This is a genomic window from Cupriavidus sp. 01L46 (assembly GCF_056399905.1).
This window is the reverse complement of sequence record NZ_JBFTSF010000011.1, coordinates 1-51093: the sequence shown is the minus strand read 5'-3', so window position 1 is coordinate 51093 and position 51093 is coordinate 1. Positions and strand designations below refer to the sequence as shown.

Sequence of the window (51093 nt, the reverse complement as noted above, 5' to 3'; positions counted from 1 at the left end):
CTTCATAGCCCTTCAGCCCGCCCGCATCCACGGTGGGGATCTCTGGCGCGAAGGGCTGCGGGCTGGCGCTGGTCACGGCCAGCGCGCGCAGCTTGCCGCTCTTGATCAGCGGCATGACCGACGGCGCCGTATCGAACATCACCTGCACCTGGCCCGCCATCAGGTCGGTCAGCGCCGGTGCGCTGCCCTTGTACTGCACGTGCTCCATCTGGATGCCCGCCATCATCTTGAACAACTCGGCCGACAGCCGCGTGGACGAGCCAGCGCCGGACGACGCGAAGAAGATGCCCTTGGGATGCGCTTTGGCATAGCTGATGAACTCCGCCACCGTCGTGGCCGGCACCGACGGGTTCACCGCCATGATGTTCGGGAAGCGCGTGAGCAGCACCACCGGCGCGAAGTCCTTCTGGAAGTCGAAGGGCAGCTTCTTGTAGAGCGAGACATTGATGGTGCTGGCATTGGAGCCTAGCAGGATGGTGTAGCCATCATTGGGCGAGCGCGCCACGCCGGCCGCCGCGATATTGCTGGCCGCGCCAGGACGGTTCTCGACCACAAAGCTCTGCCCGAGCCGTTCCGACAGCCGGTTGGCCACCAGCCGCGCCACGGCATCGGAGGAGCCGCCGGGCGCGTAACCGACCACGATCTTCACGGGTTTGACCGGGTACGCGGGGTCTTGCGGCGCCGCGCCCGCGGTCTGGTGACAGAGCACGCCCAGGGTTGCGGCTGCCAGGATTGATGCGAAGGGTCTCATGCTTTGTTGGCTCKAAGGGGATCGTGGTCGCGGATTTGCCTCCCGCACATTATTCGCAATTCCAGTCGTCCGAATCAATGTAAGCTTGCCGGGAAATTGTTGCCTATTTGGCAACGATTTATGGAGTTCGAGCCAGTCAGGAAACGTGAAACAGGAAACAGGAACGGAACATGGAAGGCGGACTGAGCGCGCGGCGCCTGCAGTATTTCTTCGAAGCGGTCAACACAGGGTCGGTGCGCGGTGCGGCCGAGCGCCTTGGCGTGGAGCCGTCGATCGTCAGCCGGCAGATCCAGTTGCTGGAGACCGAGCTAGGCGTGGCGCTGCTGGAGCGCAAAGGCCGGGGTATCGTGCCCACGGAGGTGGCCGCCATCGTGATGGACCATTGCCGCGACCGCCAGGCCAGCGAACAAGCGCTGATGGCCAGGCTCGATGAAGTAAACGGCCTGCAGCGCGGGGATATCCAGCTGGTGGCCAGCGAGGGCTTCGTCGACATCCTGATGAGCGGAGTAGTGGACGMGTTCTGCCGGCAATATCCCGGCATCCGCGTCTCGCTCAAGGTGGCGGGTGCCTCCGACGCCGTGCGTGCGGTGGCGCACGACGACGCGCATATCGGCGTCGTGTTCGGCGCGCCCGCGGACCCCGCCGTTCGCGTGGTCACGGCGCGCACGCATCCGCTGTGCGTGATCGCCTGGCCCGGCCATCCGCTCGCGCGGCAGCGCAAACGGCCCGCCTTGAAGGACGTGGCGTGTTATCCGGTGGCGCTGATGGCACCAGGATTCGGCTTGCGCCAGCTGATCCAGATGGCCGAACTGTCCGAGAACATCGTTCTCACGCCCAGCTTCGTCGCCAATTCCATCCTCACGCTCAAGCGCTATGTCGAGTGCCGCCTTGGCCTGACCTTCACCTCCTCGAATTCCGTGGTGAAGGAAGTCGCCAGGGGCGAGCTGGTGGCGTTGCGCACCACCAACCCCATCTTCGAGGCCGCGCAGTCGCGCCTGATCGTCAGGGCCAACCGGCCGCTGACCAGCGCGGCACGCGGCATGCTTGAGCGCATCGAAGCGTCGCCGTTGTTTGGTGGCGGGAAGTGAGGCAAGGCGGGCTTGCCCGGTGCCAGGCGGCATATCGGCGCCGGGCGCGGCAGGGAGCATCGGGGGTTCCGCTTTTGCTTGTTTGTTTTTTGTTTGTTTGCTTGCTTTCAGTGCGCCGGTTCTACCCGGCGTTCCGCCTGGCGCCCAAGCCGCACGCTGTGGTCGTGCAACGTGGCCTTCATGCGCCTGAGCGAGGCCGTCAGCGCGTTGCGTTCCTCTGTGCTGAAGGGGGCCACGGAGACGGAGTGGAGCGCCTTCAACCCTTTCCAGACGCGGTCCACCTTAGGCTCGGCAGGCGCGGGAATCAACGGCTGGCCGGCGGGATCGTATGCGATCCAGCCGTCGGCGTGCAAKGCATCCAGCAGGCTTTCCGAGTGCGCCGCGGATATCAGCATCTGGCCCAGGTAAGGCTCATGGCGAACGAACTCTTCCTGGCGGATAGCGCGCAGCAAGATCCATTTCGGATAGTCGAGTCCAGCATCGTACAGAGTCTGGTCCAGCACACGCTGCCATTCGCGCACGCTGTCCATCAAGGCAAGAAGTACGGATTCCGTCGGTTCGAGAGCCTTAGGCTGCATTGCTTTGTCTCCTGTCTTTCGGGCTTGCCGCCAGACCAGGGGCCGGTGCGTGGCCGGCCCGGGCGGCGCAGGGGATTTGGGCGGGCGTCGCCTGCCTTGATTTCCTGCGGGGCAGACATTAGCAGACAACTTCTGCCATGGCGAAGTGCCCCTGCGGGCCGAAAGGTCTGGCAGTGCATTGCACGGCTCAAACCAAGGGAAAGTCCCAAGTGGCTTGCCCGGTGCRCATCACGCCGGCGTTCGCGCCGCGAACTTCGGTGCGGCTGCTGGCCGGCGTTGTCTTACAGTTCGATGACAAGGCCCGGATTGAAAGCCGGGTTTTCGAGCTTGCCTTCCCGTGCGTAGCCACGCGGGTTGCACACCACGCGGGTGGCGCCCAGGCGATAGTCGAAGCTGTCATGGGTGTGCCCATGCACCCAGAGCGCAGGCTGCCATGCCGCGATTTCCTCGCGCAGGTCGGAGACGAAGCTGGCGTTGAGGTGCGAGCCGGCGAACTTGGGGCTGATGCTCAGCGGTGACGGCGCGAAGTGCGTGATGACGACGGTCTGGCCGTCGTGGGGCGCCTGGAACCGCTGCGCCAGCCAGGCTACCGAATCCCTGAACAGCGCCTGCGACGTGGCGGGCGTGAAGCGCTCCTCGAAATCCGGCGCGACGCGGATGCGCGAGAAGTCGCGCATCAGTGTCTGGGCGTCGCGCAGGCCATCCGCGCGCTGCTGCGGGGAGGAGAACAAGCGGTAGTCGGACCACAGCGTGCAGCCGAGAAAGCGCACGCCGCGGTAATGCCATTCCGAGCGCTCCAGCACCTGTACCTGCGTGCCGGCCGCGCCAGCGCGCAGGGCGTCCATGGCGGTGGCCAGGTCGCTGCCGTAGAACTCGTGATTGCCAGCCACGTACAAGGTGGGCACGGTGGCGGCCGCGGCCCATGCCATGGCTTCCCGGGGGCGCTAGATGTCGCCAGCCAGTATCATCACGTCGACATCGGGATTCGGAAAGTCCATCGGATAGACCGAAAGATGCAGGTCCGAAACCAAACCAATTTTCATGCGTCTCTCCTTGGAGGAAGCTGGCGATGCCAATCCTGGCGCCATGCCTGAACCGCAACCCATCGCCATGAATCACCATCAACCGCCATCAACGCCTGCGCAGACCCACAGAGTAATGCAACAGCCAGATTCGCGACACTCGCCGGACGTTCCTGCGCTGGCAGGCACGGTCGGGCGCTACTGCGAAGCCCAGCCCCGGCGTGAGCTCCAGCCGCATTTCCGGTGCGTGTGGACCAGCGCCTTGCCAGCTGACCACGCGGGTGCGATCGCCGTCGTGCCGGACGGCTGTGTGGATGTGCTCTGGCGCGCCGGCCGGCTGCTGGTGGTCGGGCCTGATATTACCGCGGCCCGGCCGGACCTGGCGCCCGGCGCGGTGGTGCTAGGTGCGCGCTTTCAACCGGGCGCGGCGCTGCCCTGGCTGGGCCTGCCCATGTCGGAGATCGTCGGGAGCCAGGTCGAGCTGGCCGATCTGTGGGGCCCGCGCGGGCGGGAATTTGCCGGGAGGATGGAGGAGGCCGCGGCAGCAGGGCGCGAGGTGGAGGTATTCCAGAGCCAGCTGGCGCAAATGGCGCTGAGCGTCGACGCCCCGAGCCGCGAGGCGGCAGCCATCTTCGCGCTGGTGCAGGCCAATGCCGGCATGGCGGGCGAGACGATTCCCCTGCTCCTGCGCCGGCTGGGCCTTGGCGAGCGCACGCTGCGGCGCCGCAGCGTCGAGCATTTCGGCTATGGCGCGAAGACGCTGGAGCGGATCCTGCGGTTCCAGCGTGCGTTGTCGCTGGCGCTGGAGTCGACGCAACGGGCAGGCAGGGCGGACAGGTCCGATTTTGGGCTGGCCGCGCTCGCGGCGGATGCGGGCTACGCCGACCAGGCCCACCTGAGCCGGGAGATCCAATCGCTGTGCGGCATGACGGCGTCGACCCTGCTGCGCCAGTTGCGCGCGCCAAAGGCTTGATTGGCCGTTTTGTTCAAGCCYTCGCTGCGGCATCCGGGTGAAAATGATGTTCCTTATCCATCACCAGGGAGTTCGCCATGGGCACCAGAGGCCAGGACCGGCAGATTGACAACATCGAGTTCAACGTCAGCGACATCGCGCGCAGCAAGGCGTTCTATGGCGCAGCCTTCGGCTGGACCTTTACCGACTACGGCCCCGCATACTGCGAGTTCAGCGATGGCCGGCTGACTGGCGGCTTCACCACCGGCGAAGCGGTCCGCCCCGGCGGGCCGCTCGTGATCCTGTATGCGGATGACCTGGCGCAGGCGCAGCAGGGCGTGGAGGCTGCCGGTGGCACCGTGGTCCGGGCGGTCTTCTCGTTCCCGGGCGGGCGGCGTTTCCACTTCCGCGACCCGGACGGCTACGAGCTGGCGGTGTGGTCGGCGGCATAGTGCAGGCGCGTCGCCTGGCGCTGCCTTAGCGTTCATTCCCGTCATTTGCCTATCTGCCGGCGACGCCGTCGCCTGCAGRTATTCGCGTTATCCCGTATTGTGTCGGCTTGCCATGCCCTCTCCCGCATCGGGAGGGTGAGCCGTGGTGCATGTATCAAACAATCGGGCAGGGCGCCGGCGCATCGCGCGCGGCTTCCCGGGCGCGGCGGTAACTGGCAAAGACAGTGTCGAACACAGCAGAATCCAATCTCCCCCCTCGCACGGCGGACGCGCCCATGACGTCGCTGGAGCGCCGCGGCATGGCCGCCATCCTGGTGGCCGTCTCACTTGCTACGCTCGATACGGCAATCGCCAACACCGCACTTCCCAACATCGCCGCCTCGCTGCATGCCACCCCGGCGGCATCCGTCTGGGTCATCAACGCCTACCAGCTCGCCATGGTGGCCACGTTGCTGCCGTTCGCGGCGCTGGGCGGCATCGTCGGGCACCGGCGCGTGTATCTCGGCGGGTTGATGCTGTTTATCGTCGCGTCGGTGGTCTGCGCGCTTTCCTGGTCGCTGCCCACGCTGGTGGCAGCCCGGCTGCTGCAGGGCGTGGGCGCCAGCGCCATCATGAGCGTGAACGCGGCGCTGATCAGCGCGATCTTTCCGCCGCACCGGCTCGGGCGTGGCGTCGGGCTCAACGCGCTGGTGGTTGGCGTGTCGTTTGCGGTGGGGCCCACGGTCGCCTCGATCATCCTGTCGCTGGGGCCGTGGCCGTGGCTGTTTGCCGTGAACCTGCCGATCGGCTTGCTGGCGCTCTACATCGCCTGGCCCGCGCTGCCCCGGACGGTGCGCGGCACGCACCGCTTTGACCGCGTCGCGGCGGGGCTGAACGTGGTGATGTTCGCCTCGCTGATCTTTGCGCTGGGCGAGGGCGCGCAACGCGCGCCGCTGGGCCAGTCGCTGGCGGCGCTGGCCTTGTTCCTGGTGGCGTTCGTGCTGCTGCTGCGCCGCGAGCGCGGCCATCCCGCGCCGATGCTGCCCATCGATCTGCTCAAGCGGCCCATGTTCGCGCTCTCGACCATGACCGCGATCTGCTCGTTCGCCGCGCAGGGGCTGGCCTTTGTGTCGCTGCCGTTCTACTTCGAGAGCGTGCTGGGGCGCAGCCCGATCGAGACGGGCTTCCTGATGACGCCGTGGTCGGCGGTGGTGGCGTTGATGGCGCCGCTGGCCGGGCGGCTGTCCGACCGCTATCCGCCGGGTTTGCTCGGCGGCGTGGGGCTGGCGGTGATGTGCATGGRCATGGCGTCGCTGGCGCTGCTGCCGGCGCATCCCAGCGCGCTGGATATCGGCATTCGCATGGCGATTTGCGGCGCGGGCTTCGGCTTCTTCCAGTCGCCCAACCTCAAGGCGCTGATGTCGAGCGCGCCGCGCGAGCGTGCCGGCGGCGCCAGCGGCGTGATTGCCACCGCGCGCCTGCTCGGCCAGGCGAGCGGCGCGGCGCTGGTCGCGCTCAGCTTCGGCATCGCGGGCCGCCACGGCCCCACCCTGGCGCTGGCGATTGGCGCGGGCTTCGCGGGCGTGGCCAGCATCGCCAGCGGCTTGCGGCTGCTCACGCGCGACCCGGGCGCGGTGGCCTTGCAGCCCGCGGGCGAGTGACCGGCCGCCGGTAGTTCACCGGCGCCGTCATTGCCGTTGCTGCCGTTGCTGCCTCAGAAGCCCACGGGCGCGTGCGGCACGTAGGGCGCCTCCAGCGCGGCGATCTCCTCGGCGGTGAGGCCGAGCGAGAGCGCTGCCACGGCGTCCTCGATATGGTGCGGCTTGGACGCGCCGATATGGCGTGCATGGCCCGCCTTGACCACATCGTGCGGTGATTCGAGGGTTTCCTCGATGGGCGTTTGCGGATCCCAGCGGTGGATCTGGTACAGGTCGACGTAGTCGGTGCCCAGGCGGCGCAGGCTGTTGGCGGACCGCCGTCTACGGCGATTCGCCGACCCGCCTGAACCTTTGAATCGCGATGGAGAGCGCCCAGCACAGCAGGAAGAGCCCGATGATGAAGTACCCGGCCAGACCGAAGCGATCGTTCAATGTGCCGATCACCCGCCAGAGCTGGCCGCCCGATTCGAGGTGCGCCATCATGCCAAGCACCTCGATGCCACCGATCACCAKGGCGATCACCACGGACAGCAAGGTCACCGTGAGGTTGTAGTAGAGCTTGCGAAGCGGCTGGTCATATGCCCACCCATAGGCGCCCAGCATCAGGATTCCGTCCGAGGTATCCACCAGCGCCATGCCCGCGGTAAACAGCAGGGGAAACACCATGATCGACGACAGCGGCAGCCCCTTCGATGCCTCCACCGCCGATATCCCGAGCACGCCGATTTCCGTCGCCGTATCGAAGCCAAGCCCGAACAGGACGCCAAGCGGATACATATGCCAGCTCCGCGTGACCAGGCGGAACATGGGGCGATAGAGACGGGCAAGCAGTCCGCGATTGCGTGGCAGCAAGTCGGCGTCATCGGTGTCATCGGCGCCATCGGCGGCGCTGGCATCGCCGGCCCGCCTGCGCAGAAGCGCCCGATAGACCGAACGTAGCACCATCACGTTCGCAAGCGCAATCGCAAACAGGAAACCGGCCGAGATCCCGGTGCCAACGAGCCCGCCGATCTCCCGCACGGCACCGATGCGCGTGTGCAGCGCGGACGCTGCCAGGACAATCGCGATCGATCCCAGAATCACCACGGTGGAGTGGCCCAGCGAAAACATGAAGCCCACCGCCACGGGCTTCTTGCCCTCCTGCATGAGCTTGCGCGTCACGTTGTCGATGGCGGCGAGATGATCGGCGTCCACCGCATGCCGCAGCCCGAGGCTGTAGGCCAGCAGCGCCGTGCCCAGCAGGACCGGGTAGCGGTGAAAGGCGATCAAGGCCCAGCACCATGCGCCGAGGTTCAGGACCAGCAGCACCGCGTACATTTCGAGGATCCTGGCCCGCGGGCGATCGTGGGAATCGTCCAGCAGGCCGGACAGCATGGGTCTCATGGCGCGAGCCCTTCACCGTGTCGTACCCCTTACATTAGGCGCTTTCCGTGCTTGCGGCCATGGGATTGCGCGAGGCTGCGGCAGTGCAGCAGCAGCCGGATTCGCCGTGCGCAAGGCGCCCATTCGCAGCTTGGCGGGACCATGGTCTATTCGAAATCCGTGACCTATACTCATGAGGTGTTTGCGGCCCATCACGGTGGGCGCCATTTCCTATTACACGCAGCAAACCTGTCCTACCGCGCCCGCCCCGGGCGCCGCTCCGCTCGCTTGCTGGACCCGTGGATGCCGTGTGCCGATCCCACGTGTCTTTGACGACAAGACCAAGAAAGCGCGGTCAGCAGTGCGAGGTAGATCATGGCAGAAGCTACAGCCGTTCCTTATGGGCGCAAGACACAGCACGCGCCCGCCCTGGAAGAAGTCCACATCCTCTGGATCACCGCCGGCCTGGGCTGCGATGGCGACTCCGTCTCCATCACCGCAGCCACCCAGCCGAGCATCGAGGACGTGATCCTCGGCGCGATTCCCGGCCTGCCCAAGGTGCATCTGCATAACCCGGTGCTGGCTTACGAAACCGGCGATGCGTTCCTGGCGCCTTTTCACCAGGCAGCGCGCGGCGAGCTCGAACATTTCGTGCTGGTGATGGAAGGCTCGATTCCAAACGAGCGTATCAACCGCGAGGGTTACTGGGCCGCGATGGGCACCGACCCGCAAACGCACCAGCCCATCACGATCCCGCAGTGGCTGGACCGCCTGGCGCCCAAGGCGCTGGCCGTGGTGGGCGCCGGCACCTGCGCCACCTACGGCGGCATCCACGCCATGCAGGGCAATCCCACCGGCTGCATGGGCCTGGCCGACTACCTTGGCTGGGACTGGAAATCCAAGGCGGGCCTGCCGATCGTGAATGTGCCGGGCTGCCCCGTGCAGCCGGACAACTTCATGGAGACGCTGCTTTACCTGCTGTACCAGCTCGCCGGCCTTGCGCCGATGATCCCGCTGGACGATGCGCTGCGGCCAAAATGGCTGTTCACGCGTACGGTGCACGACGGCTGCGATCGCGCCGGCTCCTACGAGCAGGCCATTTTCGCGACCGAGTACGGCAGCCCTAACTGCATCGTCAAGCTCGGCTGCTGGGGGCCGGTCGTGCAGTGCAATGTGCCAAAGCGCGGCTGGATGGCGGGCATCGGCGGGTGCCCCAATGTCGGTGGCATCTGCATCGGCTGCACCATGCCAGGGTTTCCGGACAAGTTCATGCCCTTCATGGACGAGCCCCCGGGCGCCGTGTTGTCGTCGAACCTGATCAAGAGCTATGGCCCGCTTATCCGCAGCCTGCGCAAGCTGACCAACAACACGCTCAACGACGAACCCAAGTGGCGGCATAACCGGGCGGAGCTCACCACGGGCTACCGTCGGTAAATGCTGCAAAGCAAGATGCCGAGCGYGATTTTCCTGTATGGAGAAGGTTATGGCAGCCACCGTTGCACCTGAAGCTACGCCGCGCGCCCAGGCGGCGCCGGGCAAGCTCATCGAGATGAACTGGGACCCGATCACGCGGATCGTGGGCAGCCTTGGCATCTATACCAAGATCGATTTCGAGAACCGCCGCGTGGCGGAGTGCTACAGCACGTCGTCCATCTTTCGCGGCTACAGCATCTTCATGAAGGGCAAGGATCCGCGCGACGCCCACTTCATTACCAGCCGCATCTGCGGCATCTGCGGCGACAACCACGCCACCTGCTCGGTGTACGCGCAGAACATGGCGTATGGCGTCAGGCCGCCCGCCATCGCCGAGTGGATCGTCAACCTGGGCGAGGCGGCCGAGTACATGTTCGACCACAACATCTTCCAGGACAACCTGGTCGGCGTGGACTTCTGCGAACAGATGGTGCGCGAGACCAATCCCGGCGTATGGGAGAAGGCCAAGACGCGGGAGGCACCGCACGCGGCGGAGCACGGCTATCGCACCATCGCGGACATCATGACGGCGCTCAACCCCTTTACCGGGGAGTTCTACCGCGAGACCTTGATGGTCAGCCGGTACACGCGCGAGATGTTCTGCCTGATGGAGGGGCGCCACGTGCATCCTTCCACGCTTTATCCCGGCGGCGTGGGCACGGTGCCCACCATCCAGCTCTTTACCGACTACCTCACGCGCCTGATGCGATACGTGGAGTTCATGAAGAAGGTGGTGCCGCTGCACGACGACCTGTTCGACTTCTTCTACGAAGCGCTGCCCGGCTACGAGKAGGTGGGGCGGCGGCGCATCCTGCTGGGTTGCTGGGGCTCGTTCCAGGACCCGGCCGTGTGCGACTACAGCTACAAGACCATGGCCCAATGGGGGCGCGGGATGTTCGTGACGCCGGGCGTGGTGGTGGATGGCCAGCTGGTGACGACGGACCTGGTCGACATCAACCTCAATATCCGCATCCTGCTGGGCAGCTCGTTCTACCAGGACTGGGAGGGCGAGGAAACCTTCGTCAGGAGCGATCCGCTGGGCAATCCCGTGGACCGCAAGCATCCGTGGAACCAGACCACGCTGCCGCGCCCGCAAAAGCGCAACTTTGGCGGCAACTACACCTGGGTGATGTCGCCGCGCTGGCTGGACAAGCGCACCGGAGACCATCTTGCGCTGGATACCGGCGGCGGGCCGATTGCCCGGCTCTGGGCCACCGCGCTGGCGGGGCTGGTCGATATCGGCTACGTCAAGTCCACCGGCCATAGCGTCAAGATCTACCTGCCCAAGACCGCGCTCAAGCCGGAAGTCGAGTTCGAGTGGAAGATCCCCAAGTGGAGCAATGCCATCGAGCGCGATCGCGCGCGCACCTATTTCCAGGCCTACGCGGCTGCCGCCGCGCTGCACTTCGCCGAGAAGGCCATGGCCGAGCTGCATGCCGGGCGCACCCGCACGTTCACCGATTTCAAGGTGCCCGACGAAGCCATCGGCTGCGGCTTCCATGAAGCGGTGCGCGGGGTGCTCTCGCATCACCTGGTGATCCGCGACGGCAAGATCGCCAACTATCATCCGTATCCGCCGACCCCATGGAACGCGAACCCGCGAGACATCTATGGCACGCCCGGGCCCTATGAAGACGCGGTGCAGAACACGCCGATCTTCGAGGAAAACGGCCCGGACAAGTTCAAGGGCATCGACATCATGCGCGCGGTGCGCAGCTTCGATCCCTGCCTGCCGTGCGGCGTGCATATGTACGTGGGCAACGGGAAGACCATCGACCAGTCGCATTCCCCGACATTCGGCGTGATGTTGGGGGCGCACACATGAGCGATGTCCACACGGTTCAAGCGCAGCAGCAACGCGTCGAGGCGCTGATCACGGCGCTGGAGACGCTTGACGACACCAAGGCCAGCGCGGCGGCAAAGGAGCTGCTGCAGGTGGTGCTGGACCTGCATGCCGGCGGGCTGGCAAGGGTGATGGAGATCGTGTCGGCGGCAGGGGCCGCGGGCGATGCGGTGATCGAAGCCATGGTGGTGGATCCAAGCGTCTGCGCGCTGCTCAACCTGCATGGATTGCACCCGTACGACATCCCGACCCGGGTCGCGCGGGCCGTGGACAAGATGCGGCCCATGCTGGGGGCGCAGGGCATCCAGGTCCAGTTGCTCGACGCCGCCGAAGAGGCCGTGCGCGTGCGCGTGCGCGGCCGGCTGCAGGGCGACCATGCCACTGCGCAAGGGTTGCAGCACGAGATCGAGCTGGCGATCTTCGAGCAGGCCCCGGAAGTGATGCGGGTCGAGGTGGAAGGCTTGCCAGACGTCAACGTGCACGAACTGCGCTTCATGCCGCGCCAGGCCACCGTGCATGACCAGGCGGAGTCCGGCCCGCCATGATCGCCGCGCCTGCGTCCAGCGGCGGATGGGCGGCGCGCTTGCGCCAGTTCGCGCGCAAGTCCGACTATGCCCAGTGCGAACTGTGCGCCGCCACCATTGGTTCTGATCACGCCCATCTGTTCGATGTCGGCAAGCGCCGCCTGTTTTGCTGCTGCCGGGCGTGCACCCTGTTGTTCGGCAGCCAGCAGGGCACGCATTATCGCTGCGTGCCGCGCGAGGGCTGCTACCTCGACGGCTTTCGCATGACCGACGCGCAGTGGGATGCCCTGGCRATCCCCATCGACGTGGCCTTCTTCTACATGGATTCGCAGGCCGGGCACGTGGTCGCGCTCTATCCGGGCGCGGCAGGCGCCACGCAATCGCTGCTCGACCTCGCTGCCTGGGACAACCTCCTTGCCGACAATCCGGTGCTGACGCGGTTGCTGCCCGATGTGGAAGCGCTGCTGGTCTATCGCGCGCAAGGCGCCAGGGACTACTTCCAGGCGCCCATCGACCAGTGCTATGCGCTGACCGGGTTGATCCGCGCGCGCTGGCGCGGCCTGTCCGGCGGCGCGCAGGCGTGGGAGGCCATTCGCGGCTTTATCGCCGCGCTGAAGGACACCGGCAGGGTGCCGGAGGGCCTGCTTCATGCCTGACCTCGCCTTCACCGTCCAGTCGGCCGAAGTGGCGCCCTTTGCCGCGGCGCCGCTGCTGCTGTTCAAGCTGCAGATAGCGAGCGCGCCCGCGAACGAGCGGATCTCCAGCGTGACGCTGCAATGCCAGATCCAGATCGAAGCCACCAAGCGCCGCTACGCACCGGCCGAGCAGGCCGGGATGCAAGACCTGTTCGGCACGCCGCAGCGCTGGGGCGAGACGGTGCGCACGCTGCTGTGGACGCATGCGACGGTGATCGTGCCGCCGTTCTCGGCGCACTGCGTGATCGATCTTCCCGTGCCATGCAGCTTTGATTTCAATGTCGCGGCCACCAAGTACTTCCATGCGCTCGAGGCCGGCGAGATCCCGCTGATGCTGCAGTTCAGCGGCACCGTGTTCTATCGCGGCCCGGGGCAGGCGCTGCAGGCCGCGCCGATCCCGTGGCACAAGGAGGCGGCGTACCAGCTGCCGGTGTCCTTGTGGCGCGAGATGATGACGCGGTACTACCCCAACGGCGCGTGGCTCTGCCTGCAGCAGGACGTCTTTGACCGGCTCGCGCGCTACAAGACCGCGCGCGGCCTTGCCAGCTGGGAGCGGGCCATCGAAGGCCTGCTGGACGCTGTCGAGGAGAAGCAGCCGTGAGCGCGGTCCAGAGCGTGATCCAGGCGGTGCTGTACGAGGGCTACATGCTGTATCCCTACCGCCCCTCGTCGGTGAAGAACCGGCAGCGCTGGACCTTTGGCGGTGTGTTTCCGCGCGCCTATGCCGAGGCGCGGGGCAGCGATCCGTGGACCATGCAGGTCGAATGCCTGGTACGTGGTGGCCCGCAGACCTGCGTCAGTGTGCAGCCGGGCTTCCTGCAGGTGGTGGACAGGGTAGTGCTGGCCTTGCCGGCCGCCGGCGCGCAGGTCCCGCTCATGGGCGAGCCGGCCTGGCAGGCGGTGCCGATGCTCGACGTGGACGAGCGCCGCTTCCATCCCTGGCAGGAGGCGGTCGAGCGCCAGCCTGCCATCCCGCCCGCGCGGCTCGCCGAGTTGCTCGGCGAGCCGCGCGCGAGCCCGTTCGCGTTCGATGGCGGCAGCGAGCTGGAGGGCCTGACGGACCGCGATGGCCATCTCCGTGGCGCGCTGCGCCGTACCCACGCGGACTTGCAGGGCAGCGTCGAGGCTTGCGCCGCGCAGGTCGCCGACGGCGTGTACCGGCTGACCGTGCGCATTGCCAACCTGACCCCGCTTGCCAACGCCGCGAGCCTGACGCGGGATGCGGCGTCGCTGCACGCGCTGGTGTCCTGCCACAGCGTCCTGCACGTTAGCGGCGGCGCGTGGATTTCCTCGATGGATCCGCCTGCGGAACTGGCCGCCGAGATGGCCGCCTGCCGCAATGCCGGCGCCTGGCCGGTGCTGGTGGGCGACGCGGGGCAGCAGCACACCATGCTGGCGTCGCCCATCATTCTTTACGATTACCCGCAGATCGCGCCGGAGAGCGCCGGCGATTTGTTCGACGCCACCGAGATCGATGAGATCCTCACGCTGCGCATCCTGGCCATGACCGATGACGAGAAACGGGAGATGGCCGCCACGGACGAGCGCACCCGTGCGCTGCTGGCGCGCACCGAAGCGCTCGGCGCGCAGCAGATGCAGAAGCTGCATGGCGCGATGCGCCATATCCGGGGCGGGCAGGGTGAAGATGCCATCCGTCCCCCGGACATGCCATCGCCATGGGCCGGGCTGGACGCCGGGCCGCGCCTGGCCTGCCTGCGGGTGGACGGCCGCGAGATCCGGGTGGGCGACCATGTCAGGCTGCACCCGCGCTCGCGCGCGGACATTTTCGACATCGCCTTGAGCGGGCAGGTAGCGACCATCGAATCCATCGAGCGCGATTTCGAAGACCGCGTGCATGTGGCGGTGACGGTCGACTGCGATCCCGGCAAGGAGTTTGGCCTCGCGCGCATGCCGGGACATCGCTTCTTCTTTGGCCCAGATKAGATCGAGCCGCTGGGCGGCCAGGAGGCGCAGCCATGAGCGGCATCCTGGTGGCCGGCATCGGCAACGTGTTCCTCGGCGACGATGGCTTTGGCGTGGAGGTGGTGCAGCGCCTGAGCGCACGCCAGGCGGCCAGCGCGCTGCCGGCCTTCCCGCCCAGCGTGGTGCTGGCGGATTTTGGCATTCGCGGCATCGACCTGTGCTACGCGCTGCTCGACGGGGTGGACGCCGCGATCCTGATCGATGTCACGCAGCGGGGCGGCGCGCCCGGCAGCCTCTACGTGATCGAGCCATCCGCGCAGGAGAGCGCCCCGGCCGCAGCGGCCGACCCCTACGCTTGCCCGGTGCTGATGTCGCCGCACGACATGGATCCGGCGCGGGTGCTGCAGACGGTACGCATGATGGGTGGCGCGTGCGCGGACATCGTCGTGATCGGGTGCGAGCCTGCCGACTTCGGCATGGAAGATGGCGGGCAAGGGCGCATGGGCCTGAGCGAGCCGGTGGCGGCGGCGGTTGACCGTGCCGTGGCGTTGGTGGAATCGATGGTCGGGCGCAAGGTCGAACGATTGTATGGCCCGGCGGCGTAGCCCGCCGCCGCGGCGTTTTGGTGCAGGAGGCATGATGAAATTTCTCAAGTACCTGGTCTTGCCGGCGATCGTCGTCGCGCTGATGGCGAACATGAAGGATCTCAGGCGCTACATCCGGATACGCAATATGTAGCTGTAGCGTGTAGCGGTCGGTCGAACAGCGTTTTGTCGAACGGAGGCGTCATGCAGGCTTGCGCACAACCTGTCAAGGAGCGGCCAGCCCCGGCACGGCCGGCCGGCGAGGAGATTCGTGTGCGCGGCATGGTGCAAGGCGTGGGGTTTCGCCCGACGGTGTGGCGCCTGGCGCATGACATCGGGCTTATCGGGCAGGTGCGCAACGACAGCGACGGCGTGCTGATCCGCGCCTGGGGCGATGCCGCGCTGCTGGACCGCTTTGTCGCGCGCCTGCGCGACGAATGCCCGCCGCTGGCGCGCATCGACCGGATCGAGCGCCGCGCGCTGGCGCCGGACGCCGGCGTGGAGGGCTTTTGCATCGTGCCAAGCGCGGGCGGGCATGTGCACACCGGCGTGGTGCCGGATGCCATGCTTTGCGCTGACTGTGTCGCCGACATTTGCGACCCGGATAACCGGCGCTTTGGCTATCCCTTTACCAACTGCACGCATTGCGGCCCGCGCCTGTCGATTATCCGGGCGATTCCCTACGATCGCGCCAATACCACCATGGCTGCGTTCCCGATGTGCCAGGCTTGCCGTGACGAATACGAGAACCCGGYTGACCGGCGCTTTCACGCGCAGCCGCTGGCCTGCCCCGCGTGCGGGCCGCATGTCTGGCTGGAGGGCACCGACGGCGCGCTGGCGGCAGGTCCCGCCGATGCCATACAGGCGGCAAGCGCACTGCTGCGCGCGGGCCGCATCGTCGCCATCAAGGGGCTTGGCGGATTCCAGCTGGCTTGCGACGCCTGCAACCCGGCGGCGGTGGCACGCCTGCGCCAGCGCAAGCGGCGCGAGAAGAAGCCGTTCGCGCTGATGGCGCGCGATCTCGCGGTCATCCGCCGGTACTGCGCGCCCACGCAGCGCGAGTGCCGCCTGTTGCAGAGCCCGGCCGGGCCGATCGTGATCCTGGTCGCCAGCGAGTGCCGGGAGCCCGGCGCCGAACTGGCGCCGGACGTGGCGCCGGGCGTGCGCTCGCTTGGCTTCATGTTGCCCAGCACGCCGCTGCACTGGCTGTTGATGGCCGCCACCGACCGCCCCATCGTGCTGACCAGCGGCAATGCCAGCGACGAGCCGCAGTGCATCGAGAACGCCGACGCGCGCATGCGCCTTGACGCTATCGCCGAGGCGTTCCTGATGCACGACCGCGACATAGCGCGGCGCGTGGACGATGCCGTGGCCCGGGTGGTGCTGGATGCGCCGAGCGTGATACGCCGCGCGCGCGGCTATGCGCCCGCGCCCATCTTGCTGCCGCCGGGATTTGCCGATGCGCCCCCGATCCTGGCGATGGGGGGCGAGCTCAAGAATACGTTTTGCCTGATGCGCCGCGGCGAGGCCATCGTCTCGCACCACATCGGCGATCTGGAAGATGYGCTGACGCATGCGGACTACCAGCGCGCGCTGGTGCAATACATGGCCTTGTTCGAGCATGCGCCGCAACGCATCGCGGTMGACCTGCATCCCGAGTACCTGTCAGCAAAGATCGGCCGTGAACTGGCCTTGGCGCGGGCATTGCCGCTCGTGGAGATCCAGCACCATCACGCGCATATCGCGGCGTGCATGGTGGAGAATGGCGTGCCGCTGGACGCCCGGCCCGTGCTGGGCGTGGCGCTGGACGGGCTTGGCTTCGGGGCGGACGGCAGCCTGTGGGGCGGCGAGTTCCTGCAGGCGGATTATCGCGGCTTTACCCGGCTCGGCAGGCTGAGGCCGGTCGCCATGCCCGGCGGTGCCAGCGCGATCCACGAACCGTGGCGCAACACGTACGCGCATCTGGTGTCTGCGTTCGGCTGGGATCCGCTCGCGGCGCGGTATGGCGCGCTGGCGATGGTGCGGTGCCTGGCGGCACGCCCCCGCGCGGTGCTCGACGCCATGATGCGCCGGGGCGTCAACAGCCCGCTGGCGAGTTCAGCGGGGCGGCTGTTCGACGCGGTCGCGGCGGCGCTCGGCATCTGCCCGGAGCGCTCGGCGTATGAAGGGCAGGCCGCTGTCGAGCTTGAGGCGCTGGTCGACCCACGCGTCATGGACGAGGAGGGCGACGCGCGCGCCTACCCGTTTGCGCTGGTGCCAGGCGAGCTGGCCTGCCTGGAGCCGCCCCCCATGTGGCAGGCGTTGCTCGATGACCTGACGCAAGGCACGCCCCCGGCGGTGATTGCCGCGCGCTTCCACAAAGGCCTGGCGATCGCTGTCGTCGACATGGTGAGCCACCTGGCGGATGTGGGTGACGGGATCGGCAGCGGCGCAGCCGTCGCGCTGTCCGGCGGCGTGTTCCAGAACCGCATCCTGCTGGAGCAGGTTGCCGCGCGGCTCGGCGCTAGCGGGTTCCGCGTGCTGTGGCACCGGCAGGTGCCGGCCAACGACGGCGGACTCTCGCTCGGGCAGGCGGTGATTGCCGCCGCGCAGGCGCTGCAGGCCAATGCTGGTGCGGGTGTGGACCAACGGAGCGAGACATGTGCCTAGGCATCCCCGGACAGATCATGGAAGTGCGGGACGCGGCCAACGCGCTGGCGGTTGTCGATGTCGGTGGCGTGCGGCGCGTGATCAATATCGCATTTATCGTCGATGACGGGCACCCGGCCGCTMAGTGCGTTGGCGAGTGGGTGCTGGTGCACGTGGGTTTTGCGATGAGCCGGCTCGACGAGGCGGAGGCCGCACGCACGCTGGCGTTGCTGCACGAGCTCGGTGTCGCGCAAGCGGAGTTCGACGAGATGCGTGGCGAAGCGCGGGCTTCGCCACAGGTGTAGCAGGTAGCAGTTAGCAGGTAGCAGTTAGCAGGTAGTAGTCAGCACGGAGACGCGGCATGCCCGACCAATCGCCACTAGAAGGCTTGTATCCCTTCCTGCACGGAGAACGGCAGGACCGGGACAAGCTCGACGCAGCCTTGCTGGAATCCGTGCGGCGCAAGGCGGACGACAGCCTTGACGCCAAGCGCAGGTTCTTTGCGCAGAACGGGCCGGCGGTGGTGGCGGTGGCCCATGCCATTGCCGCCACGTACCGCCGCGATGGCCGCCTCTTTGCCATGGGCAACGGCGGCTCGAGCTGCGACGCGGCGCATATCGCGGTGGAGTTCCTGCATCCCGTCACCGCCGGCCGCCCGGCGCTGAGCGCCGTCAACCTGGTTGCGGACACCGCCATGATGACCGCCGTGGGCAACGATGTCGGCTTCGCGCATATCTTCGTGCGCCAGCTGGTGGCGCAGGCACGGCGCGGCGACGCGCTGATTGGCGTGTCGACCAGCGGCAACTCGGAGAACCTGCTGGCTGCCTTCGCCAAGGGCAAGGAGATGGGCATGGTGACCATCGGCCTGTCCGGCCACGACGGCGGGCGCATGGCCACCAGCACGGATCTGGACCATTGCCTGGTGGTGCCGAGCGACAGCATTCACCGGGTGCAGGAGACCCACGTGGCGATCTATCACATCCTGTGGGACCTGGTGCATACCCTGCTCGCCGATGACCGTGGCGGGCTGGCCCAAGGAGGCGCGCGATGAAATACGTCGACGAGTTCCGCGATCCCGCCAAGGCGCAGGCGCTGGCCAGGGAAATCCGCGAGCTGGTAGCGGGCATCGCGCGGGCGAAGCAACGCCCCTTGCAGATCATGGAGGTGTGCGGCGGGCATACGCATACGATCTTCCGCTATGGCATCCAGCAGCTGCTGCCCGATGAGGTTGAGTTTGTGCATGGCCCGGGCTGCCCCGTGTGCGTGCTGCCGATGGGGCGGGTGGACGATTGCGTGGCGCTGGCCGAACGCCCGGAGGTGATTTTCACCACCTTCGGCGACGCCATGCGGGTGCCGGGCTCGAAGAAGAGCCTGCTCAAGGCCAAGGCGGACGGCGCCGATGTGCGGATGGTCTACTCGCCGCTCGATGCATTGAAGATCGCGCAGGCGCATCCGGAGCGCGAGGTGATCTTCTTCGGCCTTGGTTTCGAGACCACCATGCCCAGCACCGCCATGACGGTGTTGCAGGCCCATGCCATGGGGATCCGCAATTTCTCGCTGTTCTGCAACCACATCACGATCATCCCCACCATCAAGGCGATCCTGGATTCGCCGGACCTGCAGATCGACGGTTTCMTCGGCCCGGGCCATGTCAGCATGGTGATTGGCACGCGGCCCTATGATTTTATCGCCCGGCATTACCGCAAGCCGATCACCGTAGCCGGCTTCGAGCCGCTGGATGTGCTGCAGTCGATGTGGATGGTGCTGAGGCAGATCGCGCAAGGGCGTTGCGAGGTGGAGAACCAGTACGGGCGCATCGTGCCGGAAGCGGGGAACCCGCAGGCCCTGGCGGCGATCCAGCAGGTCTTTGAGCTGCGCGAGTTCTTCGAGTGGCGCGGGCTGGGATCCATCGACTTCTCCGGCGTGCGGATACGCGAGGCGTTTGCCGGATTCGATGCCGAGCGCAAGTTCACGGTGCCGGATGTCAAGATCGCCGACCCCAAGGCCTGCCAGTGCGGGGAGGTGCTCAAGGGCGTGATCAAGCCGCACCAGTGCAAGGTGTTTGGCACGGCCTGCACGCCCGAGGCGCCGCTGGGCTCGCTGATGGTGTCGAGCGAGGGCGCGTGCGCCGCGTATTACCACTACGGGCGGATCGATACCTCGCGGATCGAGCGGCACGGCGCCAAGGCGCAGGCCCCGACCGGCGCTGCCATCTGCGCGGGGAGCACGGCATGAATGACCGGGCTACCGCTGCCTTGGCGCCAAAGCGCGTCGCGCATGTGCGCGACACCGTGATCAACCTCGCCCACGGCAGTGGCGGGCGGGCCATGCGCGAGCTGATCGAAGACGTGTTCGTGACGGCATTCGATAACCCAGCGCTGACTGCGCTGGAGGACCAGGCGGTGTTTCCGCTGGCCGTCTTCGCCGCGCACGGCGACCGGCTGGCCTTTACCACCGACAGCTACGTGGTCGATCCGCTGTTCTTCCCCGGCGGCGATATCGGCACGCTGGCGGTCGCCGGCACGGTGAACGACCTGGCGGTCTCGGGGGCGGCGCCGCTGTTCCTGTCGTGCGGCATGGTGCTGGAGGAGGGCTTCCCGATCGACGCACTGCGCCGGGTCGTGGCCAGCATGCAGCGGGTGGCGCAGGAGGCGGGCGTCGCCATCGTCACGGGCGACACCAAGGTAGTGGAGCGCGGCTGCGCGGACAAGCTCTTTATCAACACCGCAGGCATCGGCGTGGTGCGCGCGGGCGTGGCCATTTCCGCTAGCCATGCGCGCGCGGGCGATGTGGTGATCGTCAACGGCTACCTCGGCGACCATGGCGCGGCGATCCTGGTCGCCCGCCAGCAGCTTGCGCTGGAAGCCGATGTAGAGAGTGATTGCCGCCCGCTCAATGGCTTGATCGCGCGGATGCTCGACGCCTGCCCGGACATCCATTGCCTGCGAGACGCCACGCGCGGCGGCGTTGCCACGGTGCTTAACGAGTTCGCGCATGGCTCCGGCGTGGCCATCCGCATCCGCGAGGCGGATATCCCGTTGCGCGAGGCGGTCAAGGGCGCGTGCGAGATCCTCGGGCTGGATCCGCTCTACCTGGCCAACGAGGGCAAGCTGGTTGCCGTGGTGCCGCCCACGGACGCCGGACGCGTACTGGCGGCGATGCGCACCCATCCCGACGGCCGGCAGGCGGCGGCGATCGGCGTGGTGGAGGCCGGGCCGGCGGGCCTGGTGGTGCTGCACACCGGCTTTGGCGGCCAGCGGATCGTCGACACGCTGGTCGGCGAGCAGTTGCCACGGATCTGCTGAGGGGGGGCGTCATGCACGAGATGAGCATCGCGAACAGCGTGGTCGAGATCTGCGCCGAGCAGGCTAACGGGGCGCGGGTGCTGCGGGTGATGCTGGAAATCGGCCAGCTCTCGGCCGTCATGCCTGATGCGATCCGTTTTTGCTTCGATGTCTGTGCGAAGGATACGGCGGTGCAAGGCGCGGTGCTCGAGATTATCGAAACACCCGGGCGGGCACGTTGCACGGCTTGCGGCGCTGAACTCGACATTGCCGTGCCGTTCGGGCAATGCGCTTGCGGCAGCGAGAACCTGGCGTTGATTTCCGGGCAGCAGTTGAAGATCCGGCGGATGGAGGTGGCGTGATGTGCACGACTTGTGGTTGCTCGGATACGGAAGGCGCGGTGGTGACGGATCCGCAAGCGGAGGCCGTTGTCGCCGCGGCGCCGGGCGGGATGGTGTTTCGTGCTCACGCGGGCGCGGGACAGGGGGGCCATATGCATTCCCACGCGCATCCGCATACTCACCATGACCATGACCATGAACATGAACACACGCACGAGCATCCACACGAGCCAGCGCACGAGCACGCCCTCGTTCACGGCACACCCGTTGCCATCGAGCGGGACATCCTGGCCAAGAACCAGCTGATCGCCGAGCGCAATCGTGGCTGGCTGGCGGGCCGCGCAATCGTGGCGCTGAATCTGGTGAGCTCGCCGGGCGCGGGCAAGACCACGTTGCTGGAGCGCACCATCCGCGATCTGGATGGCGCGCTGCCATTGAGCATCATCGAGGGCGACCAGGCGACGTTGAACGATGCGGAGCGCATTCGCGCAGCGGGTGGCCGGGCGATCCAGCTCAACACCGGCACGGGCTGCCACCTGGACGCGCAGATGATTTCCCGCGGACTGGACGCGCTTGACCCGCCGCCGCATTCGCTGCTGATGATCGAGAACGTTGGCAACCTGATTTGCCCGGCGCTGTTCGATCTTGGCGAACAGGCCAAGGTGGTGATCCTGTCGGTGACGGAGGGCGAGGACAAGCCGGTCAAGTATCCCCACATGTTCCACGCCAGCAGCCTGATGGTCCTGACCAAGACGGACCTGCTGCCGCATCTGCGTTTCGACGTGGAGCGCTGCGTACGGTACGCGCGCCAGGTCAATCCCGGCATCGAGATACTGCATGTCTCGGCGCAGACTGGCGAGGGTATGCAGGCGTGGTACGCGTGGTTGCACGCGCGTTGCCAGGCGGGCACATGATTGGGTGCTGCGCAGGCTGGCTACAAAGTCAAAGGCTTGAAGGCTGGGGGCGGCGACTCGCTCTTTCGCCCCCTTGGACCATCCGCACTTGCGCAGCCGCCTGCACCGACACCCCCGGCGGCAGGGCCTGTTCCCGTATCTCCTCCAGCAAAATCCCCAACAGCCGCTGCGCGCTCGGTGACAGCGACCGCAACGGCCGCGTGATCACGCAAATCTCCCGTGACAGCAGCGGCTCGTGCAATTCCCGGAAGACCAGGTCGGGATACTCACGTCCCTTGTTCGCCAGCGCAGGCAGCACCGAGTACTGCTTGCCCATGCTGAGCATGGCGAACAGGGAACTGGTGCTTTCCACTTCATCGTGCTGGCCGCCGAGCACGGGCCAGTTGCCGGCGTGGCTGCGCAGGAAGTGGCCGATGCCGGTGTCCGCGCTGAAGCCGACATATTGTTCGGGCGTCAGGTCGGCCCAGCATACCGGGCGTTCCAGTTGCGCCAGCGGCAGGTCGCGGTGGCAGACCACGCCGTAGGAGTCGGCCACCAGTGGCGTGTAGTCGAGGCCTTCATGGCCCTGGTATTTGCTGTCGATGGCGAAATCCACTTCGCCTTCCAGCACCAGCCGCTCGGCTTGACGGGCGGCGGGGTTGCGCAGGGAGATGGTGATGCCGGGATAGCTCTCGCGGAACCTGGGGATGGCACGGACCAGGAAGTGGTTGATGACCGAGGCCGCGGCGACGATGCGGATATGCCCTCGGCTGCCCTGGGACAGCGCCATCAGGTCATAGACCGAACTGTCGAAGCCGTTGACGACTTTCTCCGCCTCGGCCCGGAAGCGTTCGGCGTGTTCGGTCAGGGCCACGCGCCGGGTGGTGCGGTCGAACATCTTCAGGTCTACGGCTTCTTCCAACTGCTGGATGGTGGCCGTGAGCGCCGATTGCGTCATGCACAGGCGCAGGGCGGCGGCCGTGAAGGAGCCGGTGTCGGCGACGGCCAGGAAGCAACGCAGTTGCTTGAGGGTGACATTGTGGCGCATGAGGATAGGGGGGGGCGGCCGGGATCGCGGTCCGGGCTATTTTTCTGGATTTCGTAATAATCGGCCTATCGAATTCGTTTGTCCAGATTAATGGGGGTGCATAGAATTTGGCTTCAACCACGGCGCCGTACTGCGTGGCGATGGATACAAAGTGCCACTTTTCTCTCTCCCACAGGACCCCAGATGAAGAGCCTGATCCGCCTGAGCGCCGTACTGCTTGTTGTCCTGCCATGTCTGTCCCATGCCGCCGACGCCCCTGCAGCGGACGACGGCTACCCCAACAAGGCGGTGCGCATCGTGGTGCCGTTCGCGGCCGGAGGCTCTACCGATGTGGTCGCGCGCATCCTCGCCGAAAAGCTCTCCCAGCAGTTCAAGCAGCCGTTCCTGGTCGACAACCGGGCCGGCGCCAGCGGCAATATCGGCGCGGAGCTGGTGGCCAAGTCCCCGGCCGATGGCTACACGCTGCTGATGGGCGCTACGGGCGTGCTGTCGATCAACGACCATCTGTACAGCCGCATGGGCTACAACGTGGCCAAGGATTTCGTGCCGGTGAGCTACGTCACGCAGAACGCGAACATCCTGGTGGTGTCGCCGAGCTTGCCGGTGACCACCGTGCCGGAACTGGTGGCGCTGGCCAGGAGCAAGCCGGGCTCGCTCAGCTTTGCCTCGTCGGGGCCGGGCAGCTCCACGCATTTGTCCGGCGAGCTGTTCAAGTCCATGGCTGGCGTTGACATCCTGCATGTGCCCTACAAGGGCAGCTCCTCCGCGCTGACCGACCTGCTCGGCGGGCAGGTGACGATGCTGTTCGATAACGCGCCTTCTTCGATCGGCTTTGTGCAGCAGGGCAAGCTGCGCGCGCTGGCGGTGACCAGCCGCAAGCGCCTTCCTGGCCTGCCCAATGTGCCGACCGTGGATGAGGCTGGGCTGAAGGGCTACGAGTCGCTGTCATGGAGCGGCGTGGTGGCCCCCGCCGGTACGCCGCGTGCGATCGTGCTCAAGCTCAATCGCGCGATCGACCACATTCTCGCCACCGAGGAGGTCAAGGACAAGCTGGTGCAGCTTGGCGTCGAGCCCGTTGGCGGTTCGCCCGACGTCTTCGCCCGCCAGATTCAATCCGAGCATGAGAAGTGGGGGAAGGTCGTGAAGAGCGCCAACCTCAAGCTGAACTGATCCGGTGCCGGCGATGAACGTATCGGCTACCCCCGGCACCGGCGGCAGGACGATGGCGGAGAAGCTGCTCTCCCGCGCCGCCGGCCGCGACCTGCGCGCTGGCGACCTGGCGATCTGCGAGCCGGATGCCACCATGGGCACGGATGGCTCGATCCCCATGGCGCTCGACTACCTGCGGCAGATGCAGCCGGAGCGCGATGCTTTGCCGGGACCGGCCCGGCCCGAACGCGTGGTCTTCGCGCTGGATCATTACGGCGCAAGCTCCGGCGCGCGCGCGTTGGCCCTGCAGGACATCGCGCGGGACTACGCACTGGCGCATGGCATCGGGGTGTTCGAGGTGGGCGAGGGCATCGGCCACCAGCTCATGCTGGAGCGGGGCCGGGCGCTGCCCGGCCAGCTCGTGGTGGGGGCTGACTCGCATGCGGTGACCTACGGCGCGCTCAACGCGTTCGGCACGGGCATCGGCTCATCCGACCTGGCCGGCGTCCTGCAGTGCAACCAGCTTTGGCTCAAGGTGCCCGGCTCGCTGCGTATCCGCCTGCATGGCGCCTTGCCGGCGTACGCGTCGGCCAAGGACCTGGCCCTGGCCATGGCGCGCCGCATCGGTGCGGGCGGTGCGAGCTACCTTGCGCTGGAGTTCGACGGGCCCGGCCTTGCCGCGCTCGATATGGACGACCGCATCGTGCTGGCCAATATGTCGGTGGAGATGGGCGCCAAGGCGGGCCTGTTTCCCTTCGATGGTTGCACGGCAGCGTACCTCGCCGGGCGCACCGCGCAGGCTTATGTCCCGGTGGCGGCGGATGACGACGCCACCTATGTCGATACGCTCGGCTTCGACCTGTCCGCCATCACGCCGCAGGTGGCGTTGCCGCACCGCGTGGACGGTGTGCTCGATCTGGCGCAGGCGCCGGCCTTGAAGATCGGCATGGTCTATCTCGGCACCTGCACCGGCGGGCGCAGCAAGGACTACCGCGAAGCGCTGGACGTGCTGCGCGCGGGCGGTGGCGTGGCGCCCGGCGTGCGGCTGGTGGTGACGCCCGCATCGGAAGAGGTCCGCGCGGAGCTGGAGCGCGACGGCCTGTTGGCGGAGTTCGCGGCGTTCGGGGCAGAGATCCAGCCGTCCGGCTGCGGCGCCTGCTGCGGCACCTGCGGCAGCATTCCCGCCGATGGCATGCGCGTGATCTCCACCGCCAACCGTAATTTCAAGGGCCGCATGGGCAATCGCACGTCGGAGATTTTCCTGGCGTCGCCGCGCGCCTGCGCCAGCGCCGCCGTCACCGGCCACCTGGTCGATCCGCGCGAGGTGGCGCAATGACATTGCAGCAAACCGCATCCAACGCCGCAGCCGGCGCCGCGTCCGTCATCCACGGCCGCGCCCGCCTGCTTGGCGATGACATCAATACCGACTACCTGATCGCCTCCAGCCGCAAGAAGGACAGCCTGGACCCGCAGGTGCTGCGCCGCTACCTGCTGGAGGATGTGGATCCCGCCTTCGCCGCCAGCGTGGCGGATGGCGACATCCTGGTGGCCGGGCATAACTTCGGCTGCGGCTCCGCGATGGAGGTGGCAGTCACTGTGGTGCTCGCCGCAGGGATCCGCGTCGTGGTGGCCCGCAGCTTCTCACGCACCTACTGGCGCAACGCCATCAACAACGGCCTGCTGCTGATCACCGCCGATACCGCCGGCATTGCCGAAGGCAACGCGCTGACGCTGCGCCTGGACGGCGCCGGCGCCGAGCTGATGGTGGGCCATGCCTGCGAGGCGCCTACCCGCCGCATTCCCTGCGAACCCGTGCCGGACATCGTGCTGGCCATCCGCGCGGCCGGCGGGCTCGTTGCCTACCTGCGCCAGCATCGCAAGCTTGCCTAACCTTATCCATTCACGCTACCGAAGACAGCGCCCAGACCATGACAATCATCGCAGCCCGCCTCAACCGGATCAAGCCGTCGCCCAGCTCGATGGCAGGGCAACGCGCGCGTGAGCTTCGCGCCAGCGGCCGGGACATCGTCGGCCTCACCTCCGGCGAGCCGGATTTCGACACGCCGCAGAACGTCTGCGAGGCCGCCACCCGCGCCATGTCGGCGTCCAAGACCAAGTACACCGATGTTGGCGGCACGCCGGAGCTCAAGGCGGCGATTGCCGATAAGTTCCGCCGCGACAACGGCCTGGACTACGCGGCCAGCGAGATCATCGTCGGCACCGGGGGCAAGCAGATCATCTTCAACGCGCTGATGTGCACGGTGGACGTGGGCGATGAGGTCATCGTGCCGACGCCCTACTGGGTGTCCTACCCCGACATCGTGCTGTTGGCCGACGGCACGCCGGTCTTCGTGGACTGCCCGCCGGAGAATGGCTTCAAGCTGCGCCCGGAGGACCTGGAGCACGCCATCACGCCGCGCACGCGCTGGCTCGTGCTGAATGCCCCCAACAACCCGAGCGGCGCGGCGTATTCCCGCGCGGAGCTCGAGGCGCTGGCCGAGGTGCTGCTGCGCCACCCGCAGGTGTGGGTGATGACGGACGACATCTACGAGCACATCCTTTATGACGACCGCGAGTTCTGCACCATCGCGCAGGTGGAGCCGGCGCTGATGGCGCGCACGCTCACGATCAACGGCGTGTCCAAGGCCTACGCCATGACGGGCTGGCGCATCGGCTACGGCGGCGCGCCGGCGGCGCTGGTCAAGGCCATGGTCAAGTTGCAGTCGCAGAGCACGTCCAACCCATCGTCCATCAGCCAGGCCGCCGCGCTGGAAGCCCTGAGCGGCCCGCAGGACTTCATCGCCGAACGCACGCGTATTTTCCAGGCGCGGCGCGACATGGTGGTGGCGGAACTCAACCGCATCCCGGGCATCCGGTGCCACTCGCCGGAAGGCGCATTCTATGTGTATCCGTCCTGTGCAGGCCTGATCGGCAAGCTGACACCGGAAGGCAAGCGGATCGAGACCGATGCCGATTTCGTGCTCTACCTGCTGGAGGCGCAGAACCTGGCCGTGCTGCAGGGCGGTGCCTATGGCGTGTCGCCGTTCTTCCGCATATCCTTTGCCACCTCTGTTGCGCAGTTGCAGGAAGGCCTGCGGCGGCTGCGCCTGGCGTGCGAGGCATTGCGCTGACAACATACCCGCGAGCGCTGAGCCCGGCGCTAGCTACATCCGATTTGGAGTTTCACTATGAGCAACGATTCCCAGCCACTGCAGTGGCCGGCCGGCTATCGCATCAACCCACGCGCGGCGGGCCCGGCCGCCGACGTCGTCGCCGCCTTGCGCGAGATGCCGGTGGCCGCCATCGGCGATGCGATGAGCCGTAACGTGGGCGCCATCGGCCTGCGCCAGTATCACGCCCGGCTMGGTACCGTGCTGTGCGGCCCGGCGGTGACCGTGCGCGTGCGGCCCGGCGACAACCTGATGATCCACAAGGCCCTGATGATGGTCGAAGCCGGCGACGTGCTGGTGATCGACGGCGGCGGCGACGTGACGCAGGCCTTGGTAGGCGGCCTGATGCGCACCACCTGCATCGCCCGCAAGCTTGGCGGCCTGGTGATCGACGGCGCGGTGCGCGACCTGTGCGAATGGGCGGAGGAGGGCATGCCGATCTTCGCCCGGGGGCACACGCATCGCGGCCCGAGCAAGGACGGCCCGGGCGAGATCAACGTGCCCGTTTCCTGCGCCGGGCTGGTGGTGATGCCGGGCGACCTGGTGGTGGGCGATGCCGATGGCGTGATCGCGGTGCCGGCTGCCGAAGCGGCGCACGTGCTGCGCAAAACACGCGCGCACCTGGAGAAGGAGGCCAAGATCCGCGAGGGCAACCGCACTGGCACCACGGACCAGGAACGCTTTGACGCGGTGTTGAGGGCGAAGGGTTTGCCGGTTTGAAGCCTGGAGGGCCTTGGCCCTTCTCGTCTCCACCTACGAGCCGAGGCGCTGCACAAAGAACGACAGGATTTCGTCGCGCGCGGCCACTGTCGGCTCGCCAGCTTCGTCAATCAGGTGGACGGTGACGACGCTGTGCGGGCAAGGCACGTGCTGGGCAAAGAAGGCAGGGACATCGGGGTTGGCGGCGCTGTCCGGCAGCGTGCGTCCCACGAACCTGCCGCCAAGGGCCTCGGCATAGGCCGTGAAGCGTTGCGCCCTGCAAAACCGATCGCCTGCAAATCGATACGCCAGCACCGTGAGATCCTCCCGCTCGAGCCGCTCACGCACCACGGCGAGCTCCCCGGGCGCCATCTCGATGCCACCGGGATCATCCAAYGGCAGCGAGGGCTGGCAGATCACCGGTGCCAGCATCGCCGGCTCAAGCATCATCGACAGTGCGAAGTTGCCGGTGAAACACATGCCGATGGCGCCAACGCCGGGGCCGCCGCACTCCTGGTGCGCCAGCCTCGCCAGCGCCCTCAGCCACTGTGTCACCGGGCTCGACTGATTGGCAGCGAATGCGTGAAACTCCGCGCTAACGCAGGCGCGCCGAAAGACCGCCGCACCTGCCTCGGCGTCCGGCACGGCGCCGTCGCGGCCAAAGAGCGACGGCATATAGACCGTCAAGCCCGCATCGCGTACCCACCGGGCAAAGCGTGCGACGTGCGGGCTGATGCCCGGCATCTCCGTCATGAMGATCACCGCAGGCCCCGAGCCTGCTACGTGGACCACCTTGGCCACGCCGTCGAGCGTGATCGTGCGGCGCGTGAAATCGTCAAGGCGATCTGCCTCCATCATGCTGCGGTTCACCATGGCGTTGCCTCCTGTGCGCTGGATGGTCAGGCCGCGTCGGCCAGATGCTGCAGGTGCGCGTAGCCGGCCACCTTTGCGAAGCGGGGCAACTGCCAGACATCGCCATTGACCCCCCAGGTGCCATCGGCCACATCGTGGAGCCTCACCGAGGTGGCCAGCCGCCGCTGGTCGCCGGCTGGCTGCGCCTGCCGGAGGGCGTCGTGCATCAACCGTACGTACAACGCCCTGGCCGGCGCGTCCAGCACGCCAGCAGGCACATAGACCGTCGCGATGCAGGGCAGCACCTGCGATGACATGTCGACGCCGCCGCACGTCCACAAGCCGGCTTCCGCTTCTTCGATCACGACCCAGATCGCGAAGCGCTTGTGCKGGTCATCGGGCATGCGCTCCGCCATGGCGGCGGCGTCGCTGATGCGGCGGGCGAGATCTGCGCGGGCAGGGCCGGCAAACGCGCCTTTGGGTATGTTGACGAGGATATTGGGCATCGAAGCGGCGTTGTCGTTGAGGTAGGTGCATTAGACGCTTTGGCCAGGTAGACTTTGAGTGTCAATTTAGACATCTTTAGGGCGTTTTCAGCCAATGAAGGATTTCACCGTTGTGGCGCTGTCCGGCGCCTATTCAACCAGCGTGGCCGCGACGATCGATATCCTGCGCGCGGCTTCGTTGCTCGCGCCGCGCATGCATCTGCCCCGGCCGACCTGGCGCGTGGTATCGACATCCGGGCGTTCCGTGCCGTTGAGCGGCGGCATGCATATCGAAGCCGCGGCCTTGCCAGCGCGGCCACGTGCGCAGGCCACGCATGCGACGACCTGGATCGTGCCGGGGCTGGGCATCGACGATGCCAGCGCCATCGCCCGCCGGCTGGCGCAAGAGGATGCGCGGCTGGCGGCACGGGCTGTTGCCACGCATGCCGCCGCTGGCGGCCATGTTGCGGCATCTTGCTCCGCGGTGTTCCTGCTACAGGCCGCGGGCCTGCTGGCGCAGCGCCGGGTCACGACATCCTGGTGGCTGGCAGCCGAGTTGCAGCGCCTGGAGCCGCGTTGCATCGTCGATGCCGACCGCATGGTCTGCGCGGATGAGCATGTGAGCACCGMCGGCGCGGCATTTGCACAGACCGATCTGATGCTTCACCTGTTGCGCAGCCGGTTTGGCGTTGCGCTTGCCGACGCGGTGAGCCGGGTCTTGCTGATCGACGGCCGGCAAGCACAAGCGCGCTTCGTGGTGCCGGCCATGTTGTCCAACGGCAATGCGCTGGTCGGCCGTCTGGTGGCTCGGATCGAATCCGCATTGCCGCAGCCACCCAGTATCCAGGTGTTGGCGGACGAGTTTGCCATGTCCCAGAGAACGCTGTCGCGGCGTGTGCGCGAGGCCACGGGCAAGAGTACCTTGGCGCTGGTGCAGAGCGTGCGGCTCAATCGCGCCCGCATGCTGATCGAATCGAGCCGGATGTCCGTCGAGCAGGTTGCCGAGCAGGTGGGCTATGAGGATGCCACGGCGCTCAGGCGCCTGATGCGCAAGAGGGCGGGTGTCACACCCAGCCAGTATCGAACGGCGGGCGAAGCGCCTTGATGCGGGATTCGGCGGCGTACTCGAAGGCCACTGAACGGCGGCCGTTAGTCAGTAGGAGTCCGTCGAGGAAGTACCCACAGCATCGCACTGACTGCCTCAGCCTGGGTTCGGGTGTGCGTCTTCTCGTAGATCGCCCTGAGCTGCGTGCGGATCGTGGCAAGTGAAACACCGATGCTGGCCGCGCATTCGTCGGGCGTCTCGCCCCGGATGAGCGCCTCTGCCACCGCAGCTTCTGCCTTGGACAAGCCAAAAGCCTGCCGCAACTGTTGCGCCACGACCAGCGCGCCTGCGCACTGCCGCCGTCTAGCGGTAATCATGATGGTGGCATCGCCAAACGCTGCGCGCAGCGTTTGTGCGGGAAGTGAGGTGATGCTGAGAAAAATCTCGTGCGCGCTGTCCAACGCGCCTTGCAAGGCTAGACTTTCGCCTTTTCTGGTCTTTGCTACGCGTGCAATGGCCGCCTGAAGGTAATCATTCTCCGCCGAGACCACCGCAGTCAGGCGACCGTGCGCCAGCCTTAGGCAGGCGGTCGCACGCAACATGGATTCGGCGGCCTGGTTGACAGAGACGACACGCGAGTTTCTGTCCAGGGCCAATACGGCAAGCCCCAGTTCCTCCATCAGTTCAGCACCGAGCGCGGCATCGCGGTGCAGGATTCTTGCATCCTGCCAGAGATTGATGGAGCGCTGCAGATGTCCAGTCATGCCCACTGCGGCGGTGCGTTCCTTCTGCGAATACGGCGTTCTGCCATACGCTCGCAGCAGGCCGAGCAGGACGTCGCCGCTGCCCGGGCGCGCGAAGCGAACGCCCATCAAATACCGAAAGCCAGCTGGAATCTGGTAGTCCTGGAAGAATTCGCTACGTGCGACGTCCCGATCCGTCAGGTGATCGTGGCAACAGACGAATTCGCCGATCGCCGCCTTCTCGACAAAGCCGCGGCGAGGATCGAGCGCGCCATAGTATTGGTCGTAGCGGGCAATGACGTCATCCAACTCCCCTCGCGGGGAGTAGACCGAAAAACGGGGGGCGTTGCTTGCCGCATCCCAACTGAACATGTGGAAAAAATTGGCCCCCAGAGCCTCGATGACCTGGTGGAACACCTCAAGAAAGCTGTCGTGGTGCAGCGCGGCCTCATAGAGGTCCCCGATAAGCTGGTCCCTTGGCAATTGCTTTCTCCCCAAAAAGCAGTGCAATTTAATTGTGGTGTATTCGGCCTAAAACTTCACGGGCCATGCCGGAGCCATCTCTTTTTGCCAATTTATCACAGCTTCTCTGCGGGGTGCGCCGCGAAAATCCCTGAATTTCATCCATCTGAATGATGACCGGCGAGATGGGCTTCCGGAAAATCCGAGCCTCTAACTAGAACGGGTCAGGGAGGAAAAAAATGAAGCTCAAGCCTTTAGCGATCAGCTTTGTAGCGCTTTCGTTGGCCGCCTGTGGCGGCGGCGGGGATTCCGCATCCACGTCGGGCGGAACAGGCACGCAAACGCCGGCGGCACAGACCGTCAGTGGTGTGGTCGCCACTGGTCTGCCGTTGTCTGGTGCCGCAGTCAACATGACCTGCGCGTCAGGTTCCGGAGCGGCAACGACGGCCACGGATGGCAGCTATTCGGTCACGCTCAAGGGCGCAATCCTGCCCTGCGTGCTGACCGCCACCAGCAGCGACAGCAAGATCATCCTGCATTCGGTGGTTCCAGGCGCCGGGTCGGGCAGCAGCAACGCGACCGCGCATATCACGCCGCTTACCGAACTGCTGGTCGCCCAGCTGGGCGGGCAAAACCCGGCTCAGTTTGTGGCAGCGTTCGGCCCGGCGACGGCAGTGAGCGCGACGGCGGTCAGCAGTGCCCAATCGGCCTTGGTCTCCGTGCTCAAGAAGGCCGGATTCGATCCTTCCGGCGTCGGCGACTTTATCGCAGGCGCGATCGCTGCGGGCAGCCATCAGGGCTATGACGCGATCCTGGACACCCTGCAATCAACGATTGCGAGCGCAAACACCAGCCTGAGTGAATTGAGCGCTGCCATTGCCAACAGCACGGGCAGCACCACGGCCGCCGCCTCGACCCTCGGCACCATTCTGGCGCCCGCGAACGCTGATTGCACCTCGCTGAAGAGCGGCGATCACCGCCTGATCAAGCTATCCGATGGATCTGCAAAGCTGGCGACGGTGGATGCGACGAAATTGACCGTCGCCATCAGCGGCACGACCTATCAGCTCACCAAGGGCGCGACGAGCTGCGATTTCTCGTTGAACGATCCAAACTCGACGCGTGTGCTTGTCGCTAAATCCGGGCTTGCGGTCTGGACAAGTGGAAGTGGTACTACTGGAACGATTGCGCTGTCGATGCCGGCGCAGACCATGGACCCAAGCGTCATCAATGGGGCATACAACTATGCGCTTATCAGCGGCTCACCCCAAAACCAGTTTGGTACCCACGGCTATGCAAAAGGCGTAACCACATCGGCCACAAACTGCTTGAGTGGCTACGGCAGCTGCGCAGTCGATACCGTCACGCCATATGGGCATCTGGTCGCCACGCCCGATGGCGGCGCGGATTGGATTGACGATGGCAGCCAGGCGGGCACCGCACAGTTCCACGCGGTTGGATTCAGAAACGCGCAAGGAAACATCCTCTGGATTGCCACAGTGTTGGGACAAGGAGGAGGCGTGGGTGTTTTCGTCCCGCAAACGACACTGCCTCTGCCGGCGGTTGGTACCGCAAGCGCCTTTTGGCAACGCATTGTTGACAACACCACAGGCCTGAGCGCGGTCACTGAAGATAGCCACACCATTACGGCACTGAATGGGTCAGCCGTCACGCGTACCTTTGCGTCCGATAGCCATTCGGACGTGCTGGGTTTCAACGATCCGTTCAACGGGATGCGTCATCGTGCCACCAATGCCTGCACCACCTCAACGGGTGCCGCACAGAACTGTAGCGCGACGCTGCAACTACCATTGGGCGGCATGACGTTGGCGTGGTCGGGGTCCGGGGCGACCTATCGTGTTTCGATTTCGGTGACCAAGCCCGGCAGCTTGTAAGCACCCTGCGCCCGATGTCCGGGGCGCTTGGCACCGGCTTGTGATGAGCCGGTGCCAGCGCATTTCGATTGTTTGTCACTAGAGTCTCCCCGGCGTTTCCCGTTGCCTCTTCGCCGGCCCCGGCCAGCCACGAGAGTAGAATCTCGCAAAATTTTTCGCTTGTGGCGCACGGGAATCGACATGACACAGGGCAACGCCAATGCCAACGCCGCCGCGGTGACCGGGCTGGAGCCGGCCGCCGCAGCAAATCCACCGCACGGCCGGCAAGGCCTCACGGAACAGGAGCAGGGCGCCTACGCCCGCAAGGCCGTGATCGCCTCGGCGGTCGGCTACGCGCTGGACGGCTTCGACCTGCTTATCCTCGGCTTTATCCTGAGCGCGGTGTCTGCCGGCCTCGGGCTGACCAGCACGCAGGCGGGTTCGCTGGTTACCTGGACGCTGGTTGGCGCGGTGGCCGGGGGCATCTTCTTCGGCATCCTGAGCGATTACGTGGGCCGGGTGAAGGTGCTGACCTGGACCATCCTGCTGTTTGCCGTCTTCACCGGCCTGTGCGCGTTCGCGCAGGGCTACTGGGACCTGCTGGCCTACCGGACCATCGCCGGCTTTGGCCTTGGCGGCGAGTTCGGCATCGGCATGGCGCTGGCCACCGAGGCCTGCCGGCCCGGCCAGCGCGCCCGCGTTTCCTCCTATGTGGGCCTTGGCTGGCAGGCGGGTGTGCTGGCCGCGGCGCTGCTGACKCCGGTGCTGCTGCCCTATATCGGCTGGCGCGGCATGTTTGCCATCGGCGTGCTGCCGGCGGTGGCGTCGTTCGTGGTGCGCCGCTTTATCGGCGAGCCGGAAGTGTTCGTTGCCAGCAGCAAGGTGGCGCGTAAGKGCAACCCGCTCAAGATGCTGGTGGCGGATGCCGCGACCGCGCGTGCCAGCCTGGGCGTGGTGGTGCTGTGCTCGGTGCAGAACTTCGGCTACTACGGCCTGATGATCTGGATGCCGACCTACCTGGCCAAGCAGTTCAATTACTCGCTGACCAAGTCCGCGCTGTGGACCTCGGTGACCATCATCGGCATGGCCATCGGGATCTGGGTGTTCGGCCAGCTCGCGGACCGCGTCGGCCGCCGGCCCACCTTCCTGATCTACCAGGCCGGGGCGGTGGTGATGGTCTTTGTCTACTCCCAGCTATCGACTCCCTACGCGCTGCTGTTCGGCGGCGCGGTGATGGGCCTGTTCGTCAACGGCATGATCGGCGGCTACGGCGCGCTGATCTCGGAGCTGTATCCCACGCAGGCCCGCGCCACCGCGCAGAACGTGCTGTTCAATATCGGCCGTGGCGTGGGCGGCTTTGGCCCGCTGGTGGTCGGCGCGCTGGCCGCCAGCTATTCGTTCGGCACGGCCATTGCCGTGCTGGCGTCGATCTATGTGCTGGATATCCTGGCCACGCTGTTCCTGATTCCGGAGCGCAAGGGTGCCGCGCTGGATTAGCCGGTCCCTTAGTCCCTTAGTCCCTTAAGCCCCGCTCTCCACCGCCGGCCCTCCCAACGCCTTGTACAAGGTCGTGATATTCACCAAGCGGTCGAAGCGGTTGCGTGCCGCCGCCACCGCTGCCTGTCGCAACGTCTCCTTGGCATCGAGCCAGGGCTGCAGCGCGGTGGCGCCGGCGCGGTAGCGCGCCGCGCTAAGCCGCTCCGCCCGGCTCGCAGACTCCAGAGATTCCCCCAGCCGATCCGCGCGCACGCCCAGCCCCACATGATCGGACAGCGCGTTTTCCACTTCGGCAAAGGCCGTGTACAGCGACTGCCGGTATTGCGCCACCGTTTCCTGGTACTCGTTCTGCGACACCTGTATCGTCAGCTGCGTGGTGTTCCATTGCAGGAAGGGCAGGCTCAGCCCGGCGCCGAGCAGGGCGGTGGGATCGCGCAGCAGCGAAGCCAGCGCCGCGCTGCCGGTGCCGACGATGCCGGTCAGCGTCAGCTTGGGGTAGAAACTGGCGCGGGTCGCGTCGGCGTTTGCCAGGGCGGCGCGCAGGCGCCATTCGGCCTGCCGCACGTCGGGTCGGCGTCCGACAACCGCGGCGGGAATGCCGGCGGCGATGCGCGGCAGCGCTTCGACGGGCAAGGCCGGCGGCTCGGCCACGCCGTGCCCGGGCGGACGGTTAAACAGGACGGCCAGGGCCTGGCGGTTTTCGCTGCGTTGCTGGTCCAGCACGGTACGCTCGGCCAGCAGGGCGGCCAGTTGCTGCTCGGCTTGCGCCAGGTCCAGGCCGGACACCGCGCCGGCGCGGTAGCGCGCGGCCACCAGGCCAAGCGTGCGTCGTGCGTCCGCCAGGCTTTGGCCTGAGATGTCGATCAGTTCGTTCAACAGCCCTGCGCGCCAGTACAGCGTGGCCGTGGTGGCCGCCAGGGCGATGGTCGCTGCTTCCAGGTCGGCCGCGCTCGCGCGCGCTTCCCAGTCCGCCGCGCCACGCAGGCTGGCCAGCCGCCCCCACAGGTCGATCTCATAGTTCACTGTGGCATTGATCCCCCCTTCGTCGCGCCGCCCGGGGCCGTCCAGGCTCCATTGGCGCGTGCCCCTGGCCTGCGCGCTCAGTTCGGGCGCGCGGTTGGTGGCGGCCAGCCCTGCGCGCAGCCGGGCGCGCTCGAAGCGCAGCGCGGCAATGGCGAGATCGTTGTTGGTAGCCAGCGCGGACGCGACCAGTGCGCTTAGCTGTGGATCGCCAAAGGCCTGCCACCAGACGTGCGGCTCCAGCGCCGTGCCCGYCTGTCCGGCCGGCTCCTGCGGGGGCGCATGCTGCCAGTGCCGCGGCACGTCCAGCGCGGGATCCACCTCCGGCGTGCGCAGTCCACTGCAAGCACTCAGGGCAACGGCGATCATCGGCAGCGCGACGAGCAGGCGCACCGGCAAGGCGCGCGGCGAGTGCGGCGACCGTGGCGGCCATGGCGAAAGCGGACTGCGCTTATTCATGGCCAAGCGCCTCGATCGGTTGCAGGCGCGCGGCGTTGCGCGCCGGCATATAGCCGAACACCACGCCAATCAGTGTCGAACACAGGAAGGCGCCGGCAACCGCGCCCGCGGAGAACACCATCTGCCATTGTGGGATCAGCAGCGCCAGCGCCAGCCCGATCAGGTAGGCCACGGCGGTGCCGATCACCCCGCCCAGCAGGCATACCAGCACGGCCTCGGTCAGGAATTGCATCAGCACGTCGCGCTGGCGGGCGCCCACGGCCATGCGSAYGCCGATCTCGCGGGTGCGCTCGGTCACMGASACCAGCATGATGTTCATCACSCCRATGCCGCCGACCAGCAGCGAGATCACGGCGACCGCCGACAAGAACAGCGTGAGCGCCTGCCCGGTGCGTTCCATGGTCTTGACGATGCTGTCCATGTTGTAGGTAAAGAAGTCCTTCTTGCCGTGGCGCAGCGTCAGCAGGCGTTCGATGGCTTGCTGGGCCGCCGCGCTGGGCTGGCCGTCGCGGATGCGCACGGACAGCTCGTCGAAATGGGACTGGCCGAAGATGCGGCTGCCCGCGGTGGTGTAGGGCAGCCAGATATTGAGGCTGCTGCCGTTGTCGTCGAACATGGTTTTCTTCTCACGCGCCACGCCAATCACCACGCAAGGCAGGTTGCCCACCAGGATGATCTGGCCCAGCGCGCTCAAAGCATTACCGAACAGCTTGCGGCGGGTTTTTTCGTCGATCACCGCGACTTGCGCATGCCGGCGCAGCTCGTCCGGCAGGAATGCCGCGCCTTGCGTCAGGCCCAGGCCACGCACGCGGAAGAAGCTCGCGCCCACGCCATGCACGGTGGCGTTGACGTCGACGCTGCGGTACCTCAGCCGCTGGACCTTGCTGGTGATCGCAGTGGCGCTGTCCACATATGGCAGCGCGTGCAGGGCCTCGATATCGGCGGCCACCAGGGTGCGGATGCCGGTGGCGCGGTCGTCGCCAAAATCCTTGCCGGGGAAGATCTCGAGCGTGTTGGCGCCGATGGCGCGGATATCCGCCATCACGTAGCGCTTGGCGCCTTCGCCGATGGCCACGATCGACACCACGGAGGCGATGCCGATGATGATGCCAAGCATGGTCAGCGCGGTGCGCATGCGATGCGCCATCAATGCGCCCCAGGCCATGGAAAATGCCTCGCTGAAGCCCTGCCAGGCACGCGCGCGCCGCAGCGGGGATCCGGCGTTGCCGCTGGCCGGGGCTTGGGTGGCCAGCTTGGCTTGCACGGGGCTGCTGCCCGGCGCATCCTCGGCCTGCGGCGGCCGGTTGGCGCGGTCGGCCACGATGCGGCCGTCGGCGATCTCGATGATGCGCTCGGCGTTGCGCGCCAGTCCCATGTCGTGGGTGACGATGATCACGGTGTGGCCGAGCGCATGCAGCTCGCGCAGGATGGCCAGGACTTCCTTGCCGCTATGGCTGTCGAGCGCGCCCGTGGGCTCGTCCGCCAGGATCACCTGGCCGCCGTTGATCAGCGCGCGGGCAATSSWCACGCGCTGCTGCTGGCCGCCGGAGAGCTGGGAGGGGCGGTGCCCGGCGCGCTCGCCCAGGCCCAGCCGCTCCAGCAGCTGCAGGGCGCGGGCACGGCGCGCGGCGCGGTCGGTGGCGGCGTAGATGGCCGGCACTTCCACGTTGTCGGCGGCGGATAGCTGGGCCATCAGGTGGTAGCGCTGGAAGATAAAGCCGAAGCGCTCGCGGCGCAGGCGGGCCAGCGCGTCATCGTCGAGGGCCGCCACGTCCTGGCCCGCCACCAGGTAGCGGCCGGCGTTGGCCTGGTCCAGGCAGCCCAGGATGTTCATCAGCGTGGACTTGCCGGAGCCGGACGCACCGACGATGGCGACCATCTCGCCCGCGCAGATGGCCAGGCTGACCTGGCGCAGCACGGGGATGTCCTGGTCGCCGGCGCGGAAAGTGCGCTCCACATGCTGCAGCAGCAAGAGCGGGGCTTGCGTCATGGCCTGGCCTCCGCGTTGGCGGCGCCGGCATCGCCGGTGATGACGCGGTCGCCTTGCGCCAGGCCGCTCAGCACTTGCGCGTGCGCGTTGTTGCTCAGGCCGGTGCGTACCTTCACCGTCTCCACGCGCTGGTCCGGGCGCAGCACGCGCACTTCCATGCTGCCGTCCTGGCCGCGCGGCCCCAGCGCGGCCAAGGGCACCAGCAGCGTGTTCCTGGCCTCGCCCAGCATGATGGCGACCTGTGCCGTCATATCGATGCGCAGCTTGTGGCCTGGATTGGGCACGTCGAACAACGCATTGAAGAACACGGCGTTGTTGATCTTCTCCGGCGACGGCTGAATGGCCTGCAGCGACGCGTGGTAGCGGCGGTCCGGCTCGCCCATGATGGTGAAGTAGACCGCCTGCCGGTTGGCGATGCGGATCACATCGGCCTCCGACACCTGCGCCTTGACGGTCATGGAATCCAGGTTGGCCAGCTTGAGGATGGTCGGTACCTGGTAGGACGCCACCACGGTCTGGCCTTCCAGCGTGGAGAGCGCCACCACCTCGCCGTCCATCGGCGCCACGATGCGGGTGTAGCCAAGGTCGATGCGGGCGGACTCGGCCTTGATGCCGAGCTGCGCGATATCGGCGTCGAGAGCGATCAGCTCGGCCTCCAGCGAGCGTAGGTCGGCTTCGGCGATTTCAAGGTCCTGGCGCGAGGCCGCCTCCTGCGACTGCAGCTCGCGCTGGCGTTGCCAGTTCAGGCGGGCCTGGCGCAGGCGCGAGCGCTTGGCGTCACGCTGGGCCTTGCCGCTGGCCACGGCGGCATCTGCCTGGCGCAGCGCATTCTCCAGCAGCACCGGATCGATCTGGGCCAGCAACTGGCCCTGCTTGACCTTGTCGCCGAGCTTTACCTTCAGCGATTTGAGCTGGCCATTAACCTGCGCGCCGACTTCGACCTGGCGGATGGGCTGCAGTACGCCATTGGCCAGCACGGTGACTTCGAGGTCGCCGCGGGTGACGGTGGCGGTGATGTACTCGGGATGCTTGCCTGGTGTCAGGCGCCAGGCCGCTAATGCGATGATGGTAGACAGGGCGAGGACGGCGATGATCAGGCCGTGCCTGCGGCGGTTTGGGGGATGGGCCATTGGCGTTGCGGGAATCTACGGAAAAAGGATCAAGGTCAGGCAATATGCGGCGGACGTCTTGGGGAATCGGCGCAGAGGCCTATTTTTGAAATCAAAGGCAGTGGCGATGCACGACGGGATTGTGAATGGACCCGCCTGCCGCGTCTGTGGGCAATCTATCCCCGCTTGTGTGAAAGTGTGGCGAGATGTGCGGGTTTGTCTTCGCACCTGTGTTGACAGGGGTGGGGCGGTCTGGTTGGGTGAGGGCGGGCCTCGCCGGTGCGGGATTGACCAGGTGGAATTCAAGAAGCCAGTTGGGTAGGGCGACGACACATGGCTGCGAAGAAGCACGCTTCTGCCGATTAGTCTTTCCATGCCGGAGATGGCGGCCCGGGCGCCGGCGCGATTTGCCGGGCGGGCAGCGTGATCGCAAAGCGCGTGCAGCCCGCCACGCCGCCGTCCAGCGAGACCTGGCCGCCGTGGGCCAGCGCAATGCGCCGCACGATCGCCAGGTCCAGGCCGGCGCGGCTGATCGGCGATTCGCGGCCAGCCATGGCGCGGGGCAGTGGCTCGAAGATGCGGGCGCGCTCTGGCGCGGGGACGGCCGGGCCGTCGTCTTCCACCGCGAGGGTCAAGGTGCCGGCTGCATCGGTCTGCGCCACGATGATGACCTTGCACCGCGCATTGCGCAGGGCGTTGCGGCATAGCTTGAGCAGGGCCCGGGCTACCAGGCGGGGGTCGCAGAGATGGCGGGCGAACGGCCTGCTGTTGCGCACATCCAGCACCAACCCCCGATGCGCCGCGTCGCCGGCGATGACGGCGAGCACGGCATCAACCAGCTCGCCCGTGGTGACCAGCGTTGGATTGACAGGCGTGGCGCCCTGTTCCAGCTGCCCCAGTGTCAACAGTTCGGTCACCAGTTCGTCCAGCTCGCGCACATCCAGCCGCAGGGCCTCAAGGCGCCGCGCGCGCTGCAGCGGATCAGGTTGTGCATCGGCGGACTGCAACAGGGCGATGCCGAAATCCAGCCGCGTGATCGGCGTCTTGAGCTCGTGCGAGATGCCGTGGATCATGTCGCGCTGCTGCATGACGGAGGCCTCGATGCGCGACGCCATGTCGTTGAACTGGCGCGTCAACGGATAGAGATTGGCGCGCCTGGACAAATGCGCGCGGGCGGCAAGGTTGCCGCGGCCGAACTGCCTGGCCGCCTCGCGCAGGGCGTTGAGTTCGCGCCAGTGATAAAGGAGCCAGCCAATCACGGCGAGCAGCGTGGCGGATGCGACCAGCGTGTAGGCGATCAACTCGATCTTGGCCTGGCTCGCATTTCTTTGGCTGATATGCAGGACCTGGCCGTTGCGCAAGGGCAGGTAGGCATCGTCGCCGTCATCGCCAAACACCATCTTGTCGTCGCGCAGGTCGCGCAGGCGGCGCTCGCCCAGATGCGCCACGGCATGCATGCCGACCACGGCGAAGCCCTCTCTCGCGTTGCGCCGCAACGTCTGCAGCGCGGCCTCGCGCGCGGCGCCCGGGTGGCGCTCCAGGTAGCCGGTGAGCAAGAAGGCATAGCTTCCAACCTCTTTGCGCTCGCTCTCGCTGAGTTGCTGGTGGTACGCGGGGATGAGTACGTGGTCGATTGCGGCAAGCGCAGCAAACACGCCCAGGTTGAGCACGAGGAAAAGCTTGAACAGGGATCGGAACATCTTGGCTTGTCTCCTTCGCGCTTTGGCGGCGGGCGGAAGGATCTCGTCAGGTGGATCGCATTGGTCTTGCCCGGCCAATGCGAAGCGATTCTAGCGGCCAACGATTGGCCGGAAGCAGCGAAAGTCAACTCAAGACAATTGCGCACAATTACGCACAGTTTCGCGTCACTTTCCAACAGACACCGATGGGMCCTGTCCCTAGACTCTGGGGCTTGATCCAAGGGGGCTTAGGTGAATCGCATGTTGAGAAGAAGGTTCGAGAGATCGATGTGGGCCGGCGCCATTCTGGCCAGCGGCCTTGGTTGCGCCAGTGCGCATGCCGACAATGTCTACACCGTCGGGCTGGGCCTTGGCGCCGCGCCGCGCTATGAGGGCAGCAACGAGTACCGGCTGATCGGCGGCCCGCTGTTCAGCGCGGAGTTCGGCAATGGTTTTTTTATCAGCCCGCTGCGCGGCGGCGCCGGCTACGGCCACACATTCTCCAACGGCATGTTTGCATCGTTTGGCCTTGACTACGACCTGGGGCGTACCGACAGCAAACGCTTCGACCTGCCGGGCTCCGATCACCTGAAAGGCATGGGGCGGATCCCGGGTTCCCTGGTGGGGGCGTTGCAGGTCGGCATGCCGGTGTATGGCGGCGCGGTACTCAGCGTGACGCTCGACGCGCCGATGACCAAGCGCGACCGTGGCCTGAGCGGCCATATCGACCTGTCCGTGCCGGTGTACAAGGCCGGCAAGCACCTGGTCAGCGTCAGCCCCAGCCTGCATTTCGGCTCGCGCAAATACACCCAGACCTTCTTCGGCGTGACCGATGCGCAAGCCGCGAACAGCCAGTTCCGCCCCTACACCACCAAGGCCGGATTCGACCGCGCCAGCGTGGCGGTGTCCTGGGAATACGAGATCTCGCGCTCCTGGTCGGTAAACAGCACGGTGGCCGTGACCCGCTTGCTGGGTGACAGCGCCAACAGCCCGATCGTGCAGTCGAAACAGTCGTTCGTTGGCCTGACCGCGCTCAAGTACCGCTTCTAGCCGCGCCGGCTGCGCAGCTTTGCCTTGCTCCTGTTCGCCGAAGGAAGACATGACACCGCGAATCCCCATCCTGATGTATCACCAGATCGATGCGCCGCCGCCGCGCGGCACACCGATGCGCAGCCTTGTGGTGGCCGCGCGCGATTTCTCCTGGCAGATGCGCCTGCTCCGGCTGATGGGCTATCGCGGCCTGGCCTTGCGCGACCTGCTGCCTTACCTGCGCGGCGAGCAGGCCGGCAAGGTGGTGGGCATCACGCTGGACGACGGCTACCGGAACAACCTGGAGCATGCGCTGCCGGTGCTGCAGCGTTGCGGGTTCAGCGCAACCTGCTATGCGGTCAGCAGCCTGGTCGGCAGGACCAATGCCTGGGACACGGCCATTGGCGTGCCAGAGGCGCCGCTGATGACCGTGCAGGAACTGCGCAGCTGGACCCGTGCGGGCATGGAAGTCGGCGCGCATACGCGTACCCATGTGGACCTGACCAGGATGGATGGCGATGCCGCGCGCGACCAGATCGCGGGCAGCAAGCTCGCGCTGCAAGATGCGCTGGGCGTGCCGGTCCGGCACTTCTGCTATCCGTATGGCGCGTTCAATCAACCCGTCGCCGAGCTGGTGCGGGAAGCCGGCTATCACAGTGCCGTGACCACGCAGCGCGGCCGCGCCGCGACCGGCGGCAACCTGTTCGGCCTGCCGCGCGTGCTGGTCGCGCGGAGCTCGCATGCCGGACATTTTTTGCTGAAGCTGGCGACTGCCTATGAAGATCGCCGCGGCATGGAGGTAGTGTCATGATGCACGCTGACCGAGGCGCGGCGCTGTCCGCCAACCAGTTGCGGGTGCTGGTGCTGAATTCCCGGATGGATGGCGGCGGCGTGGATTCGCACACGCTGTCGCTGTGCCGGGCCCTGCGGCTGCAGGATTGCGTGGTGAGCCTGGCCGCACCGGCGCGCGCACGCTGGATCGATGCGGCGCAAGCCATGCCCGGCATCCAGGTGCTTGCGCTGGATGCCGGGCGCGTGGTCTGGCCGCTGGTGCTGGCACGCTATATCCGCGAGCAGCGCATCGACGTCATCCACGCGCATCACGGGCGCGATTACTGGGTGGCGGTCGCGGCCTGGATGCTGTCTGGCCGAACCGCATCGGTGGTGGTGACGCGCCACCTGATGACCCAGCTCAAGGCGCGCACGCGCCGCTACCTGGCGGCGTTCTCCAACGTGATCGCGGTGTCCGATGCGGTGCAGGAGTCGCTGCGCCGGGTCGATCCGGAGCGCGCCTTGCGGCTGCGGCGGATCTACTGCGGGATCGACACCGAGCGCTTTCGCCGCATCGCCATGCGCGGCTATCGCGTGCGCGAGGCCCTTGGGCTGCCGCAGGACGCATGGGTCTACGCCATGATCGGCGGGGCGCAACGGCCTGACGGCAAGGGGCAGTTCTACTTCGTCAATGCTGCCGCGCAGGTGCGGGCGCGGCACCCGCACGCGCATTTCCTCTGCGTCGGCGACGGCGACCTGATCCCGCAGTTGCGCCAGGAGGCGCAGGCGCTGGGTTTGGCCGGGTGCATCCATTTCCTGCCGTTCGAGCATGATGTGGCGTMGCTGCTGCAGGCGATCGATGTGCTGGTACATCCGGCCGTAGGCAGCGAGGCGCTGGGGCTGGTGATACTGGAGGCACTGAGCTGCAGCAAGCCAGTGATTGCCACTGCGTTGGACGGGATACCCGAGACCTTTCTCGATGGCGCCCACGGCGTGCTGGTTCCGCCGCGCGACGCGCATGCCCTGGCGCAGGCCATGTGCCAGCTGGCGGCGGACCCCGGGCGCGCGGCCCGCATGGGTCTGCGCGGGCGCGGCTGGGTGGAGGCGAACTTCTCGCTGGCTTCGCTCGGGCGCGAAACGGTGCAGCTGTACCGGGATTGCATGGCGGCGGCGCGGCACCGGGACCGGGCAAGCATCGCGCAAAGCGGGCAGGCTGCGCCGGCCGCGTCGGAGCGGAGCTGAAACGGTGCGTTTCGGCACCAGGGTGGGGACAGTCGACTATACTTGTCAGCATGCTAACGAGTTTGGTGAGTTGAATGTCCTCTGCAAAACGTCAAACGACGCGCTTGGCTCCTCCAGTCGAGGATCCGGCGCCGTCCGAAGCGGACCCGGCCAAGGAGCTTCTGTGGGCGCGGCCCGGCTTCCTGGTGCGTCGCCTGCACCAGATCCACGTGGCCATGTTTTTCGAGGAATGCAAGTCTCCCAGCATCACGCCGGTGCAGTACGCCATCCTGACGGTATTGTCCGTGTTGCCCGGGCTGGACCAGACTGCGCTGGGGCAGGAAGTCGGCTTTGACCGCACCACCACCGCCGACGTGGTGCGCCGGCTGGAAGAACGTGGCCTGGTCGAGCGCAAGGACAATCCGGCCGACCGCCGCACGCGCCACGTGCACCTGACCAAGGAAGGGCAGACCGTGGTGGCGTCGCTGCGCGCCGACATGGAGCGTGCGCAGGAGCGCATGCTGGCGCCGTTGCGCCCGGCGCAGCGCAAGGTGTTCATGGACTTGCTGTCGACACTGGTCGAGGCTAACAACGACTACAGCCGCACCGTGTTGCGCATCATGTAGCGGCAGCGCGCCGGCATGGCGCCGGCGCCTGGGCTATACCTATACCTATATCTATACCTATACCTATACCTATACCCGCTCAGACCGGATACACGAGGTCGTTGGCGATGATGGTGGTGTCGTACACGACCTGGCGCTCGGCCAGCAGCAGCTTGCCCTCGATGCGGGCGAAGCGGTCGTGATAAGTGCCCGCCATGTGGATGGTGGTGGGGCCTTCGACCAGCGTTTGCAGCAGCAGGAAGCAGGCCTGCGCCTGGATCTCGCCAGACTCGCTTTCATCGGTGACGCGCGTATTGGTGACGAGATGCAGCATATAGCGCGGCGCGAACATCTGGGTGCGCGCGATCGCCACCGCCCGGTCGTGCATCATGCCGCGGCCTTCGGCATACACCAGGCCCACCGGCAGCCCGAGTTCCACGTTCTCCCGCGCCGTGACGCGGTAGATGCAATCCTCGGTAAAGAACTCGGGCCACGTTTCCACCATGCCGGCATCGAGCACGGCGCAGTATTCGCTGTGGAAGGCATCAATCTCCATGCGCAGCGCTTGCGCGCGCGCGGGGGCCAGCTTGCAGGGGCGAAAGAGGCTATGCGCCATCGGGGTCATGGTTGGTGCGATCGTCAGTGTCATGCTGTTCAGAACCCCATCACGCTACGATAGTATTGGTACATGGCGCGGATCGCGGACTCCGAGATCAGCGAGTTGGCGGTGCCGACGTGTCCGGGGTCGAGCTTCAGCACATTGCGGTCGGTGCTGGAGCGGCGCACGCCCTCCTGCACGAACTTCATCGCCTCGTTGTCTTCCAGGCCAAGGAAGCCGGCGGGGCCCATCAGGTTGCCCTGGCGCAGGCGGTGCCGCGTCATTTCCTCGGTGTCGTCCTCATAGCCGAACATGGTCCACTGCATCAGCATGCTGTCCGGGCCGTTTGGCACGATCTGGCGCACGCCCAGCGTGTTCATCTCGCGCTGCACGATCAGGTTCGGCCAGATAGTCTGCATGGTGACCGACCACGGCGAATMGAATTCCTTGATGTATTCCAGGAAGCGGTCGTCCTGCAGGCGCATGCCTTCGTGGTAGGAGCGCATTTCCTTCTTGTTCTCGTCGCTCACCGCCGCGTACTTGTCTTCCTTCTTGGCCGAGGCCATGGTGCCGTGGCGGCCGTGCACCGGGTCCGCGATCATGGCCGAGTCGTTGCCAGCGACCAGCAGGCCGAACACCACCAGGAAGGAGTGCAGCAGCGTGGCGTGGTACGGGTCCTTCAGGTTCTCGTGGTACATCTTCCAGTTGCAGGGCAACTCGTTCTTGTAGTACCCGAGGATCTTGAGCGGCTTGCCGTTGAACACCACGTCGAAATCCTTGAGGATTTCCGGCGTCATATACACGTCCAGCGGCTCCATGTCGCTGGCGTACGAGGCGAAGACCACCCCGTTGCGCGTGGCCACGTTCAGCTTCACCAGGCCATGGTCTTCGTTGCGGAAGTCCTTGGGCATGCCGCCGGCCCGGTTCACGCCGCGCTTGAACGGCACGCCCTGCAGGTTGCCCTTCAGGTCGTAGGACCACTGGTGATACGGGCAGACGAACTCCTTGGCGTTGCCCTGGCCATGCCGGCAGAACTCCGCGCCGCGGTGTGCGCAGCGGTTCTCGAAGACATTGACGGAGCCGTCTTCCGCGCGCGCCACGACAACGGGCGTCGGTCCAACGTAAGAGCGCTTGAAGTCGCCCGAGTTGGGGATCTCGGCCTCCAGCGCGACAAAATTCCACGAGCGGCCGCGGAAGATCTTCTCCAGTTCCAGGTCGTACACGGCATTGCTGGTGTACACCCAGTCCGGGATGAAATGCAGGGCGTCTTCCGGCCACTGGCAGGCGGCCAGTTCGGCATCCTTGGCACGCGGCGTGCGGTTGATGACCGCATGGGTCTGGTACATGTTTCGTTCCTCGTTCAGGATGGGGTTTCGCTCGCGCCGACTGCGGCGGCTTCGCGCGCCGCCTGCTTCAAGGGCAGGGCGGTGTCGCACAGCAAGCGGATATCGCAGGCGGTGCCTTGTTCGATCAGGTTGCGGAGCTGGCGCAGGTCGCCGCCGGCATTGACGGCGATGGCGTGGCGCAGTTGCGCGCCGGCCATGCCTAGCATCAGGAATTTGGGGGGCTTGTCGCTGTCGGGTGCCTCGGTGCTGCCGCGCAGCGTGTAGCGCAGCGCTGGGTCCACGGCGCCCAGCATCTGGATATTGCAGCCGAGCTGGTCGGTCCAGAACCAGGGCACGGCGGCCGGGGCCGTCTGCACGCTGAGCATGGCCGCCGCGGCGATGCGGGCCTGCTCATTGGCGTTCTGCCACGACTCCAGGCGCATCTCCTGGCCAAACAACGGCTGGTATTGGCTGGTGCAATCGCCGGCAGCAAACACACCCGGCGCGCTGGTGCGGCAGTGCGCGTCGACCTGGATGCCGCCGTTGCCCGGGTGGAGCGCAAGCCCGGCCGCTTCTGCCAGGCCCACATTGGGGTGCAGCCCGATGGCCACCACCACCAGCGGCGCGCGCAGGGCGGTGCCGTCCGCCAGCGTGATGGCAACCTCGTCCACAGCCGGCGGGATCGACGCGATCTCGCAGCCCAGGCGCAGATCGATGCCGAGGCCGCGCACGCGCTGCGCCAGCCAGTCCGAAAACACGCGCGGCACGGCGCGCTGCAGCAGCAGCGGCGCGGCCTCGACCACCGTCACCGCCAGCCCCATGGCGCGGGCGGTGGACGCGGTTTCCAGCCCAAGGAAGCCGCCGCCGATCACCAGCACCGCGCGCTCGCGGCGCAGCGCGGCCCGCAAGCCGTGCGCATCGGCGAGCGAGCGCAGGTAGTGCACCCGGGGCTGTCCCGCGGGCAGGGCGGGCAAGGTGCGGGCGCGCCCGCCGGTGGCCAGCAGGCAGCGGCTGAAGGCAAACACCTGGCCATCGGCGCAATGCGCCGTGGCGCTGGCGGGATCGAGCGACGTCACTGTGGTGCCCAGGCGCAGGTCGATGCCTTGCTCCGCATAGAAGCCCGCCGCGTGCACGCCGATGCGCTCGTCTTGCTGCTCGTCAGCCAGCACGGCCTTGGACAGCGGCGGGCGCTCATACGGTGCATGGGCCTCGCCGCCGACCATGACGATGCCGCCGTCATGGCCCAGCGCGCGCAGCGCGGCGGCGGCAGTTGCGCCAGCCTGGCCGGCGCCGATGATCAGGATGGGGGCGTCTTGTGGCATGGCCGGCGCTCAGGCGGTGGCCATGACATCGACCAGGACATCGCTGTCCACGATCTTGACCGGGTAGACCTTGATGCCCTGGGTGGCGGGCGCGCACATGGCCTGCCCGGTGCGGATATCGAAGCGCGCCTGGTGCAGCGGGCATTCGATGCAGCCGTCCTCCAGGTAGCCGTCGGACAGCAGCGCGTACTGGTGCGTGCAGATGTTGTCGGTGACGAAGTACTCCCCTTCGCTGCGGTACAGGGCCAGCTGCGCGTCGCCAAGCGTGAGCGGCATCACTTCATCGTCCTGAAGCTGGCCGGTGGTGGCGATCTTGGTCCAAGCCATGATGCATCTCCTTTGATCAGTATGCTGAGTAATAATTATCAGTGTACTGATTTAAATTGTCGACTGAATCAGCGTTAACCCTTGGGCGTGGCCGAAGCGGCCGAGGCGGCGGAATGGCCGTGCAAGGGCGTGGCGGCGCTGGCCGGGGCAGGGCGCGCCAGTGCGGCCCGGCGCTCCAGCAGGGTCTGCACTTCGCCCATGATGCCGCGGCGGAAGGTCAGCACGCAGACCACGAAGATCAGGCCCGTGACCATGCTGACCGACTCGCCCAGCGTGTTGAACCAGTCCACGCCCGTCATCGCGGCCAGGCTGCTGCCGGCGTCCCCCAGCTTGTTCTCGACCGCGACAATCACCAGCGCGCCCAGGATCGGCCCGGACAAGGTGCCCATGCCGCCCACCAGCGTCATCAGGATGACCGATCCGGACATGGCCCAGTGCACGTCGGTCAACGTGGCAAAGCCGAGCACCAGCGTCTTCAATGCGCCTGCCAGTCCCGCCAGCGCGGACGACAGCACAAAGGCCAGCAGCTTGAACCTGTCCGTGTCATAGCCCAGCGAGATGGCGCGCGGCTCGTTTTCCTTGATGGCCCGCAGCACCTGACCGAAGGGCGAGTTGACCACGCGCGCGATCAGCAGCAGTGCGGCGCCGACCACGATGGCCGCCACGTAGTACATCGTCAGGTCGCCCTCCAGCGAGAGCAGCCCGAACAGGCTGCCGCGCGGCACCGCCTGCAAGCCGTCCTCGCCGCCCGTTACCGGGGCCTGCAGGCAGAAGAAGTAGAACATCTGCGCCAGCGCCAGCGTCACCATCGCAAAGTAGATGCCCTGGCGGCGGATCGCCAGCGCGCCAAAGGCCAGGCCGAGCAGCGCGCCGAACGCCGTGCCGGCCAGCAGCCCGAGCTCTGGTGTGGCGTGCAGGGATTTCATCACGTAGCCGCAGGCGTAGGCCGCGCCGCCAAAGAAGGCGGCGTGGCCAAAGGACAGCAGTCCGGTAAAGCCCAGCAGCAGGTTGAAGGCGCAGGCAAACAGGGCGAAGCACATCAGCTTCATCGCCAGCACCGGGTAGGCGCCGAAGAAGGGTGCCAGCGCGACGGCCGCCATCAGCAAGGCGCCGGGCAGTCTTGCGCGAGAATCAAAGGTCATTATTTTTCCTTTCCGAACAGGCCGGCGGGGCGCACCATCAACACGCACACCATGGCCACGAAGACGACGGTTGCCGAGGCTTCCGGGTAGAACACCTTGGTCATGCCTTCGAACACGCCCAGGCCCAGTCCGGTAAAGATGGAGCCGAGGATCGAGCCCATGCCGCCGATCACCACCACGGCGAACACGGTGATGATCAGGTTCTGGCCCATCAKCGGCGAGATCTGCATCACGGGCGCGGCCAGCACCCCGGCAAAGGCGGCCAGCCCCACGCCGAAGGCGTAAGTCAGCGTCACCAGCAACGGCACGTTGATGCCGAATGCTTCCACCATGCGCGGGTTCTCCGTGCCGGCGCGCAGGTAGGCGCCAAGCCGTGTTTTCTCGATGACGTACCAGGTGGCGAAGCACACCACCAGCGAGGCCGCCACCACCCAGGCGCGGTAGTTGGGCAGCATCATGAAGCCCACGCTGGTGGCGCCCGTCAGCGCCTCGGGCGTGGCGTAGGACAGGCCGGAGACGCCATACACCGAGCGCAGCAGACCTTCGATCAGCAGGCAGATGCCCAGCGTCAGCAGCAGGCCATAAAGATGATCGAAGCGATAGAGCCGGCGCAGCATGGTGCGCTCCAGCACCACGCCCAGCACGCCGGTGACGAGCGGGGCGAGGAGCAGCATCAGCCARTAGTTCAGCCCCAGGTAGGCGAGGCCCATCCAGGCCAGCACGGCGCCCAGCATGAACAGGGCGCCATGGGCAAAGTTGATGACGTTGAGCAGGCCAAAGATGACTGCCAGCCCGAGGCTCAGGATGGCGTAGAACGAGCCGTTGACGAGCCCGAGCAGCAACTGGCTCAGCAGGGCGGGCATGGGTATGCCAAAAAATTCCATGAGGATGGTTCCTTACACGCCAAGCAGGGCGTTCAGCGTGGGCATCTTGCGCGCGAGCGCGCCGGCGTCGAAGCACTCCACCATGCGGCCGTGCTCCATCACGTAGAAGCGGTCGGCGAGTGGCGCGGCGAAGCGGAAGTTCTGCTCCACCATGACGATGGTGTAGCCGCGTTTCTTGAGCGTGGTGATCATTCTGGCGAGGGTCTGGACGATGACGGGGGCCAGGCCTTCGGAGATTTCATCGAGCAGCAGCACGCTCGCGCGGGTGCGCAGGATGCGGGCGACGGCCAGCATCTGCTGCTCGCCGCCCGACATGCGCGTGCCCTGGCTCTYGCGGCGTTCCCACAGGTTGGGGAACATCTCGTAGATCTCGTCCAGCGGCATCGGCTCGCGGCCTGGCGTTGCAACGTCAGCCTTGAACACCGGCGGCAGCATCAGGTTTTCCTCGCACGACAGGCTGGAGAAGATCGCGCGTTCCTCCGGGCAATAGCCCAGGCCCAGCGGCGCGATGCGGTGCGTCTTCATGCCGATGGTCTCGGTGCCGTTGACGCGGATCGA

At 66.7% G+C, this 51093-nt stretch carries 50 protein-coding genes and 1 pseudogene; 31 read left to right on the top strand and 20 right to left on the bottom strand.

The features are described from left to right. The coding region (locus AC1DS3_RS03715) for a tripartite tricarboxylate transporter substrate-binding protein (protein ID WP_477126712.1) at positions 1-751 on the bottom strand (751 nt) is incomplete at its 3' end. A 170-nt stretch (positions 752-921) separates the two neighbouring features. Between AC1DS3_RS03715 and AC1DS3_RS03710 the strand changes: the two genes are divergently transcribed. Next, positions 922-1839: a LysR family transcriptional regulator gene (locus tag AC1DS3_RS03710; protein ID WP_477126711.1), complete on the top strand. Its 918-nt coding sequence runs from the start codon at positions 922-924 to the stop codon at positions 1837-1839. Positions 1840-1946: 107 nt separating this feature from the next. Here the strand turns inward: AC1DS3_RS03710 and AC1DS3_RS03705 are convergent, their stop codons facing one another. Together AC1DS3_RS03705 and AC1DS3_RS03700 are read right to left on the bottom strand one after the other, a co-directional pair. Next, a complete protein-coding gene (locus AC1DS3_RS03705) occupies positions 1947-2417 on the bottom strand; it encodes a MarR family transcriptional regulator (RefSeq protein ID WP_441631346.1) in 471 nt (156 codons plus the stop codon). 281 nt (positions 2418-2698) lie between these two features. Next, positions 2699-3346, bottom strand: coding sequence for a metallophosphoesterase family protein (locus AC1DS3_RS03700; protein WP_441631348.1), 648 nt, complete (start codon positions 3344-3346; stop codon positions 2699-2701). 229 nt (positions 3347-3575) lie between these two features. Between AC1DS3_RS03700 and AC1DS3_RS03695 the strand changes: the two genes are divergently transcribed. The 3 genes from AC1DS3_RS03695 (at position 3576) to AC1DS3_RS03685 (ending at position 6483) form a co-directional block, all read left to right on the top strand. Beyond that, positions 3576-4412 carry a DUF6597 domain-containing transcriptional factor gene (locus AC1DS3_RS03695; protein WP_441631350.1) on the top strand — a complete coding sequence of 279 codons (837 nt, stop codon included), beginning with the start codon at positions 3576-3578 and terminating at the stop codon, positions 4410-4412. Between the two features lie 77 nt (positions 4413-4489). Next, complete coding sequence (locus AC1DS3_RS03690) at positions 4490-4843, top strand: VOC family protein (RefSeq protein WP_441631352.1); 354 nt, start codon at positions 4490-4492, stop codon at positions 4841-4843. A gap of 275 nt (positions 4844-5118) precedes the next feature. Continuing rightward, a complete protein-coding gene (locus tag AC1DS3_RS03685) occupies positions 5119-6483 on the top strand; it encodes an MFS transporter (RefSeq protein ID WP_477126710.1) in 1365 nt (454 codons plus the stop codon). A 155-nt stretch (positions 6484-6638) separates the two neighbouring features. On the opposite strand, the pseudogene AC1DS3_RS03680 reads toward AC1DS3_RS03685, so the two are convergent. Together AC1DS3_RS03680 and AC1DS3_RS03675 are read right to left on the bottom strand one after the other, a co-directional pair. Next, positions 6639-6788, bottom strand: a pseudogene (locus tag AC1DS3_RS03680) (aldo/keto reductase); the annotation flags it as partial. Positions 6789-6801: 13 nt separating this feature from the next. Beyond that, positions 6802-7863: a HoxN/HupN/NixA family nickel/cobalt transporter gene (locus AC1DS3_RS03675; RefSeq protein ID WP_477126709.1), complete on the bottom strand. Its 1062-nt coding sequence runs from the start codon at positions 7861-7863 to the stop codon at positions 6802-6804. 354 nt (positions 7864-8217) lie between these two features. Between AC1DS3_RS03675 and AC1DS3_RS03670 the strand changes: the two genes are divergently transcribed. Genes AC1DS3_RS03670 through hypB form a run of 15 tightly spaced genes read left to right on the top strand, consistent with a single transcriptional unit; the run spans position 8218 to position 22051 of the window. Continuing rightward, entirely contained in the window at positions 8218-9276 is a 1059-nt protein-coding gene (locus tag AC1DS3_RS03670) for an NADH-quinone oxidoreductase subunit B family protein (protein WP_477109114.1), read from the top strand. Positions 9277-9325: 49 nt separating this feature from the next. Then, complete coding sequence (locus tag AC1DS3_RS03665) at positions 9326-11140, top strand: nickel-dependent hydrogenase large subunit (RefSeq protein ID WP_477126708.1); 1815 nt, start codon at positions 9326-9328, stop codon at positions 11138-11140. Further along, complete coding sequence (locus AC1DS3_RS03660) at positions 11137-11703, top strand: NifU family protein (protein ID WP_441631361.1); 567 nt, start codon at positions 11137-11139, stop codon at positions 11701-11703. The genes AC1DS3_RS03665 and AC1DS3_RS03660 overlap by 4 nt, the downstream gene beginning before the upstream one ends. Next, on the top strand, positions 11700-12338 hold the full coding sequence (locus AC1DS3_RS03655; RefSeq protein ID WP_441631363.1) for a DUF5947 family protein: 639 nt from the start codon (positions 11700-11702) through the stop codon (positions 12336-12338). Before AC1DS3_RS03660 ends, AC1DS3_RS03655 begins: the two co-directional genes overlap by 4 nt. After that, positions 12331-12978, top strand: a complete 648-nt coding sequence (locus tag AC1DS3_RS03650) for a DUF6084 family protein (RefSeq protein ID WP_441631365.1) — start codon at positions 12331-12333, stop codon at positions 12976-12978. The genes AC1DS3_RS03655 and AC1DS3_RS03650 overlap by 8 nt, the downstream gene beginning before the upstream one ends. Then, entirely contained in the window at positions 12975-14357 is a 1383-nt protein-coding gene (locus tag AC1DS3_RS03645; RefSeq protein WP_477126707.1) for a hypothetical protein, read from the top strand. Before AC1DS3_RS03650 ends, AC1DS3_RS03645 begins: the two co-directional genes overlap by 4 nt. Continuing rightward, positions 14354-14905: a hydrogenase maturation protease gene (locus tag AC1DS3_RS03640; RefSeq protein ID WP_441631369.1), complete on the top strand. Its 552-nt coding sequence runs from the start codon at positions 14354-14356 to the stop codon at positions 14903-14905. Before AC1DS3_RS03645 ends, AC1DS3_RS03640 begins: the two co-directional genes overlap by 4 nt. A 31-nt stretch (positions 14906-14936) precedes the next feature. Next, entirely contained in the window at positions 14937-15038 is a 102-nt protein-coding gene (locus AC1DS3_RS03635) for a DUF6893 family small protein (protein WP_416052024.1), read from the top strand. A 50-nt stretch (positions 15039-15088) separates the two neighbouring features. Continuing rightward, entirely contained in the window at positions 15089-17533 is a 2445-nt protein-coding gene (gene hypF / locus AC1DS3_RS03630) for a carbamoyltransferase HypF (RefSeq protein ID WP_477126706.1), read from the top strand. Continuing rightward, positions 17524-17817, top strand: a complete 294-nt coding sequence (locus tag AC1DS3_RS03625; RefSeq protein ID WP_477126705.1) for a HypC/HybG/HupF family hydrogenase formation chaperone — start codon at positions 17524-17526, stop codon at positions 17815-17817. Before hypF ends, AC1DS3_RS03625 begins: the two co-directional genes overlap by 10 nt. A gap of 56 nt (positions 17818-17873) precedes the next feature. Then, the gene (locus AC1DS3_RS03620) at positions 17874-18563 is read left to right on the top strand and encodes a D-sedoheptulose-7-phosphate isomerase (protein WP_441631375.1); all 690 of its coding nucleotides are present in this window, start codon (positions 17874-17876) and stop codon (positions 18561-18563) included. After that, positions 18560-19747 carry a hydrogenase formation protein HypD gene (hypD, locus tag AC1DS3_RS03615; RefSeq protein ID WP_477126704.1) on the top strand — a complete coding sequence of 396 codons (1188 nt, stop codon included), beginning with the start codon at positions 18560-18562 and terminating at the stop codon, positions 19745-19747. Before AC1DS3_RS03620 ends, hypD begins: the two co-directional genes overlap by 4 nt. Further along, positions 19744-20817, top strand: a complete 1074-nt coding sequence (gene hypE, locus AC1DS3_RS03610) for a hydrogenase expression/formation protein HypE (RefSeq protein WP_441631379.1) — start codon at positions 19744-19746, stop codon at positions 20815-20817. The genes hypD and hypE overlap by 4 nt, the downstream gene beginning before the upstream one ends. A gap of 11 nt (positions 20818-20828) precedes the next feature. Beyond that, the gene (gene hypA / locus AC1DS3_RS03605) at positions 20829-21158 is read left to right on the top strand and encodes a hydrogenase maturation nickel metallochaperone HypA (RefSeq protein ID WP_441631381.1); all 330 of its coding nucleotides are present in this window, start codon (positions 20829-20831) and stop codon (positions 21156-21158) included. Further along, complete coding sequence (gene hypB / locus AC1DS3_RS03600; protein ID WP_477109115.1) at positions 21158-22051, top strand: hydrogenase nickel incorporation protein HypB; 894 nt, start codon at positions 21158-21160, stop codon at positions 22049-22051. The genes hypA and hypB overlap by 1 nt, the downstream gene beginning before the upstream one ends. A gap of 28 nt (positions 22052-22079) precedes the next feature. Here hypB and AC1DS3_RS03595 read toward each other — a convergent pair whose 3' ends face one another. Beyond that, a complete protein-coding gene (locus AC1DS3_RS03595; RefSeq protein WP_441631385.1) occupies positions 22080-23078 on the bottom strand; it encodes a LysR family transcriptional regulator in 999 nt (332 codons plus the stop codon). A gap of 183 nt (positions 23079-23261) precedes the next feature. Here AC1DS3_RS03595 and AC1DS3_RS03590 point away from each other — a divergent pair, with 183 nt between their 5' ends. Genes AC1DS3_RS03590 through AC1DS3_RS03570 form a run of 5 tightly spaced genes read left to right on the top strand, consistent with a single transcriptional unit; the run spans position 23262 to position 28117 of the window. Next, the gene (locus AC1DS3_RS03590; RefSeq protein WP_441631387.1) at positions 23262-24248 is read left to right on the top strand and encodes a Bug family tripartite tricarboxylate transporter substrate binding protein; all 987 of its coding nucleotides are present in this window, start codon (positions 23262-23264) and stop codon (positions 24246-24248) included. A 13-nt stretch (positions 24249-24261) separates the two neighbouring features. Further along, positions 24262-25563 (top strand): 3-isopropylmalate dehydratase large subunit, encoded by a 1302-nt coding sequence (locus tag AC1DS3_RS03585; RefSeq protein WP_441631389.1) that lies wholly within the window; start codon positions 24262-24264, stop codon positions 25561-25563. Beyond that, positions 25560-26117 (top strand): LeuD/DmdB family oxidoreductase small subunit, encoded by a 558-nt coding sequence (locus tag AC1DS3_RS03580; RefSeq protein WP_441631390.1) that lies wholly within the window; start codon positions 25560-25562, stop codon positions 26115-26117. Before AC1DS3_RS03585 ends, AC1DS3_RS03580 begins: the two co-directional genes overlap by 4 nt. A 38-nt stretch (positions 26118-26155) precedes the next feature. Beyond that, the gene (locus tag AC1DS3_RS03575; RefSeq protein ID WP_441631392.1) at positions 26156-27358 is read left to right on the top strand and encodes a pyridoxal phosphate-dependent aminotransferase; all 1203 of its coding nucleotides are present in this window, start codon (positions 26156-26158) and stop codon (positions 27356-27358) included. A 57-nt stretch (positions 27359-27415) separates the two neighbouring features. Continuing rightward, on the top strand, positions 27416-28117 hold the full coding sequence (locus AC1DS3_RS03570) for an RraA family protein (protein WP_441631394.1): 702 nt from the start codon (positions 27416-27418) through the stop codon (positions 28115-28117). Between the two features lie 33 nt (positions 28118-28150). On the opposite strand, the gene AC1DS3_RS03565 is transcribed toward AC1DS3_RS03570, so the two are convergent. Together AC1DS3_RS03565 and AC1DS3_RS03560 are read right to left on the bottom strand one after the other, a co-directional pair. Continuing rightward, on the bottom strand, positions 28151-28969 hold the full coding sequence (locus AC1DS3_RS03565; RefSeq protein ID WP_477126703.1) for a dienelactone hydrolase family protein: 819 nt from the start codon (positions 28967-28969) through the stop codon (positions 28151-28153). Between the two features lie 26 nt (positions 28970-28995). Beyond that, positions 28996-29454 (bottom strand): tautomerase family protein, encoded by a 459-nt coding sequence (locus tag AC1DS3_RS03560; RefSeq protein ID WP_477126702.1) that lies wholly within the window; start codon positions 29452-29454, stop codon positions 28996-28998. Positions 29455-29548: 94 nt separating this feature from the next. Between AC1DS3_RS03560 and AC1DS3_RS03555 the strand changes: the two genes are divergently transcribed. Beyond that, positions 29549-30538: a GlxA family transcriptional regulator gene (locus tag AC1DS3_RS03555; protein WP_477126701.1), complete on the top strand. Its 990-nt coding sequence runs from the start codon at positions 29549-29551 to the stop codon at positions 30536-30538. 44 nt (positions 30539-30582) lie between these two features. On the opposite strand, the gene AC1DS3_RS03550 is transcribed toward AC1DS3_RS03555, so the two are convergent. Further along, positions 30583-31704 carry a helix-turn-helix transcriptional regulator gene (locus AC1DS3_RS03550; RefSeq protein WP_477109116.1) on the bottom strand — a complete coding sequence of 374 codons (1122 nt, stop codon included), beginning with the start codon at positions 31702-31704 and terminating at the stop codon, positions 30583-30585. Positions 31705-31922: 218 nt separating this feature from the next. On the opposite strand from AC1DS3_RS03550, the gene AC1DS3_RS03545 reads away from it, so the two are divergent. Both AC1DS3_RS03545 and AC1DS3_RS03540 read left to right on the top strand, forming a co-directional pair. Further along, positions 31923-33578 carry a hypothetical protein gene (locus tag AC1DS3_RS03545; RefSeq protein WP_477109117.1) on the top strand — a complete coding sequence of 552 codons (1656 nt, stop codon included), beginning with the start codon at positions 31923-31925 and terminating at the stop codon, positions 33576-33578. Positions 33579-33758: 180 nt separating this feature from the next. Then, positions 33759-35054 (top strand): MFS transporter, encoded by a 1296-nt coding sequence (locus AC1DS3_RS03540; protein ID WP_477126700.1) that lies wholly within the window; start codon positions 33759-33761, stop codon positions 35052-35054. 24 nt (positions 35055-35078) lie between these two features. Here AC1DS3_RS03540 and AC1DS3_RS03535 read toward each other — a convergent pair whose 3' ends face one another. The 4 genes from AC1DS3_RS03535 to AC1DS3_RS03520 form a co-directional block, all read right to left on the bottom strand. Next, positions 35079-36443, bottom strand: a complete 1365-nt coding sequence (locus AC1DS3_RS03535; RefSeq protein WP_477126713.1) for an efflux transporter outer membrane subunit — start codon at positions 36441-36443, stop codon at positions 35079-35081. Positions 36444-36525: 82 nt separating this feature from the next. Then, complete coding sequence (locus AC1DS3_RS03530; protein WP_477126699.1) at positions 36526-38523, bottom strand: MacB family efflux pump subunit; 1998 nt, start codon at positions 38521-38523, stop codon at positions 36526-36528. Then, complete coding sequence (gene macA / locus AC1DS3_RS03525) at positions 38520-39653, bottom strand: macrolide transporter subunit MacA (RefSeq protein ID WP_441631409.1); 1134 nt, start codon at positions 39651-39653, stop codon at positions 38520-38522. Before macA ends, AC1DS3_RS03530 begins: the two co-directional genes overlap by 4 nt. Positions 39654-39994: 341 nt before the next feature. Beyond that, on the bottom strand, positions 39995-41332 hold the full coding sequence (locus tag AC1DS3_RS03520; protein ID WP_441631411.1) for an ATP-binding protein: 1338 nt from the start codon (positions 41330-41332) through the stop codon (positions 39995-39997). A 267-nt stretch (positions 41333-41599) separates the two neighbouring features. Between AC1DS3_RS03520 and AC1DS3_RS03515 the strand changes: the two genes are divergently transcribed. From AC1DS3_RS03515 to AC1DS3_RS03500, 4 genes are all read left to right on the top strand, one after another. After that, complete coding sequence (locus AC1DS3_RS03515) at positions 41600-42361, top strand: MipA/OmpV family protein (protein WP_477109119.1); 762 nt, start codon at positions 41600-41602, stop codon at positions 42359-42361. Between the two features lie 49 nt (positions 42362-42410). Further along, positions 42411-43151: a polysaccharide deacetylase family protein gene (locus AC1DS3_RS03510; protein ID WP_441631415.1), complete on the top strand. Its 741-nt coding sequence runs from the start codon at positions 42411-42413 to the stop codon at positions 43149-43151. Continuing rightward, on the top strand, positions 43148-44353 hold the full coding sequence (locus AC1DS3_RS03505; protein WP_477126698.1) for a glycosyltransferase family 4 protein: 1206 nt from the start codon (positions 43148-43150) through the stop codon (positions 44351-44353). The genes AC1DS3_RS03510 and AC1DS3_RS03505 overlap by 4 nt, the downstream gene beginning before the upstream one ends. A gap of 74 nt (positions 44354-44427) precedes the next feature. Continuing rightward, positions 44428-44958 (top strand): MarR family winged helix-turn-helix transcriptional regulator, encoded by a 531-nt coding sequence (locus AC1DS3_RS03500; RefSeq protein ID WP_441631421.1) that lies wholly within the window; start codon positions 44428-44430, stop codon positions 44956-44958. Between the two features lie 79 nt (positions 44959-45037). Here the strand turns inward: AC1DS3_RS03500 and AC1DS3_RS03495 are convergent, their stop codons facing one another. The 7 genes from AC1DS3_RS03495 to AC1DS3_RS03465 all read right to left on the bottom strand — a co-directional run. Beyond that, positions 45038-45553, bottom strand: coding sequence for an aromatic-ring-hydroxylating dioxygenase subunit beta (locus AC1DS3_RS03495; RefSeq protein ID WP_441631485.1), 516 nt, complete (start codon positions 45551-45553; stop codon positions 45038-45040). A 38-nt stretch (positions 45554-45591) separates the two neighbouring features. Continuing rightward, a complete protein-coding gene (locus AC1DS3_RS03490; protein WP_477126697.1) occupies positions 45592-46881 on the bottom strand; it encodes an SRPBCC family protein in 1290 nt (429 codons plus the stop codon). Positions 46882-46895: 14 nt separating this feature from the next. Next, positions 46896-48182 carry an NAD(P)/FAD-dependent oxidoreductase gene (locus AC1DS3_RS03485; protein ID WP_441631425.1) on the bottom strand — a complete coding sequence of 429 codons (1287 nt, stop codon included), beginning with the start codon at positions 48180-48182 and terminating at the stop codon, positions 46896-46898. A 9-nt stretch (positions 48183-48191) separates the two neighbouring features. Then, positions 48192-48509, bottom strand: coding sequence for a non-heme iron oxygenase ferredoxin subunit (locus AC1DS3_RS03480; protein WP_441631427.1), 318 nt, complete (start codon positions 48507-48509; stop codon positions 48192-48194). Positions 48510-48583: 74 nt separating this feature from the next. Then, on the bottom strand, positions 48584-49651 hold the full coding sequence (locus AC1DS3_RS03475) for a branched-chain amino acid ABC transporter permease (protein ID WP_441631429.1): 1068 nt from the start codon (positions 49649-49651) through the stop codon (positions 48584-48586). Then, the gene (locus AC1DS3_RS03470) at positions 49651-50535 is read right to left on the bottom strand and encodes a branched-chain amino acid ABC transporter permease (RefSeq protein WP_477126696.1); all 885 of its coding nucleotides are present in this window, start codon (positions 50533-50535) and stop codon (positions 49651-49653) included. Before AC1DS3_RS03470 ends, AC1DS3_RS03475 begins: the two co-directional genes overlap by 1 nt. Before the next feature lie 12 nt (positions 50536-50547). Next, the coding region (locus AC1DS3_RS03465) for an ABC transporter ATP-binding protein (protein WP_477126695.1) at positions 50548-51093 on the bottom strand (546 nt) is incomplete at its 5' end.

What these genes read in the sequence shown, in the direction of transcription:
- AC1DS3_RS03690 (WP_441631352.1), top strand. Translation starts at nt 4,490, where the DNA reads ATGGGCACCAGAGGCCAGGACCGGCAGATTGACAACATCGAGTTCAAC.
- AC1DS3_RS03495 (WP_441631485.1), bottom strand. Translation starts at nt 45,553, where the DNA reads ATGGCGCATAGCCTCTTTCGCCCCTGCAAGCTGGCCCCCGCGCGCGCG.
- AC1DS3_RS03660 (WP_441631361.1), top strand. Translation starts at nt 11,137, where the DNA reads ATGAGCGATGTCCACACGGTTCAAGCGCAGCAGCAACGCGTCGAGGCG.
- AC1DS3_RS03640 (WP_441631369.1), top strand. Translation starts at nt 14,354, where the DNA reads ATGAGCGGCATCCTGGTGGCCGGCATCGGCAACGTGTTCCTCGGCGAC.
- AC1DS3_RS03485 (WP_441631425.1), bottom strand. Translation starts at nt 48,182, where the DNA reads ATGCCACAAGACGCCCCCATCCTGATCATCGGCGCCGGCCAGGCTGGC.
- hypA (WP_441631381.1), top strand. Translation starts at nt 20,829, where the DNA reads ATGCACGAGATGAGCATCGCGAACAGCGTGGTCGAGATCTGCGCCGAG.
- AC1DS3_RS03515 (WP_477109119.1), top strand. Translation starts at nt 41,600, where the DNA reads ATGTGGGCCGGCGCCATTCTGGCCAGCGGCCTTGGTTGCGCCAGTGCG.
- AC1DS3_RS03475 (WP_441631429.1), bottom strand. Translation starts at nt 49,651, where the DNA reads ATGACCTTTGATTCTCGCGCAAGACTGCCCGGCGCCTTGCTGATGGCG.
- AC1DS3_RS03580 (WP_441631390.1), top strand. Translation starts at nt 25,560, where the DNA reads ATGACATTGCAGCAAACCGCATCCAACGCCGCAGCCGGCGCCGCGTCC.
- hypB (WP_477109115.1), top strand. Translation starts at nt 21,158, where the DNA reads ATGTGCACGACTTGTGGTTGCTCGGATACGGAAGGCGCGGTGGTGACG.
- AC1DS3_RS03575 (WP_441631392.1), top strand. Translation starts at nt 26,156, where the DNA reads ATGACAATCATCGCAGCCCGCCTCAACCGGATCAAGCCGTCGCCCAGC.
- macA (WP_441631409.1), bottom strand. Translation starts at nt 39,653, where the DNA reads ATGGCCCATCCCCCAAACCGCCGCAGGCACGGCCTGATCATCGCCGTC.
- AC1DS3_RS03500 (WP_441631421.1), top strand. Translation starts at nt 44,428, where the DNA reads ATGTCCTCTGCAAAACGTCAAACGACGCGCTTGGCTCCTCCAGTCGAG.
- AC1DS3_RS03700 (WP_441631348.1), bottom strand. Translation starts at nt 3,346, where the DNA reads ATGGCATGGGCCGCGGCCGCCACCGTGCCCACCTTGTACGTGGCTGGC.
- AC1DS3_RS03590 (WP_441631387.1), top strand. Translation starts at nt 23,262, where the DNA reads ATGAAGAGCCTGATCCGCCTGAGCGCCGTACTGCTTGTTGTCCTGCCA.
- AC1DS3_RS03670 (WP_477109114.1), top strand. Translation starts at nt 8,218, where the DNA reads ATGGCAGAAGCTACAGCCGTTCCTTATGGGCGCAAGACACAGCACGCG.
- AC1DS3_RS03650 (WP_441631365.1), top strand. Translation starts at nt 12,331, where the DNA reads ATGCCTGACCTCGCCTTCACCGTCCAGTCGGCCGAAGTGGCGCCCTTT.
- AC1DS3_RS03480 (WP_441631427.1), bottom strand. Translation starts at nt 48,509, where the DNA reads ATGGCTTGGACCAAGATCGCCACCACCGGCCAGCTTCAGGACGATGAA.
- AC1DS3_RS03510 (WP_441631415.1), top strand. Translation starts at nt 42,411, where the DNA reads ATGACACCGCGAATCCCCATCCTGATGTATCACCAGATCGATGCGCCG.
- AC1DS3_RS03585 (WP_441631389.1), top strand. Translation starts at nt 24,262, where the DNA reads ATGAACGTATCGGCTACCCCCGGCACCGGCGGCAGGACGATGGCGGAG.
- AC1DS3_RS03545 (WP_477109117.1), top strand. Translation starts at nt 31,923, where the DNA reads ATGAAGCTCAAGCCTTTAGCGATCAGCTTTGTAGCGCTTTCGTTGGCC.
- AC1DS3_RS03620 (WP_441631375.1), top strand. Translation starts at nt 17,874, where the DNA reads ATGCCCGACCAATCGCCACTAGAAGGCTTGTATCCCTTCCTGCACGGA.
- AC1DS3_RS03635 (WP_416052024.1), top strand. Translation starts at nt 14,937, where the DNA reads ATGATGAAATTTCTCAAGTACCTGGTCTTGCCGGCGATCGTCGTCGCG.
- AC1DS3_RS03695 (WP_441631350.1), top strand. Translation starts at nt 3,576, where the DNA reads ATGCAACAGCCAGATTCGCGACACTCGCCGGACGTTCCTGCGCTGGCA.
- AC1DS3_RS03595 (WP_441631385.1), bottom strand. Translation starts at nt 23,078, where the DNA reads ATGCGCCACAATGTCACCCTCAAGCAACTGCGTTGCTTCCTGGCCGTC.
- AC1DS3_RS03520 (WP_441631411.1), bottom strand. Translation starts at nt 41,332, where the DNA reads ATGTTCCGATCCCTGTTCAAGCTTTTCCTCGTGCTCAACCTGGGCGTG.
- hypE (WP_441631379.1), top strand. Translation starts at nt 19,744, where the DNA reads ATGAATGACCGGGCTACCGCTGCCTTGGCGCCAAAGCGCGTCGCGCAT.